Raw genomic sequence first — 57,671 nt, 5'->3', positions numbered from 1 at the left:
AATTTACTCAAATTTATCAGTATTAACACTAAGGAAATTAGGAAATTATGTTTATTGACCCTCACATTCACATGAGTTCGCGCACAACCGACGATTATCAAAGAATGCGCGAATCAGGTATAGTCGCAGTCATTGAACCAGCATTCTGGTTAGGACAACCCCGGACAAACATTGGTTCATTCCAGGACTATTTCAGCAGCTTAGTTGGTTGGGAGAGATTCCGGGCGGCTCAGTTTGGCATCAAGCATTACTGCACAATGGGGTTAAACTCCAAAGAAGCCAATAACGAAGCCCTAGCAGAACAAGTCATGGAACTATTGCCCCTGTATGCTTGTAAAGAAGGTGTAGTGGCGATCGGTGAAATTGGCTACGATGACATGACCCCAGCCGAAGATAAATACTTTCGCCTCCAGCTAGAACTAGCCAAAGAACTAGATATGTTGGTGATGATTCATACACCCCACCGCGACAAAAAAGCTGGTACAAGTCGCAGCATGGATGTTTGTCTTGAACATGGTTTAGAACCATCGCGGGTAATTGTAGACCATAACAATGAAGAAACCGTTGAAGAAGTCTTAGAACGGGGCTTTTGGGCAGCATTCACAATTTACCCCCACACAAAAATGGGGAATGCCCGCATGGTAGAAATTGTCCGTCATTATGGGTGCGATCGCATCATCGTAGACAGTAGTGCAGATTGGGGAGTCAGTGATCCTCTAGCAGTACCCAAGACCGCCCAATTGATGCTAGAAAGGGGAATTTCCGCCGCCGATGTCAGAGCAGTCTGTTATCAAAATGCCCTTACAGCTTACAGCCAAAGTGGACAAATCAAAGAATCCCATTGGCTAAACCCCCAACCCATAGACCAAAGACAGATGTTCAATGATAACTCCGTACTACGCGGACAAGAACCACTAATAGAAACCAGCCGTGAATACGCACTAATAGAGTAAAAAAGCATCAGAGTACGCCCAACTTCCTTCCTTCTTCCTTTGCGACTTTGCGTACTTTGTGGTTCGTTCCTCTTAAATAAAAAATGATGTTGCTGATTTTAAATATGGATTTGTATCACGCAGAGGCGCAGAGGCGCAGAGAATGAGAGTTTGAGATAAACGGATATTGAACCTCACTCTATTCGGGTTTTAACCCACTCCCCACTCCCCAGCTATATAAAAATGAACACCGCAATATTAAAACCCCATCGCCTGTGGGCATATTTACAATTAATGCGCCCAGCCAACATTGTCACCGCCTGGGCAGATATCCTAGCAGGCTTTGCAGCTTCCGAGTATATTGTCATCACCAATCAAGCTACCGCCTGGGAGATGAATCTTATCCCCCTAGCATGGTTGCTACTCGCCACCACCGGCTTATATGGCGGAGGTATCGTATTTAATGATGTATTTGATACAGAACTAGACACTCAAGAACGACCAGAACGGCCTATTCCCAGTGGTAGGGCATCTCGTAGGGGAGCAACCTTACTAGGAAGTTGGCTTTTGAGTATAGGTATAGTAGCAGCTTCTCAAGTCTCTTGGTTGAGCGCCATTCTAGCCCTTGGCATCGCTGTAGCCGCCTTATTTTATGATGCTTTCGGGAAACATCATCCCATTTTTGGCCCTGTCAATATGGGGATTTGTCGTGGAGGTAACTTATTATTAGGCGTGAGTGTCTTACCAACAATGGTAGGAGAATATTGGTTTTTAGCCTTGATTCCCATAGTTTACATTGCGGCTATCACTCTCCTGAGTCGAGGTGAAGTACATGGAGCCAAGCTGAGTACTGGGGTAGTAGCACTATCACTGATTGTCATAGTCATCTCAGGACTTTTAGGGCTGGGACTGTTCACAAACTATCAACTCTTAACAGCATCACCATTTCTGATATTTTTCACAATTCAAGTTTTGCTACCGTTTATCAAAGCTTTACGCGAACCAACCCCAGAAAAGATCCGCTTCGCAGTTAAGGCTGGTATACTATCACTAATAATTTTAGATACGACTATTGCTGGGGGTTTTGCGGGTTTGTCATCTGGGTTAGTAGTGTTGAGCCTGCTGCCGATTTCTCTGAAACTGGCACACGTCTTTGCAGTGACTTAAATCTGAATACTCAGAATCCTGATTCCTGTATAATAATTATCTCAACAAAGCCGACCTGATTAGAGTGACTCCCAAACATTAACATCTTATGTACATTTTGATTTATTCTTACAACTATTATCCAGAGCCAATTGGCATTGCGCCTTTAATGACTGAATTAGCCGAAGGGCTGGTAGAGCAAGGTCATAAAGTACGGGTAATTACAGGAATGCCCAATTATCCCCAGCGCCAAATTTACGATGGATATCAAGGTAAATGGTACTTAACCGAACAAAAAAACGGTGTCACGATTCAGCGAAGTTACCTACGAATTAAGTCCAAACCTAACCTTCTTGATCGGTTATTGCTAGAGTTGAGCTTTGTCTTCACGAGTTTGCCACAAGCCCTGAAAGGGCCGCAACCAGACGTGATTCTGTTAACAGTTCCACCGCTACTGGTTTCTTTACCAGCCGCCTTACTCGGTTGGCTATACAATTGCCCAGTAGTCCTGAATGTCCAAGATATTCTTCCAGAAGCTGCTATACGCATCGGGCTGCTGAAAAACAAGTGGATGATCCGAGTGCTAACATTCCTAGAAAAATTTGCCTATCGGAATGCACACACTATTAGCGTCATTAGTGAAGGGTTTAGAGAGAATTTAGTTAATAAGGGAGTCCCTACTCAAAAAATAGTTTGCATTCCCAATTGGGTAAACATAAATTTCATCCGCCCTTTAGCAAAGAAAAATAACTCTTGGAGAACAGAACATCAACTAGGTGGTAAATTTATCGTACTTTATTCAGGCAACATTGCCCTGACACAAGGACTAGAAACAGTAGTAGAAACAGCAGTTCGCTTGCGTCATATTCAAGAAATTGTCTTTGTGATTGTCGGCGAATCTAAAGCATTACAAAGATTGCAGAAACATTGTCACAGTTGTGGTGCAGATAATGTATTATTACTACCCTTGCAACCCAGAGAAAAACTCCCGCAAATGTTGGCAGCAGCTAATGTAGGGTTAATTGTGCAGAAGCGCAACGTGATTTCATTTAATATGCCTTCAAAAATACCATTGCTATTGGCCAGTGGTAGACCCATAGTCGGTTCAGTCCCCAAAACTGGCACTGCGGCTCAAGCAATTCAACTCAGTGGTGGTGGTATAGTGGTAGATCCAGAATCACCTGATGCTTTGGCAGATGCAGTGCAAAAATTATATGAAAATCCGACACTAGCAGCGCAGCTAGGTGAAAAAGGGAGAAACTTTGCCGTAGACAACTATTCCTTTGAACAAGCCCTGCAAGGCTACGAAGACCTATTTTGTCATGTAACATCACAAAGAGAATCAACTTTAAAAGTCATCCCCAAATTGAGTTCTAAAAAATCACTTTTGGGAAATTGATATCAAAACCAGATGATTACTCACCATCAAACTTTTATTAGTAGGTTGGGTTAAACGAAATGATCCCAGATAAGCTTCAAAAAAGCAACCAAATACTCAAGCCTGAGTCTACATTAGTAAATCATCCCCAAAGCCAAAACATTACCATTATCGGTGGACTTGGCCGGATGGGAAAATTATTTAGAGAGCAACTTTCATCTGTCGGTAACAATGTTAGTGTTCTCGAACATGAGGATTGGATGTATGCAGATAAACTACTAAGTCAGGCAGAATTAGTCTTAGTTAGTGTTCCCATTGAACGGACTGTTGAGGTTATTAAGCGTGCATCTCAATACCTGTCCCCAAATACAGCATTGTGCGATATTACGAGTATCAAAACCCAGTCTACTCAAGCAATGCTGGAACACCATTCAGGCCCCGTAATGGGACTACATCCTATGTTTGGTCCTAATATTAAATCGTTCTTGGGACAAAAAGTAGTAGTATGTCCAGGTAGAAACGATGATTCATTTCAATGGTTATTAAACTTAATTAAAAATCAGGGTGGAGAACTTATAACTTGCACTCCTGAAGAACATGACCAAATGATGGTAATTGTTCAAGCAACGCAGCATTTTTCTAGATTTAGTCTTGGTGTTTTCTTAACAGAAGCTGAAATCGACATAGAACGTAGTTTATCTATGTCAACACCTAGCTATCGTCAAGAAATTGAAATTCTCCAGCGTTTGTTTGCCCAAAACCCGAATTTATGTGTTGATATCATCCTCGCTACAGAAGAGCGATGTCAAGCAATTAACTCTTTAGCTAATACCTACAGCCGCTTGGCAATGCTGGTGGCAAAAAAAGACCGCGCTGCATTAATTCAAGAATTTGAAAATGCTCAAGAATTTCTGGGGGCAAAAAATAACTATTTGGTTGAGTCTTTAAATGGTTTTCCTGAAAAAGAGAATTAAAGAGATTTTAGTCCACAGATAAACACAGATAAACACCGATAATTTATTTATGCTGTAAACATGAGATTCACTGCATAAAAATTTCGGCATGGCTGAATTGGGGTATGAAGCTTCAAATCTCAATCTTCTCAACTCTTACTCTGGTGCGCCTGGTGCGCCTGGTGCGTGCCAAAACTAATATCTTCAATTAGCAAAACCTAATTCTAATTAACCAAATTTATGCTGATTGACATCTTTCATGATACTGTTTGTCCCTGGTGTCGAATCGGAAAAAAGCATCTTTTTGATGCACTGGCACAATGGGAAGAAGAAGCGGTAAATATTCGCTGGCATCCTTTTTTACTAGATAATACTATTCCTTCAGAGGGATATGAATTTCGTAGCTTCATGCAAAAAAGAAAAGGAATTAGTTCAGCACAACTTCAGCAAATATTTGATTATACGCGACAAGCAGGTGAGGTGGCTGGAGTGCAGCTAAATTTTGACAAAATCCGTTTGGCTGTTAATACTCAACTTGCTCACAAACTGATTGCACTCGCACCTGTAAAAATCAGAAACGACATCGTAGAAGCAATTTATCAAGCTTACTTTGAAAATGGGTTGAATATCGGTGATATTGAAGTCCTAGTTGCTATTGGGAAAAATCACCAAATGGATGAAAACAACTTGCGACTAAAATTGACTGCTAATCATGCTGTTGACGCAGTTATGGCTGAATCCACATTTGCTCGGTTAAATGGCATTCATAGCGTGCCGTTTTTCATCTTCAATAACCAAGTCAGAGTAGATGGTTCTCAGTCAGTTAATGTATTTCTGGAAGCTCTAAATCGGGCTAAATTTATAGAAGTCTTAACAAAACAATGGTAATACATTTTCCCCAAAAAACCGTATCTGATCGGCAATCAATAAATCAAAGTGTCTCAGTTAGCTTCAACTATGAAGTTTACTTCACCAAAAATTTATTTGATTTAAGAAATCCCACCTTAGCCCAAGTAATTACAGCCGATGGAGAAACAAAACCAAAGAAAATAGTCGCAGTTGTAGATGCAGGATTATTACAATTTCAACCCACATTAATTCAGCAATTAGAAACCTACAGCAAATTTTATGCAGAAACATTAAATCTCGCTGTGGAACCGATAATAGTTCCCGGTGGCGAAGTTGCAAAAAATGATCACGGGTTAGTAGAGCAAATTCATCAAATAGTTAATACAGCAGGTTTATGTCGCCACTCCTACTTGTTGGCTATTGGCGGTGGTGCTGTATTGGATTTAGTAGGATATGCAGCCGCTACTGCTCATCGAGGAATTCGCTTAATTCGGATTCCCACAACAGTATTAGCACAAAATGATTCCGGTGTGGGGGTAAAAAACGGCATTAATGCCTTTGGTAAAAAGAATTTTCTCGGCACTTTTGCGCCACCTTATGCAGTGATTAATGACTCTGCTTTCTTAACAACTTTAGATGAGCGTGACTGGCGTTCTGGAATTGCAGAAGCGCTGAAGGTAGCACTGATTAAAGATGCTGATTTCTTTGATTTTATCCACACCCAAAGCAGCGCACTCGTTCATCGAGAAATGGAGAGTATGCAACAGCTAATATATCGTTGCGCTCAATTACACTTAGAACATATTGCTAAGAGTGGTGATGCTTTTGAAATGGGTTCATCTCGTCCCCTAGATTTTGGACATTGGGCGGCTCATAAATTAGAGCATTTAACTAATTATAGTTTACGTCATGGGGAAGCTGTCGCCATTGGTATTGCTTTGGATAGCACTTATTCCTATCTTCTAGGAATGCTGTGTTTGTCAGATTTGCAAAAAATATTAAATACACTTAATGCACTGGGTTTTACTTTGTATGTACCAGAATTAGCCGAACAATTATCACACCCAGAACATCCTGATTGTTTATTTCGTGGTTTGACTGAGTTTCGGGAACATTTGGGTGGAAAGTTGACTTTAACACTGCTGCAAGGTATTGGCAAGGGTGTTGAAGTTCATGAGGTTGATTTGTCTTTATATAAACAAGCAATTTTGCAGTTACAGGTGTTTTTTAAAAGTCAATAATCAAACGCAGATGAACGCAGATAAACGCTGATAAAGATTAGATGTGTGTTATGTTTTTTGTGCTGATTTTTACTCAATTTTCTGGATAAGTAAATGAAGTTAGGTAGTAATAATAATTTTGATTTAACCTATTGTACTAATATTCATTCGGGGGAAGAATGGGATCAGGTTTTTGCTAATTTAAAGCAGTATATTCCACTTCTAAAAGCTAGAGTTGCACCGGGTAAATCCTTTGGTATTGGGTTACGTTTAGCAGCAGTTGCAGCTAGGGAATTGCTGGAAAGAGAAGCTTTAAATGAGTTTCAGTCGTGGTTAACTGAGGAAGGTTTATATGTGTTTACTTTGAATGGTTTTCCCTATGGTAAATTTCATCAAGAAGTAGTGAAAGACCAAGTTTATGCACCAAATTGGACTCAGCCGGAACGGTTGCAATATACGTTACAACTTACAGAGATTTTGGCAGCATTATTACCCAATCATACAGAGGGGAGTATTTCTACACTGCCTTTATCTTACAAGCCTTGGTATGAAGGAAATCAACTTGTTCAAGCATCAGTAATGGATAGTGCTAGTCTCCAGATAGCGGAAGTAGTCGCGCAAATGGTAGATATCCGTAATCAGCAAGGAAAACTGCTGCATCTAGATTTAGAACCAGAACCAGATGGATTAATTGAAAATGCAGATGAAGTTATTAATTATTTTCAGAAGCATTTATTACCTATTGGTAGCACTTATTTGGTAAAGAATTTAGGAATTTCACAAACACTTGCGGAAAATTATTTATTAGATCATGTGCGGATTTGTTACGATACCTGCCATTTTGCAATTGAGTATGAAAATCCCATTGCAGTTTTCCAGAAATTTAAAGCTGCGGGTATTCAGATTGGTAAAATTCAGATTAGTGCAGCTTTACAGGTCAAATTATCAGAAGATAGCGAACAACGTCGCCTAATAGAACAAAGATTAAGTCCTTTCGCTGAATCAACATATTTACATCAAGTAATTGCGCGTCAAAAAAATAACAGACTAATTCACTATCCCGACTTAGAAAACGCTTTACCACACCTAAAAAATACCAACGCTTGCGAGTGGCGAATTCATTTCCACGTACCCATTTTCATCCGGGATTATCATCTATTGCAGTCTACTCAAGACGACATTACCACCGTACTAGAATTACTGCGAGATAACCAGACCTGCACCCATTTAGAAATTGAAACCTACACCTGGGAAGTCCTCCCCCAACCAATAAAACTAAACCTACTCGCATCAATTGAGCGCGAGTACCAATGGGTACAAACCAAACTATTAACCAAACAATTCGTATCTCCCTAATTTGTAATTACAGGGCGGGCATCTTTGCCCTCCCCCACAAGATATCTATTATTAAGATGTGTACTTCATTTACTGGTAAACTCCTGTATTTCTGCTCTCTTGGCGACTTGGCGGTATGCGCTACGCGCACGCTCCGCGAACGTAAAATCTTATGAAAAAAACTGTAATTCTGAACATAGTAGGATTAACACCCAACCTAATAGGTGAGCATACCCCCTTCCTTTCCCATTGGTCAAAACAAGGAAAAATAACACCCATAGACCCCGTATTACCCGCAGTTACCTGTACAGCACAAGCCACCTACCTCACAGGAAAACTACCTAAAGATCATGGAATAGTTGGTAATGGTTGGTACTTCCGAGACGAGTGTGAAGTTAAATTTTGGAGACAATCCAACAAACTCATACAAGGGCCCAAAATTTGGGAAATAGCCAAAGAAATAGATCCTAGCTTTACCTGCGCCAACTTATTTTGGTGGTATAATATGTACTCCTCAGTAGATTATGCCATCACTCCCCGACCGATGTATCCAGCCGATGGGAGAAAAATCCCGGATATATATACGCAACCGGGAGAATTGCGTTTATCAGTGCAAAAACACTTAGGTCAGTTTCCTCTTTTCAACTTCTGGGGACCTAACACATCAATTCGGGCTACCCAATGGATTGCAGAATCAGCCAAGTGGATGGAAAAAGACTGTAACCCCACGCTGACACTGGTTTATCTCCCACATCTTGACTACTGCTTACAAAAATATGGTGCTGATGTCAACAAAATAGCAGAGGATTTACAAGAAATTGATGCAGTTTGTGGCGATTTGATTCAATACTATGAAAATCGTGGCGTTCAAGTTATCGTGTTGTCAGAATATGGGATTACATCAGTCACAAAACCCATCCATTTAAATCGGATGCTGCGAGAAAATGGTTTGCTGAGTGTGCGCGAAGAACTGGGAAGAGAAATTTTAGATGCTGGTGCGAGTAAAGCCTTTGCAGTTGTTGATCATCAAATTGCTCATGTTTATGTTAATGATCCATTTTATATTTCCAAAGTGCGATCGCTTCTAGAAGAAACCCCAGGAATTGCTTATGTATTAGATGAAACTAACAAGTCAGATGCACATCTGAATCATTCTAGATCGGGAGAATTGGTAGCACTAGCTCAACCAGATACGTGGTTTACTTATTATTACTGGCTAGATGACCACCGCGCCCCTGATTTTGCCAGAACAGTAGATATTCATCGTAAACCAGGTTACGACCCTGTAGAACTGTTTCTCGACCCGCAAATTAAATTTCCTAAGTTGAAAATTGCTGGAAAACTGTTAAAGAAACAACTTGGTTTTCGCTACTTGATGGATGTGATTCCTTTAGATGCTAACTTAGTACGTGGATCTCACGGTTGTATTCCACCTTCTCCCAATGAAGGACCTTTATTGATTACTCAACAAACTGACTTGCTTGACTCTTCATCAATAAAAGCCATTGATGTTTGCCAATTAATCCTCAGACACCTCACTGAAAATAGCGACAATTAATTGAAGAACCCCACCCCTAACCCCTCCGGTGCAAGCGAGGAGAGGAATTTGAAGCAACCCAACAAAATCTGGATTGTTGGCGTTGGGTTTCGTTCCTCAACCCAACCTACGCATCTACGCATCTTTTGACTTTTGCTATAACCCCTCCCCGCTTGCGAGGAGGGGAATTTGATGCTCATCACTTCAGTTAAATAATATAAGAACAAATAAATTGATAGTCCTATATAAAAAATCTTCATGCAACAAATGCTTAATATTCATTAACCTTAATGAAGAACTAGAAAAAAGTTAATTAGAAGAACACGAAATCAATGCCTTGTTTAGATTCAGGTAAGTATAAAGACAATAAATAAATTGTCATAATTGCTCCTGATTGCCAATTAACCTATTATCATGAATGGCTTGTGACTAATAACCATTCCAAAGAAATTACCCATGAATTTTGATTCCCAGTCCTACACAACTCTTGGTGGTGTGCTTGTCTCTCGCTCCGTTACAGAAGTGAAGATGGACACTGCGCTCGAAGAGATTCTCTTCTACATCAATTCTCAGCGTGGAGGCTTGCTGGCTAGCAGCTATGAATATCCAGGAAGATATAAAAGATGGGCAATCGGATTTGTTAATCCACCACTAGAATTGACAACAAGAGAAAACGCTTTTACCCTGACAGCATTGAATGAACGAGGACAAATACTTTTACCATTTCTTTTAGAACGCCTTTGTCAATCAAAAGAACTTCAAAACATCAAACAAACAAATAAATATATCTCTGGATTTATTCAATCCTCCAACCAATTGTTTGTTGAAGAAGAGCGTAGTAAACAACCTTCAGCATTTACAGTTGTCCGGGAAATTCTCCATACTTTCTCTAGTCAAGAAGATGAGCATTTAGGATTGTATGGAGCATTTGGTTATGACTTGGTTTTCCAATTTGAGCCAGTTCCCCAAACCCTAGAACGTCCCACAAATCAGCGAGATTTATTACTTTATCTTCCTGATGAATTGATAGTTGTTGATTATTATCTCCAACAGGCATTTCGACTGCAATATGAGTTTGACACAGCCCACGGGATCACTAATAATCTACCTCGTAACGGTGAATCTATTGATTATCGAGGTAAACGCCTGACCCCAACTCAAATTTCTGATCATCATCAGGGCGAATATGCGAAACAAGTTGAATTAGCGCTCGATTATTTCCGCCGGGGCGACTTATTTGAAGTGGTTCCCGGTCAAAACTTTTTTGAATCCTGTGAAGCGCCTCCCAGTAAACTTTTCAACACTTTAAAACAAATTAATCCTAGTCCTTATGGATTCATTTTTAATTTAGGTGGAGAATACATAATTGGTGCATCTCCAGAGATGTTTGTGCGGGTTGAAGGTAGACGCATAGAAACTTGTCCGATTAGTGGTACTATTACCCGTGGACAAGATGCCCTTGATGATGCTGATCAAATTCGTCAGTTACTCAACTCTCACAAAGATGAAGCTGAGTTGACAATGTGTACAGATGTAGATCGTAATGATAAATCTCGAATTTGTGAACCTGGATCTGTACAAGTTATTGGTCGTCGTCAAATTGAATTATATAGCCATTTGATTCACACTGTAGATCATGTTGAAGGCATACTCAGACCTGAATTTGATGCTTTGGATGCCTTTTTAACTCACACCTGGGCGGTTACAGTTACAGGCGCACCCAAAAGAGCCGCAATTCAATTTATTGAACAGCATGAACGTAGCGCTCGACGTTGGTATGGTGGCGCAGTTGGTTACTTGAATTTCAATGGAAATTTAAATACTGGGTTAATTCTGCGGACAATTCGATTACAAGATTCGATTGCAGAAGTGCGTGTTGGTGCTACTGTTCTTTATGATTCAATTCCACAAGCAGAAGAACAAGAAACAATTACTAAAGCTGCGGCTTTATTTGAAACGATTCGACGGGCTAGACAAACTGATGAAAAAGCCGAGGAATGCAGTTACATAAATTTGAGTAAATGTATTCCTAATGTTGAAGCTGGGAAACGCATTCTATTAATTGACCATGAAGATTCATTTGTTCACACATTAGCTAATTATATTCGCCAAACTGGTGCTAGTGTGACTACATTACGTCACGGCTTTGCAGAATCGCTATTGGATACAGAACGCCCTGATTTAGTTGTTTTGTCTCCTGGGCCTGGTAGACCAAATGATTTTCGAGTTTCCGAGACTGTCGCCGCCTGTATTGAGCGCCAAATCCCGATTTTCGGAGTTTGTTTGGGACTTCAAGGTATTGTGGAAGCTTTTGGCGGTAAATTAGGAGTTCTCAACTATCCCCAACATGGTAAATCTTCGCGAATTTTTGTGACTGATACAAGTTCTGTGAAATTCAAAGATTTACCGAAATCTTTTGCTGTGGGTAGATATCATTCTTTGTTTGCTTTACAGGAACATTTACCAGAAGAACTGAAGGTAACGGCGATTTCTGATGACAATATTATTATGGGTATTGAGCATCGAACTCTTCCTATTGCTGCGGTTCAGTTTCATCCAGAATCAATCATGACTCTTTCGGGCGAGGTGGGTTTGGCAATTATTAAAAACGTCATGCTTGCTTTCACTGAAAAGACCATAGTCATTAGTCATTAGTCATTAGTCATTGGTCATTGGTCATTAGTCATTAGTCATTGGTCATTGGTCATTGGTTGTTAGTTATCTCCCGATTTAGGAAGTTATGAATATTTCAGTTGTCACTAGTAGTAACATTCTTGAAGAAATTGTTTTGCATAAAAGGCTAGATGTTGCACAAATGCAGCAACAATTACCTTTAACTGCTTTGCAAGAAGGGTTAAATACTGCGCCGACTGTGCGAGATTTCTTGCGTGCTTTACAAGAAAGTCCCTGTCAACCGTGTTTAATTGCTGAGGTTAAAAAGGCTTCACCTAGTCGGGGGATAATTCGGGCTGATTTTGACCCGGTGGCGATCGCACAAGCCTATGAGCGAGGCGGTGCAGCCTGTCTATCCATCCTTACTGATAAAAAGTTCTTTCAAGGCAGTTTTGACAATCTCCGGGCTGTGCGGGCTGCTGTAGCCTTACCTTTGCTGTGCAAGGAGTTCATCATTGACCCCTACCAAATTTACTTAGCACGGACAGCAGGTGCAGATGCTGTGTTATTAATTGCGGCTATCCTCTCAGATACTGAACTCCAAAACTTTTTGTCACTGATTCACGATTTGGGGATGAATACATTAGTCGAAGTTCATTCTTTGACGGAATTGGATCGGGTGCTAAAGCTAGAAAACTTGCGTTTGCTAGGAATTAACAATCGTAATTTGGAGGATTTTACGGTCGATTTACAAACAACTCACCAACTTTTAAGAAAACGCCAGCAACAATTACAAAGCTTGAATATAACTGTCGTCAGTGAATCGGGATTGTATGCACCTGCTGATTTATCTTTTGTGGCTGAAGTTGGGGCGCGTGCAGTTTTAGTGGGGGAATCTTTAGTTAAACAAACCAATGTAGAAGAAGCTGTGCGTCGTATCTTGAGTTTTGCATGATCTAACCACTAATAGACAATAACTAATTACCCATTTTGAGGTGAATGATTACAAATGGTTACTATTTCTCATTGTTTTCAATCTTTACGCGATCGCCAACAATGTGCTTTGATTCCCTTTATCACAGCCGGCGATCCTGATTTAACAACCACTGCTGAGGCTTTACGTATTTTAGATCGTAATGGTGCTGATTTCATTGAGTTGGGTGTTCCCTACTCTGACCCTTTAGCAGATGGCCCTGTGATTCAAGCCGCCGCAACTCGTGCTTTGCAAACAGGAATTAAATTAGAGCAAGTGCTGGAAATGTTGCGCGATGTCAGTCCTAAGCTGAAAGCACCGTTAATTTTATTTACTTATTACAATCCGATTTTGCACCGGGGTATTCAGGCGTTTTTAGCGGAAATTGTAGCTGCTGGGGTGCGAGGTTTGGTAGTACCAGATTTACCTTTGGAAGAAGCGGGGAAATTAATCCAAGCTGCGGCGGCTTTTGGGGTTGAGGTAATTCTGCTAGTAGCTCCTACAAGTTCTCAGGATAGGATAAAGGCGATCGCACGTCAATCTCAGGGTTTCATCTACCTTGTTAGTGTAACTGGAGTTACGGGAATGCGCTCTCAAATGCAAAGCCGCGTACAGCATTTACTCACAGATATGCGAAACATCACCGATAAACCCATAGGCGTAGGCTTTGGTATTTCCACACCAGAACAAGCACAACAAATCAGAGAATGGGGAGCAGATGCCGTAATTGTCGGTAGTGCCTTTGTCAAAAAGTTAGCAGAAGGTAGCCCCACCCAAGGACTGCAAGCCGTAGAAAAACTTTGTCGTGAACTCAAAGCCGCAATTAGCCCCATATCTCTGCAAACAGTTGCTTCTGCTTAAAAATTATGGCGTTGCTAATTCAGAATATGAATTTGTTGGGCTACGCCCCGCTACGCTAACACGCAAAGGCGCATTCGGCGTTCGCGCAGCGTCCCGAAGGGAAGCCGTTCCCGAAGGGTAGGCGCAAAGGTAGAAAGAAAAAGAAAGGTAGATTTTATCTTCTCTTCTCTCTGTGTCCTCTGCGCCTCTGCGGTTCAATAATCAATTAAAAGACTTGTCACCAATGGTAAACATACAAAAAATCAAAACTGCAACAGTAAGACCTGATGCTTTAGGCAGATTTGGCAAATTCGGCGGTAAATACGTTCCCGAAACCCTAATGCCGGCATTGAGTGAATTAGAAACAGCATTTCACCAATATCGCCATGATATAGGCTTCCAAGCAGAACTGCAAAACTTACTCCGCGATTATGTCGGAAGACCCAGCCCCTTATATTTTGCCGAACGCCTGACCACACACTACGCTAGACCCGATGGCACAGGGGTGCAAATTTACTTAAAGCGAGAGGATTTAAATCATACAGGCGCACACAAAATTAATAACGCCTTAGCTCAGGGGTTGCTAGCCAAACGCATGGGAAAACAGCGCATCATAGCCGAAACAGGCGCAGGTCAACATGGAGTAGCCACAGCTACGGTGTGTGCGCGATTTGGTTTAGAGTGTGTGATTTACATGGGCATCCACGACATGGAACGCCAAGCCCTGAACGTGTTTCGGATGAAGCTCATGGGTGCAGAAGTGCGTCCTGTAGCAGCAGGAACTGGAACCCTCAAAGATGCCACATCAGAAGCTATTCGGGATTGGGTGACAAATGTGGAAACCACCCATTACATTCTCGGTTCGGTTGCGGGTCCTCATCCTTACCCGATGATGGTGCGTGATTTCCACGCGGTCATTGGTAAAGAAACTCGCCGTCAGTGTCAGGAAAAATGGGGAGGATTACCGGATATTCTCCTGGCTTGTGTGGGTGGCGGTTCTAATGCAATGGGATTATTTGATGAATTTGTGGATGAACCGAGTGTACGTCTGATTGGAGTTGAAGCAGCCGGTGAGGGTGTAAATACTGATAAGCACGCAGCAACTTTAACACGAGGAAAAGTGGGAGTTCTGCACGGGGCGATGAGTTATTTACTCCAAGATAATGATGGTCAAGTCGTGGAAGCACATTCTATTAGTGCAGGACTAGATTATCCCGGTGTTGGTCCTGAACATAGTTATTTAAAGGATCTGGGTCGGGCTGAATATTACAGCGTTACAGACCAACAAGCTTTAGATGCTTTTCAAAGACTTTCTCAATTAGAAGGGATTATACCAGCTTTGGAAACGTCTCATGCGATCGCCTATTTAGAAACCCTCTGTCCTCAACTCGATGGTAGTCCCCGCCTGATAATTAATTGCTCTGGTAGAGGTGACAAAGATGTGCAAACCGTCGCCAAATTCCTGAGTTAAAAATCTGCCAAATTTTCTTGTGGGATGGGCATCTTGCCCGTCTGTTAATCGTTCCCTGTTCCCGCAAATCGAAATGACAACCATAACTCAAACTCAACCGGGACAAAGCATCCCCACTCCTGACTCCTACAATTGGCCTGCATTATTGCAACAGTTACTTGATAGACAATCCTTAACTGTTACCCAAGCGGCTTATTTAATGCAAGGTTGGCTGATTGATGCTATTCCTCCTGTACTATCGGGAGCAATTTTAGCAGCCATTCAAGCCAAAGGTATCACCGCAGATGAGCTAGTTGGTATGGCTAGCGTCTTACAATCTCAATCTTCTTCCCCCACTCCCCACTCCCTACTCCCCACTCCCCTCATTGACACCTGTGGAACTGGGGGAGATGGAGCTTCAACTTTTAATATCTCCACTGCTGTGGCTTTTGTAGCCGCCGCCGCCGGGGTAAAAGTTGCTAAACATGGTAATCGTTCCGCATCTAGTAAAACTGGTTCTGCTGATGTCTTGGAAGCTTTGGGTATAAATCTCAACGCGAGTTCCGAGAAAGTACAGGCGGCTGTGGGTGAAGTTGGCATCACCTTTTTGTTTGCCCCTGGTTGGCATCCAGCACTCAAAGCCGTTGCTTCTTTACGCAAAACTTTGAAAGTGCGGAGTATTTTTAACCTGCTGGGACCCTTAGTTAATCCCATGAGACCAACGGGGCAAATTATTGGTGTTAACGACCCACATTTATTAGAAGCGATCGCACAAAGTTTATCACAATTGGGATGTCGGCAAGCGATCGCACTTCACGGGCGAGAAAGATTAGATGAAGCTGGATTAGCAGATTTAACAGACTTAGCCGTACTCCAAGACCAAAAAGTACGTCATCTCATACTCAATCCTCAAGAACTGGGTTTGGGTTTTGCACCCACCGCCGCCTTAAGAGGTGGAAATGTCCAAGAAAATGCCGAAATTTTGCAAGCAGTTCTTCAAGGTAAAGGCACTAAACCCCAACAAGATGTAGTGGCTTTGAATACAGCCTTAGCACTCCAAGTTGGTCAAGCCGTTGATAGAGAAACCGATATTTTAACAGGTTGCTTTAAAAGCCTTGTACTGGCTCAAGAAATTCTGCAAAGCGGCGCAGCATGGACAAAACTAAAACAACTTGCCGAATTTTTGCAATAAAAACTGTTTGGGGAGTGGGGAGTGGGGAGAAGAGGAACGGGGGCAGGGGGCAGGGGGCAGGGGAGAAGAGGAACGGCTGTTAAGTAACCGGAAGTTTTAAAGTAATTTCTCACTCCCCCTTGCTCCGGTGCTCCGGTGCGCCCCTGCTTCTTCTGGGGAGTGGGTAAGATGCAAAAACTCTTTCAAATCCTTATTCCTTTTATTCCTTGTCACAAGGGGAGACGCTACGCGAATGCAGTTCGTTATTCCATCTTCCGCGCTTTTGTCAATTTAACTATAGGAAATCAAAATGATTGTAGTACTCAAAAATGGTACACCTGGTAGCGAAATCACACAAATTTGTCAAGAGTTAAAACAAGGTTGGGGAGTCACAGTAGAAACAAGCATCGGCAAGCAGAAAACTATTTTAGGAATTATTGGTGATACATCGATCATCGATACATTGCAAGTCCAGGAATTAAACCCTTGGATTGAACAAGTATTACGAGTGCAGCGACCTTTTAAGCGGGTTAGCCGGGAATTTCGGCATGGAGAAGCCAGCGAGGTGATTGTCTCCACCCCTAACGGTTGTGTTGCTTTCGGAGAGCATCATCCCATCGTGGTGGTAGCGGGGCCATGTTCGGTGGAGAATGAAGCCATGATTGTAGAAACGGCAAGGCGTGTGAAGACAGCAGGAGCCAAATTCTTGCGTGGAGGAGCCTACAAACCCCGGACTTCACCTTATGCCTTTCAGGGGTATGGTGAAAGTGCATTAGATTTGTTAGCCGCAGCCCGTGACGCTACAGGCTTGGGCATTATTACAGAGTTAATGGATGCAGCCGATTTACCCGCCGTGTCTAATGTAGCTGATATCATCCAGATCGGAGCGCGAAATATGCACAATTTCTCGTTGCTGAAAAAAGTCGGCGCTCAAGATAAACCAGTGTTACTCAAGCGGGGGATGTCTGCCACAATTGATGAGTGGTTGATGGCGGCAGAATATATTTTGGCATCGGGAAATTCTAATGTGATTCTTTGTGAGCGAGGAATTAGAACCTTTGATGCTAAATATGCTCGTAATACTTTAGATTTATCGGTACTTCCAGTATTGCGATCGCTCACCCATTTACCAATTATGATTGACCCTAGTCATGGTACTGGTAATTCTGATTATGTTCCAGCAATGGCTTTAGCGGCGATCGCAGCTGGAACAGATGCCTTAATGATTGAAGTTCACCCCAATCCAGCCAGAGCTTTATCTGACGGCCCTCAATCCCTCACCCCTGAGAAATTTGATCGCTTAGTACAAGAAATGTCTGTTCTCGGCAAAGTAGTTAATCGCTGGTCTATGCCTGCATTAGTAACTTCCGTTTAATTGCCTTCACATCCTCTCCCGCCACACCGCCAGGTTAGCGGGAGTCTTTTCAATACTTTTCGGTTAAAAAGTGTAGAGATGTTCCATGCAACTTCTCTAAAAGGGTTTTCGGCTCACGAATTTGCTTAACCGAGTAGTATTAGGAGTCTTCTTGCTTCATTAGATAAAACTAGCGGTGCAACGAGAAAGTTTAGACTTGACTTTCTCTTTTTTTATCAGGACTTACGCACAAGTCAAGTCATGAGAGTTGGAAAAGTTTTTTGGGTAAGTCCTTTTGATCTCAAACCTCCAAGAAACTCCCCCGGAAAACGCTTCGGTTCAGTGGCGAAACTTCTCATACAAATAACCCCAACTTCAGCTAAAAAGTTGGGGTAGTTCACAAAAATTTAAACAATAATCACTAACGGCCGCCACCCATGCCGCCGCCACCCATGCCGCCGAAACTCATGCCGCCCATGCCGCCATCGGAAGAGTCATCGCCACCGAAGTTAGGCATACCGCTACCAGAGGAGTCACCGCTACCGCCACCAAAGCCGCCCATGCCGCCGAAGCCGCCACCCATGCCGCCGCCGCCGAAGCCGCCACCACCAGAGGAATTATCGCCACCCATACCACCGGAGCTAGGCATACCGCCAGTTAAGGAGTCACCGCCACTTAAGTCTTCGCTACCTGTAGAGGAAGGATCAAGGTTAATACTAGCCCAGGGGTTGACACCACCAGTCAACGGGCTAGCTTCAGCCGTCGGGTCGCCAAAGCCAGAAAAGGGATCAGTACCTGGAACGCTACCGTTAAACACACTAGGATCAATACTGGAATCGGAGTCCCCAAAAGCCTCAGCAAAAGACTTGATTAAGTATTCTGGGGTTACACCGTCAATTTCTAGCAAAGGTGCAAAGGGTGATTGCTGAAGCAGATCAATCATCTCATCATTTTCAGTAACGGTGTTTTCGCCACTATCAGTCATTGTTTGATCTTCCATCACAACAATTGTTGAATCTTCCATGAAAACGAAGCCTCCTAATTTGCGGATAAAAATTTCATTAGCGCTGGAACATGACAAAATTAATCCAGCTTCATGAATCTAGTTTTTTGCTGTCTTCTTGCACAAGCTATTTATTAGCTATTAGCATATTGAGAATAATGGGTTTTACCATTACGTAATTTATCCAATATCTGGCGAACCAGAAAATCTTTAATTACCGCTTGTCTCACAATCTAGATTAGTTATTTTTTAGGTTGAAAACAATGAATAATGTTTTGATGTCTTTGTAAAAATTTAGATGCTTTTTATTAACTTCAATAATTATATTCTCAAAAATAACTAGAAAACCCTGTAATCACAGTATTTATTGTCTTTTTTTTCGGTTTATTTATGCATTTTTGAAGATTTTTTTGGATTTAATACTTATTGCTGTTCCCTTTTACCTGATAAATATTTGCTATTTCAAAGCAATTATTATGCATAATTTCTATAGCCATAGTCTAACTATTAGACTAAGAACCTTTAACTATAAAAATAATTTCAATTTTTCTGGACAACTTGAATACAGAACTCAAGAGGCTCGGATTATTTCTGTATTGCGACCTTCATTGTCTTGGTTATACACAAATGCAATCTTTCAGTCAATGCCTCTTTTCTGTCTGTACTAATTACTTTATGTTTTCGGAATACTTTGGCGTTTAATTATTTAGATATACACTAAAATATAGTATTTGTTTCATGTTTAACAGGGAAAATAGTAAATTCATAGGTGTTTAAACCACACAAACTTGTTACCCACAAATCTCACATATAAAAGAAGTAATACACCTGATTTTTATTATGGCTGTATTTATGGTTCTGTCTATCTTCTGTAGTTATTAAACTATTATTTTAAACACAAAAAAGACATGGGGCGATTAAAATAGAGTGCTAGGTACACAAGAAACTAAAAATATGATTCACTTGTCATTAGGACTTACGCAAGAACTCTCTGAAACCTTCTTAACTTCGTGTCCTTCTCCCAAGGGGAGAGGCTAGCGCCAACGTGTCCTTCTCCCAAGGGGAGACGCTTCGCGAACGTGGTTCGTTTTTCCATAATTTTGCGTAAGTCCTGGTCATAATGAACAATGAGCATTAGTTAAAAATGACCAATATGTATAAACTTATGCTCAAAATACAGCCTCAAACACAGAAAATAGTCCTTTCACACATTGTTTGAGCATTTGTGTAAGTAAAATGGCTGGAAGCGTTGGAAATTTGGGAACTGTTCAATTACTATGGTCTATGGTTGGTTTACTCCTGACAATGGGCGGTACTTTCCTAGAAGCCTATGGTATCGCCTTACCTTGGAGTTGGAGTAAGCAAGGAATTCAGACTGTTTCTCTAGGTGTCACCTGTCAAGTGGGTGCGGTGCTATTAGTAGGTTGTTTAGGAGGGAAAAATGCTGGCGCACTATCGCAAATCGCCTATTTAGTCATGGGTTTAACCTTGCTACCTGTATTTGCTGATGGTGGCGGTATTGGTTATGTCAAACTATCTCAGTTTGGCTATCTGCTAGGCTTTATTCCTGGAGCTTGGATTTGTGGATCTTTGGCTTTTAAAGCTAGACCTAAGTTGGAAACCCTAGCTTTTAGTTGTATAACTGGCTTGTTAACTGTCCACCTCTGCGGTGTGACTTATTTGATCATCAGTTATTTTTTTCAGTGGAAAGGCACAGAAAATCTGGCTCTCATGCAAGCAATCCTCAGATACTCTTGGTTTGCACTACCCGGTCAACTAGCTGTAGTGTGCGCTGTTACCGTAATAGCATATATATTACGTCATTTAATGTTTTATTAGTTATGGCGGTACTAGCCCCCCCGTGAAGTCAGGAGAGACGTATTGCTTAAACCCGCCCCTACCTACTCCCTACTCCCTACTCCCTACTCCCTAGTTTCATGCGTTTAAAAAATCATCTGTTTTGGATTGCTGCTTTCGTCGCTTTTTTCTTAGATCAATTGACAAAATATTGGGTAGTGCAGACCTTTAGCTTGGGACAGACGCTACCAATCATACCCGATGTATTTCATTTTACCTATGTCACTAATACTGGTGCGGCTTTTAGTCTATTCAGTGGGAAAGTAGAGTGGTTACGCTGGCTATCGTTGGGTGTGAGTTTGGTATTAATAGCATTAGGGTGGTTTGGTCAGGAGTTAAATCATTGGGATCAATTAGGTTATGGTTTGATTTTAGGTGGAGCGATGGGCAATGGTATTGATCGGTTCGTTTTAGGCTATGTCGTTGATTTTCTCGATTTTCGCTTGATTAATTTTGCTGTATTTAATATGGCAGATTCATTTATTAGTATTGGTATTGTTTGTTTGTTAATTGCTTCTTTCCAAAAAACACCAAGTTCCAGTGACAGGTCAAGCTAATCTTAAAACTTAATAATCCCACGACTTTTTTTGAGAATGACCATAGCATAATTTTCACAGTCGTGGGATTATCAAAATGAGAATTATACCCTAGTTTTTAAGCACTCGTAGTTCGAGTTTTTGCCAACCTGTATTTTGCTAACTTATTGGGGGTTGGGTTCGCTCTGAAACTCAAACTCATTCTGCATCAAAGGTTCTGGTGCTGGAGTTGAGCTACTATTGGGGTCAGATACTTCCGGCATCAAAGTTTCTGCCGGTGTTGTGTTCTCAGGAGTGGTGTTACTATCTAACAGTGGTACTGAAATACCACCAGAGGTAGGAGGTATGAGTGCTGTACCTCCAGGACAACGGGAATTAAGAGGCGATCGCTCACACAGAATTTTCATCCCTTCTGGTGAAAGCTTGATTTCCGTTGGCGCATTCATAGATAAGCTATCGGATTCGGCGACGGAGGATTTATTTGATTCGGCCAAAGCAACATTGGTAGTAAGAGCCAAAGTCAACGCTGTACCAATCAGAGTCAGAGATTTTCCCAACATTTCTGAAATTTTCCTCAAAGGAGACAGAACACTCAGCCAATTAAATCAAACAACTGATTGCAGAAAATCTGTCTAAATGAAGATGTATAAATGAGGGTTAAAAGATATGTAAATTTTATGGTGTAAACTTTACATTTTCTGTAAATTAAGAGTTAGTTTGAAGAAACACCAAAGCCCAAGTATTAACCCTTATTATTTAATAAATAATAATAGTTAAAATCAGGATAACCAACAATGAAGCTAAACTTTTGAATCAGTGAAAAAGTAACAAAGCCAAGAGGGTAAAATTTCTGAATAGAGATTGTCTTGGTGTAAGATTGAAGAGGTAAGAATTCCGTACAGCCAATTTCTCCTTGGGCTTATGAGTAAAATAGTGGAATATCTGTATCCAGATTGTCATTCGCCCGATTCTTTGCCAATCATTGTGATGTAAATAGCCGATGAGTTCCCCCCAACCTCCTCACAAGCCACAAACTTTACTTGGTCAACTGACTCAAGCAGTACAGACAATTCAAGCAAGGGTTGACTTTTCCAAGTTGGCGCTCAAGCCTAATGCCAAAGTACCAGAGATATGGGTGCAGGATGCGGGGGCGGACAAGGCGGAGGTCTATCCGTTGTTAGGCGATCGCTACATCCTCGGTCGTAGTTCCAAATCCTGTGATATAGTCATTCGCAACCCAGTTGTCAGTCAAATTCACCTGTCACTGTCGCGGGATTCGAGTCAACGCACCCCGGTTTTTGTGATCAAAGATGAAAATTCCACTAACGGTATTTATCGTGGTAAACGCCGGGTTAATAGCTTAGAACTGCGACACGGTGATATTTTCACTTTAGGGCCACCAGAACTTGCAGCTTCAGTGCGCTTGCAATATGTCGATCCAGCACCGTTGCATATTAAAGCAGCAACTTGGGCGGCTTACGGGATTGGTGGTGTCAGCGCCTTGGTGGGGTTAGTCATAGGCGTGGAATGGCTGAAATTTTCCGTCAGACCTCTACCCACGGCTACCAGCGCTCCCATCGTAATTTATGCAGGTGATGGCTCCACCCCCCTGCGTGAGCCTCGAAGTACCTCCCACGTCGATATGCAGAGCTTGGAGGACTTTGGCCGTTATTTACCCGCAGCCGTGGTGTCCTCAGAAGATAGTCGTTACAATTGGCACTTTGGCATTGACCCGTTGGGGATTTTGCGAGCCTTGCTGATTAATACTCGCAGTGGAGATGTGCAGCAGGGAGCCAGCACCGTTACCCAGCAAGTAGCCCGGAGTTTATTCCGGGACTATGTTGGCGCTCAAGACTCCTTGGGACGCAAACTGCGGGAGGCTGTTGTCTCCTTCAAGCTAGAAACTTTTTACAGCAAAGATAAAATCTTGCTGACTTACTTAAATCGAGTATTTTTGGGCGTGGATACATCCGGCTTTGAGGATGCGGCTCGTTATTACTTTGAGAAGCCAGCCAAAGAATTAACGCTCTCGGAAGCTGCAACATTAGTGGGAATTTTACCGGCTCCCAACGCCTTCAATTTTTGTGAAAATAGCTCCAATAGGCTACAACCAGTTGACTATCGGAATCGCGTCATTAGGCGAATGTTAGACCTGGGGAAAATCTCCGAAGAAGAAGCCAATCGAGCCAGGCGTTCTCCAGTCCAAATTAGTCCCAAAGTTTGCGATCGCCAAGCTAGTACCATTGCTCCTTACTTTTACAGTTATGTCTTCCAGGAACTCGAATCAATTTTGGGAGAGGGAGCTGCCAGAGAAGGTAATTATATAATTGAAACCCAGCTTGATCCTAGAATACAAACCCAAGCAGAAACAGCCTTGCGTAATTCCGTTAACAACGCTGGATCAACCTTTCGTTTTTCTCAAGGTGCGATCGTTACCCTGAACACTACAACTGGTAGTATTCTGTCAATGGTAGGCGGGACTGATTTTAGACAAAGCCAATTTAATCGTGCTGTCCAAGCCCAAAGACAACCAGGTTCTACCTTCAAAGTTTTCGCCTTCGCTGCGGCTCTTGAGAAGGGAATACCAGCCTCCAAAAGTTATTCTTGCGCTGCTTTACCTTGGCAAGGTTTTACTTACAGACCCTGTAGAAGTGGTGCGGGGAATTTCTTAAATATGACCGTTGGGTTTGCCCAGTCGGAAAATCCCATTGCTCTAAGAATTGCTAGAGAAGTAGGGCTAAATCAAGTCGTATCCACAGCCAAGCGTTTAGGAGTCAAGTCATCGCTCGAAGCTGTTCCCGGCTTAGTACTGGGTCAAAGTGTAGTCAATGTTTTAGAAATGACCGGCGCTTTTGGCGCTATTACTAATCGTGGTGTATGGAATCCACCCCATGCTATTAGCCGGATTCTAGATAGTAGTGATTGTGAAAATCGTGAGGACTTAACAACCTGCCGTGTTGTCTATTCCTTTGACCAAAGTCGAGATGCCAACCAGCGAGTTTTACCCACAGGCGTAGCGGACGAAATCACCCGGATGATGCGCCAGGCAGTCACTAGCGGTACTGGTCGCGCTGCCGCGATTGGACAAGGGGAAGGTGGTAAAACCGGCACAACTGATAAAAACGTTGATCTCTGGTTCATTGGCTCAATCCCCAGTCGGCGGCTTGTAACTGGCATTTGGTTAGGTAATGACAATAATTCCCCCACTTCCGGGAGCAGTGGGCAAGCAGCTAAACTGTGGGGCGATTATATGAGGCAAATTGCCCGATAGGGGAAGAGGAACGGGGGCAGGGGGCGGGGTGCAGGGGAGAAGAGGAATGGTTGCTAAATAACCGGAAGTTTAAAGTAATTTCTTACTCCCCCTTGCTCCCTGCTCCCTGCACCCCTGCCTCTTCTCCCGTTCCTCTTCCTCCCTGCCTCTTCCCATTCCCCAGTTACTGATATCCCCACCAAGGGCTAACTTGCAAAACACCGTTGCTGGTAAAAACTACTCTAAATTGGGCTATTGGTTCATTGGCGATGGGAGAACGATTCACAGGATTGTAAAGCAGTTTCGGCAGAGGAGTTAATTCTATTTCTGCATTTGCTCCTTCATTCACGGCTTTATAACCGACGAGAGTACCATCAGCAGTTGCACCCACACGATAGACTAAATCTTGTGTTAATTCTGAGCGATTAGTCCAAGCCGGATTAATTTTCTGATACACTTGGCTATTCAGAACACGTAGTTGGGATGAATCAGTAATTTCTGTAACTGTATTTAAGACTGCTTCTAAATCTGTAATTTTGGGTGCTGTCTCGGCTGGGGGAGTCGTTACATCGACGGAAGTGGGTGGGGAAGTCGCTACATCTGGGGGTGTTGTGGTTTGTGGTGTAGGTTGTGTAGTAGAATTGCGGCTCGGTGTTATGGAGCTAGTCTGTTCCTCTACCTTTGTTTCTGGTGGGCGAATCTCTGGCGCTGGAATTAAGCTAAAGGCGATCGCCGCAACTGCTACAGTGGAAACTCCTATACCTGCGGGTACGGCCTGCTTTAGTAGGACTTGATTACCACCCCCGTAACGTCTAGCAACTGGCTGTAATTCTAGTGACAACTCTGGTAAAGTTTGGCTGTCAGCAAAAAATTGATCTACAGCTTCAACTAGATCAAATAACTGCACCGTGTTCAAATCCATTTGAATCGGCGGTTTATTATAGTTAGGTTGAGACTCAAAACCATCTCCAGCTATTTCCGAATGCACAATTAACCGATGTCGGTTAGTGCCAATTTTTTGTAACTCCACTAATTCGGAGCCTTGATTGTGTGCTTGTGGGTTGGATACATTACTCAAAAATTCTTGAGCATAGCCACTCACAGCTCTCACCAAACTTTCAAAAAATTCCCGCCCTCCCGCTAGAGGCTGATTATAGCCAGATACATGGCATTCGGCATTCACCAATATGGATAATTCTGGACGCATTTCTTGGTAGTGTGCGGCTTTGGCGGCATCACTTAAACCCTCTAAGAGCAGCGTACAATTAGGTAAACTGTACTTACGTTGGATATTCATTCTACTTCCCCGTCAAAAAGACTAATCCAGAAGCGCTGCATTCCAGCTGTGCCAGTACAAAATAGTAATTGTCCCAACAAATTGATTGCTAGCTCATCTAATTTTTCATCAGAACTTAATGCGATGACACTAGAACGTCGAGGATTCATCCTACTTTTGAAATGTACTCGAAATCGCTCTAAATAATTAGATAAGCGCAAATTTTGTGCCAAAGGGATCTGCTTTTCAGTCATTTGCTGATATGTCATCAACATCTGGCGAATGACGACGGTTAAACGCCGGGCTATGTAGCTAGCGATTACCACTAAGGCTTTTGCTTCCATAATTGTTAAGGGACGGCGGATATGCGCTCTTCGCATGGGGTTAGAACTCCGCATCCGCCATAAATTTACCCGGTTTTTAATAATTCCTTTCAATTCCAACTCGTCAGCAAAAGCCAGAATAGCTTCAGAACCTCCAAGTTCTAAAGCTTCTATCGCCAGTAAAATGAGATCAACTTGCAGCCGGGTTCTAGCGGGACAACCCTGTGCGGCGTTAGCGAAGCTTGCCGTAGGTATAGCAGGGTCTGGTAAACTATCCAGAATCATCGGCAATGATGGGGGGGTTGGACTATTCAATGGCGTTAAGCTGGCTGAGACATTCATTCTATAAAATACCTTGTGTAGTTCTAAAAGACTCAATAAAACTAGTACAACTAATTTAAGATAAGTAGCTAAACAAGAAGATGAGACTTGTGGCAGTAGCAATACTACCTGATATATACATTAAATACTTGTTCTACTCAAATGGTTACGTATACTTAAATTTCAGTTATCAAAGCATCTGTTTACCTTCTGTGTGTTGTCAATACAAGCTTATCTTGAGATTGGTGTAGATTCTAGGTATCGTCAATGGATTGTTAAATTAGAGCCGAAATACCCAGCGTATGACATTATAGTGTAGGATTTTTCAGGTATCGAGGACTGGGGGATCGGGGACTGGGTATTGGGATTTCAAAGTTTATTCCCCCTGCGCCCCTGCTTGTTCCTCCTACTCCCTACTTCCTACTCCCTACTTCCTACTCCCTACTTCCTACTCCCTCGTCCCTAGTCCCTACTCCCTACTCCCTACTCCCTCATATTTATGGATTTAAAGTCTCTAATTCGCGACATCCCAGATTTTCCCAAACCCGGAATTTTATTTCGGGATATAACTACTTTACTGCGAGATCCAGAGGGATTACGCTACACTATTGACTTTTTCACGGAAAAATGTATTGAGTCTGGATTACAGGCAGATTATATTGTGGGTATGGAATCCCGTGGGTTCATTTTTGGCCCTCCTTTAGCTTACAAATTAGGAGCGGGTTTTATTCCTGTTCGCAAACGGGGAAAGTTACCAGCAGCAGTTCACTCAATTGAATATGAATTAGAGTATGGTACAGACTGTCTGGAAATGCATCAAGACGCTTTGCATTCAAATAGCCGTGTTTTAATTGTCGATGATTTGATTGCTACAGGTGGTACAGCTAGTGCAACGGCAAAGTTAGTGCAGAAGTTTGGCTGCGAGCTTGTAGGGTTTGGGTTTATCATCGAGCTACAGGATTTACAAGGACGTAAAAATTTACCAGATGTGCCGATTATTTCCCTAATTGAATACTAATAATGCGTGCTTTCTCTTATATCCTCAGCAAATGACCAATGATTAATGACCAATGATTAATGACCAATGATTAATGACCAATGACCAATGACCAATGACCAATGACCAATGACCAATGACCAATGACCAATGACCAATGACCAATGACTAAACTGCTATGACTTCTACGAAAATTTCCTTGGAGACAGGTCGGGATTGGCTCATGGGGCTAGTCACGAACGAAACATTTTTTTATGTGGTGAAACGGATATTGCAAGCACTGTTCACCTTGCTATTGGCAACGGCGTTGTCGTTTTTTATCATGAAACTATCTCCAGGGGATTATGTAGATACCCTGCGGCAAAATCCGACAATTTCGCCAGAACGAATTGAGGAATTAAGAGAACAGTTTGGTCTGAATAAATCTTGGCCAGAACAGTTTGGGTTATGGTTATGGCGAATTTTGAGATACGGAGATTTTGGCACGAGTTTTGTTTACCAACGTTCGGTAGCTTCTCTGTTGTGGGAACGGATACCAGCCACTTTGCTTTTAGCGATCGCCTCTTTATTTTGCACCTGGGCGATCGCCATTCCCTTTGGAATTCTGGCAGCTGTCAAACAAAATCAAGCCACTGACCGCATTTTACAAGTAATTAGTTACACCGGACAAGGATTTCCCAGTTTCATCACAGCCTTGTTTTTACTCATATTTGCTCAAGTCACCTCACCTTTATTCCCCGTGGGTGGGATGACTAGCATCAATCATGCGGAATTCTCTTGGTTCGGTAAAATCATTGATGTCGGCTGGCATATGATTTTACCAACGATTGCCTTAAGTATCACTAGCTTTGCTGGTTTGCAAAGAATCACTCGCGGTGAATTGTTGGATGTTCTGCGTCAAGATTATATCCAAACGGCTCGTGCTAAGGGACTACCAGAAAATCGGGTGATTTACGTTCACGCCCTCCGCAATGCCATAAATCCCCTCATTACTATATTAGGATTTGAATTAGCGGGTTTATTCGGTGGTGCATTCATTGCTGAACAATTCTTTAACTGGCCTGGTTTAGGTAGATTGACTTTACAGGCGGTAATGGCAAAAGACCAGTATTTAGTCATGGCTAGCCTGGTCATGAGTGCTGTATTGCTGAATATCGGCAATTTAATCGCAGATTTGCTGTTGAAGGTAGCTGATCCCCGGATTCGTTTGGATTCTTAATTGAGTATGTTTTCTGAAATTTATTATATAGTGCGATCGCAAGCTGACGGTCGTTATCTTCTAGCCCATCCCAATCCTGAAAATTCCGGTTATTTATTACTGTTTCGGGAAAACTTTGATGCTTTAAGTTATCTCAACACCCATGCAGGTGAATTAGCCAACCGCTTCGCTGTAGAATCTATTCCAGGTACACAGTTAGGAAACTTGCTCAAACGTTGGGGTTTTAGCGGTGTAGGAGTTGTCACAGATCCTTTATTACCCAAAGTTGAATTTATGCAGCATACTTGACACTGTTTTTATACTTCTAAAGGGCGCTCTAAGATTAATTTATAATATCCGAAAGCTTCTCCTTTAGGGCTAACAGTGAAGGGCATTAAAAGACCAGCAATGGAATTTCTTACTAAATATTTAGGCAACATATAAGCCAGTATTTTAGCTTTCCAAGATAAAGAAAAAAGTTTCAGGGACAATTTTTGTAATTTTAATAAAGTAGGCTGAATTGACGAGGAAACATCTTCAATAACTTGTACTCGAAAGCCAATGGATTGTGCAATGGTATTCCAATGATCAATTTGTGAAAATCCATGACGAACTGCCATTGATACTTCCACAAGTTGAGTAGCGGTTTGAAGTAACTGAGGAAGTTGTTCAAGCTTGATTTTACGATAGCCATCAAATACAATTAATTTGCCACCAGGGCGCAGCACCCGAAAAATTTCTGCTAGTGGTGTTTCATCTGGAGATGCATGACATAAACACTCAAAGGCAAAAACAATATCAAAGGATTGATCTAAAAAGTTTAATTGATTAAAGTTACCTTCTTGAAAAGATAAGTTAGAAAATTGCTCTGCTTGGCGACGTGCTATTTTAATATGGGCTGAAGTTATATCAATTCCAGTGAATTTTACTTCTGGATATTTCTCTGCTAAAAAACAGCTATTAAATCCTTTGCCGCATCCTAATTCTAAAACATTTTTCGCATCAAGTTCACGAATTTGTTCGGCAACTACTCGCGGTTGAGCATAATAACCATCTGGATGAAATACGCCATCAGGGTTCAATGCCATATGGATAGCATCTTGTCCAGAGTGATAGATTTGATAACCCCACTCACTTTGGGTGTAGTAAGAAACGGTAACATCTGAATTAAATTCCTTTAAGACAGACTCGCAACCAAAAAGCCAATCAATTTTGGCGATCGCATCTGCTAAACTTAGTTGACTAGCCAGTTTAGCATAGTCAGGTTTTGAAACCCCAGTAAGTAGTTTAATAATGATATCTTTAAACAATTTATTCAATACCATAAGTACTTGAAGAAATGGTATTAAATTACTATAGCAGTTCTATTTAACTTACAGCACTTTGCAAGTAAATGAAGTACACACATTAATATTATCAATCTTGTGGGGGAGGGCAAAGATGCCCGCCCTTGAATTCAGATTTTTTTTAGGCGTTGCTGATTTCAAATATGAATTAGGTGGGCTACGCCCCGCTTCGCTAACACGCAAAGGCGCATTCGGCGTTCGCGCAGCGTCCCGAAGGGAAGCCGTTCCCGAAGGGTAGGCGCAAAGGTAGGAAGAAAATCAAGGTGATTTGGGAATTTCATACTTTAGTTCAGCAACGCCTTTTTTTCATTACTAAACTACGACTTTTTCCAAAATCAGCTTAGAACGCTTGACTTGCTCAGGAATAGCTACAGGATAATCCCCAGTAAAACAAGCTGAACAGAAACTATTAGTATCTTCCTGCGTTGCTTCTAGCATTCCTTCCCAACTGAGATAAGCAAGACTATCTACTTCCAACTGCGCGGCAATTTCTGCCACTGATTTGGTAGCAGCAATCAAATGATCTTGACTATCGGTATCGATACCGTAAAAACAGGGATGTGTAACTGGGGGAGAAGAAATTCTCATGTGTACTTCTGTTGCACCAGCTTCACGCAAGGCTTTAACCAGCTTCCGGCTAGTTGTACCCCGAACAATAGAATCATCTACAATAATCACGCGTTTACCCACCAGCACATCTTTGAGGGGGTTGAGTTTCATCCGAATCCCAGTTTCGCGCATGGATTGTGTAGGCTGAATAAAAGTGCGCCCCACATAACGATTTTTAATTAATCCTTCTGCGTAAGGTACACCAGAAGCTTGAGAAAAGCCAATAGCCGCAGGGATTCCCGAATCAGGAACACCAAAGACAATATCAGCATCTACAGCCGATTCTGCGGCTATGCGTCGCCCTAATCTCATGCGGTAGGTGTACAAACTTTCGTTGTGCATGATGCTATCAGGACGAGCAAAGTAAATCATCTCAAAGATACACAACTTACGCTCCGGTTTTTGACTCCAATGATAGGAAGCCAAACCTGCTTCAGTAATCCAAACTAACTCGCCTGGTTCCACATCTCGTAAGTATTCGGCTCCAATGATATCTAAACCACAAGTTTCTGAAGCCAAGACGTAACGAATTGGATTACCGGGTAAAGTTCCAATTACTAAGGGACGGATACCATTAGGATCGCGGACACCCATCACGCCTGCGGGAGTACCCAGCACTAAACTAAAAGCACCTTCGCAACGATGAAACGCTTGAATTGATCCTTCTAGCCAATCTGCACCGGCGTTGACAGCTTCGGCGATCGCAAAAGCAATCATTTCTGAGTCTGTGGTGGTGACTAAACTTACATTGGTCTTGACTAACTCTTCGCGTAATTGTAGCGTATTGACTAAATTGCCGTTATGTGCTAAAGCCAATGAACCGAGTCGAGTTTCCACCACAGCAGGCTGGGCATTATCTTTGCGGCTAGAACCAGTAGTGGAATAACGAGTGTGACCAATAGCGAGATTTCCCTGCAAATGCTCCAAAACCGCTTCATTAAAGACTTGAGACACCAAACCCATGTCTTTATGCAGGTGTACTGTTGCACCCTCAAAGGTCGCAATTCCAGCCGATTCTTGACCCCGATGTTGGAGAGCATACAATCCAAAGTAGGTCATTTTCGCCACATCTGCTTCTGGTGCGTAGATGCCAAAAACACCACAAGCTTCTTCTGGCTTGTCTGGTCGATGTTCATGACTATTAATTGGGTTGGTCTCCTGATTGGGGTATTCATCCGAAGTGACGGAATGGATGGGAATCATTAGCTATTGCTCCTGGTTGGGGTGTCAAGTCAAAATAATCGGTAATTGATAATTCGTAAGTCGTAATTTATACTCATCAATAAATTGAGTGAGTTATGCTGCATCCTGATCTGGAATTAATTACGAATGACAAACCACAAATTAGTAATTATTTGGTCACTGGGATTATGTCGCAGGATAGTTGCCAAATTCTTAACGAATCTTTAACCATCTATTAAAACATTACCGTAATTCTGCTCACAGAGGTTAATTATCCTCGTATGGGGGATGAAAAAATTAATTGGGGGTATTAGTTGGGTGAGAAAGACGGTTGGAAATTGCCTGGAAATAGCGATCGCTCATTTGTTCCATACTAACTTTTATTAAGGTTTGGTTATCAGAAGTTAAAATTTCCAAACCCGCTTCAGAACTGCCCAAATTCCTCACCATACCCAGTTTTTGCCAACTTTCTCCCAGATGCTCCTGTAAGTAGGATTCCCAATTTTTCTGTTCTGATGATGTAACCGAAACTAAAATTCTCGCCCCACCCTCACCAAACAGCACCTCATCCAGACGTTTTAACTGATTTTCAGAAATTTCTAGCTGAATTTCCGCGCCTAAATTCCCAGCCAGGCAAGATTCCGCCAAAGCCACAACCACTCCCCCCTCAGCAGAATCATGGGCGGAACCTATCCAACCCGCGCGAATACCGTCACGGCACACTTGCTGTACACGACGTTCCAAATCAAAATCTACCCGTGGAGGCTTACCAGCCACAGTATTGTGGATAGTGGCTAAATACTCAGATGCACCCAAACTAATGGGGGATGTCAGAGGTAAACCCAAAAGATAAATTAAATCACCTGCGGCTTGCCAACCTTGACCACAAATTTTGCTTAAATCGGGAATCAATCCCACCATCCCCACAACCGGAGTCGGATAAATTGGTTGGGGATTACCTTCAGAATCAAAAGTTTCATTGTACAGAGAGACATTCCCACCTGTAACTGGTGTAGCCAATTCCAAACAACCTTCAGACAAACCCCGACAAGCCTCAGCCAATTGCCAATAACCAATGGGTTTTTCTGGACTGCCAAAATTGAGATTATCCGTCACCGCCAGAGGTTCAGCACCCACACAGCTAAGATTGCGAGCCGCTTCTGCCACCACTGCCTTTGCACCCTCGTAAGGGTCAAGATAAACATACCGAGGATTACAGTCTACAGTCGCCGCCACCCCTGATGTAAAACTTTCCGGTGCTAATTTTTCATTTTGCGTTGTTTCCAAGGGACGTAAGCGCACTACCGCCGCATCAGCACCACCTGGTAAAATTACAGTGTTATTCTGAACTTGATGGTCATACTGACGATAGACCCAACTTTTAGAAGCGATTGTCGGCGTATCGAGCAAAGTTAACAGAACATCATCCCAAGATTGCAGTTTTCCTTGAATTTCAATCCCAGACGTTGTGCAAACAGGTAAATAATCAGGCGACCATTTCCAAGCTTCACGGGCATATTCTGGTGGTTCCGCCAATAATTCCCGTTCATAAAGTGGGGTATTTTCCGCCAAAGCCTCAGCCGGAATTTCTGCGGCTATTTTACCCTGGAATAAAATCCGCACAATGGGTTCAGCAATCACCGTACCGGCAACCACGGCATGAAGTCCCCAACGTTCAAAAATATCAATTAGCTCTTGTTCCCGCCCCTTATGGGCGACAAAAAGCATTCTTTCTTGAGATTCCGAAAGTAGGTATTCATAGGGAACCATTCCCAGTTCCCGCACGGGAATCTTATCTAAATCAAATTCAATCCCCACACCACCTTTAGCAGCCATTTCTGATGTCGAACAGGTGATACCAGCAGCACCCATATCTTGGGCGGCGACCACTGCACCAGTTTTAAATGCTTCTAAACAAGCTTCAATTAAAGACTTTTCTATAAATGGGTCGCCTACTTGCACGGCGGGACGGTTATCTAGTGACTGTTCGCTTAATTCCGCACTAGCAAAACTTGCCCCTCCCATACCATCGCGTCCGGTGGTAGAACCGACATACAGCACCGGATTACCGAATCCAGAAGCCCCCGATTTAACAATTTCCGGCGTTTCCATCAATCCCAGCGCCATCACGTTGACTAAGGGATTTCCGGAGTAAGCTTTATCAAAGTAAACTTCACCACCGACTGTGGGAACCCCAACGCAATTGCCATAATGGGAGATTCCCGCGACAACACCTGTAAACAATCTTTGGGTTTTCGGGTCGTCTAAATCACCGAAACGTAAAGAATTTAATAAAGCAATGGGACGCGCCCCCATTGTAAAAATATCTCTAAGAATTCCGCCCACACCAGTAGCTGCGCCTTGGAAAGGTTCAACAGCTGAGGGGTGGTTATGAGATTCAATTTTAAATGCTAATTGTCTTCCGTCGCCTATGTCCACAACTCCAGCGTTTTCGCCAGGGCCAACTAAGATGCGGGGGCCTGTGGTGGGAAACTGTTTGAGTAATGGGCGGGAATTTTTGTAGCAGCAATGTTCAGACCACATCACTCCAAACATTCCCAGTTCAGCTTTGTTGGGATGTCGCCCTAAGCGTTTGACTATTTCTGCATATTCTTCTGGTTTTAATCCTTCGGTGGCGATTTCTTGCGGGGAAAAGGGAGTAGAGGAGGTGGCGGTCATGGGGATAATGCACCAAGAGTACAGAGGACTATTGTATCGATTTAGTTACACTATATTTACAGTTCTCGCTATACAATTCATATTTTTTTGGATATGTTGTGTTGAACTACTGGTATCTTCAGGTGCTGGTTAAGATATTTTTGTCGTTGTGAATTAGTAAGTCTTATTATCGAACCGCCAAGTCGCCCGCGCGCAGCGATGCCCGCAAGGGCTGTAGTTCGCCAAGTTAAGAAGGAAAGATGTTTACAGATTTTTTAGGACTGTTATTTAAAATTTCCCCACATCCAGTTAATAACTTGACAGAGATTTTGCCAAAGTCATTACCAAATGTGGGGAGGTTTTGACACTCTCAGGTCTAAAGACACTGAGATTCTTCAGATATTTTCACTCGTAAAGGCTGTGCCAATCAGCCACTAGACACTCCGCTTAAAGCATTGTGCTTACTTTTTCTAAGAACATTGGCTGCGCCGTTGCAGTCTGCATTCACCAAAATACCATATTGGGATGGAGATTGTCGAGATGCAGTAAGACCGAGGCGGTTAAAACCGCCCGTGTCGCTTCCCTCTCAGGGAGCCAAGCCACGCTCGTTTCCCGCATACCGTGAGGTCTTATGATCAAATGATGAATCTTATGGATCTAATTAACTTGAGTCGATTGGAATTACAATCCTAGAACGAACACCAGTTTGATTAGGACATCGCTTGGATGATGTAATCAAAGTAGGGTGCTGCTTCGGCTGCATCTTCTGCACTTAGTAAGTCAAGAGAGGCTGTTTTTAAGGCGCTGATAGCTTCTACCATACCGGGGACAGGAACGCCTAACGAATTGTACATTTCTCGCACACCGATTAAACCAATTTTTTCAATTGGATCTTTGTCGCCAGCAAGTACGCCATAGGTAATGAGGCGCAAGTACCAGCCAAAGTCACGGATACATAGGGAACGTTGACGTTCACCGTAAGCATTACCGCCGGGTGCGATAAAGTCAGGACGTTTTTGCCAAAGCTTTTTGGTGGCTTCTTGAACAATCTTTTTTTCGTTCTCGGCTAAGGTCGCAGCAATGCGCGTCCGTTGTACTCCGGTTTGCAAATATTCTTTGATGCTTTTGAGTTCACCACTGCTGGGGTAACGAAGTTGGTCGTCGGCTTTGAGGATAACTTGGCTAATGACAGTCATAGCTATATGCAATCACACGAAATATTATTTGCTAGTTTAACGAGTTGGAGGTACACAAAGAAAGGAAAATTACAAAGATGAGGAGTGGGGGGGAAGAGGCAGGGGAGCAGGGAGCAGGGAGCAGGGGGGAGAAGACGGTAACTTCCCAATGACTAATGACCAATGACCAATGACCAATGACTAATGACTAATAAGTAATGACTAAACAACAGGGTGATTTAATTGAAATTACGATCGCTGACCTGAGTAATACAGGTGAAGGTGTGGGACGTTTTGAGGAACAGGTGGTTTTTGTTCCTGATACGGTTCCAGGCGATCGCGCTATAGTACGCTTAGTACACGTTAAACCTAAATACGCTCACGGCAAACTGCATGAGCTATTAGAAGCCTCTCCTCATCGGGTGCGACCTAGTTGCATTGTGGCTGATAAATGTGGAGGTTGTCAGTGGCAACATATTGATTATAATTATCAGCTTGTCGCGAAGCATAATCAAGTTATCCAAGCTTTACAACGTATTGGCGGTTTTGTCAATCCCCCAGTAGATCCGATGCTGACTGCATCTGCACCTTTGGGCTATCGTAATAAATCTACTTATCCTCTGGGAATTTCCGCCACAGGTCAAGTACAGGCTGGTTACTACCAAAAAGGTAGCCATCAATTAGTTAATTTAAATCAATGTCCTGTCCAAGACGCAAGATTAAATCCTTTATTGGCTGAAGTCAAACAAGACATCCAACAGCGCGGTTGGCGAATTTACGACGAACGCAAACACCAAGGACAAATCCGCCATCTGGGTTTACGCATTGGACGGCGAACTGGCGAAATGTTGTTGACTTTGGTTGTCAAGGATTGGAATTTACCAGGAATTGAAACCCAAGCGCAGGAATGGTTAAAGCGCTATCCCCTATTGATGGGTGTGTCGTTAAATCGCAATAGCGATCGCACAAATGCTATTTTTGGTTCTGAAACTCGTTGCATTGCTGGCGTTCCTTACCTGCGAGAAAAATTCGCTGATTTAGAATTTCAAATCCTTCCAGATACCTTTTTCCAGGTTTATACAGAAGCCGCAGAAGCACTATTACAGGTAATTCAATCCGAACTCAATCTTCAAGGACAAGAGTTGCTAATTGATGCATATTGTGGTATGGGAACTTTGACTTTGCCTTTAGCCAAACAAGTCCGCCAAGCCATAGGCATAGAATTACAACCAGAAGCAGTACAGCAGGCAATTGTCAACGCCCAGCACAATGACATTAATAATGTCACATTCCAAGTCGGAGCAGTAGAGAAATTGCTGCCAGAAATGGGAATTGTACCAGATGTAGTGTTACTTGACCCGCCCCGCAAAGGATGCGATCGCGCCGTTATCGATTCTTTATTGCGATCGAAACCTTCACGCATAGTTTACGTCAGTTGTAAAGTAGCCACTCTTGCCCGCGACCTGAAATTGTTATGCGAAGATGGGCAATATACCATTACACGGGTGCAACCGGCTGATTTCTTTCCTCAAACAGCCCACGTGGAAGCTGTGGCCTTTCTAGTGCGATCGCATTTGGATAGGAATACTGAGTCTTTAACAAAAACTCAAAATTCAAATTCCTAGTCGAGTGCATACTAAGAATGCTAAAATTGAATTAAGCCCAAAATAAAAACGATTTTGTGACAAACATTAAAGTTGCATCAACTCTAAAGAACATGAATAGGATTGTCTAAAGCAAAAATCGGCAATTTACCAAAGGACTCAAAAATACGGTAGGGCATACCGGAATCAACGCTTCTGGACAGAACGACCTCTGTTTAGGTGGGGAAACTCCTCTAAATAAGTTGGCTGATTGAAAGAAGAATCCCACACCTTAAAGGTGTAGGAGTGCCAACAACCCACCTCTGACTCTTAGCAAAAATTACAATGCTTTTAGCTGCTCACTAAATGCATTACCAGTTCTTTTATAGCCGTTTTATGTATCAGCAATCTCATCTGATAAATAGAGTCAATGCTCCCTAGCATTTTCAAAATTTAGTATCTCAAGACGCAAGTTTGAAGGCAGCACGACCACCTCAAATTAAATCAGTGTGCCTGTAATAGCAAACTGATGTCTAGCTAACTGAAAGCTACGGGGTTTCTCTAGTGATTACCATTTCCCTCCGTCCAGTTGGACGTAATTGGGGTACGATTAGTTTCGCCTCAACTCTTTATCTATGCCCAATTTTAGATTTACTGTTGGCGGAAATTCCCGCCAAACTCCAAGCAGAACTAAGGCTAGGACTCCAAGAGGCTTTAGTTAATGCAGCCAAACACGGTAATAATCTTGATCCTAGTAAAACAGTTGTAGTCCGGTTTTCCTTAATAGATAATCAGTATTGGTGGGTAATATCAGACCAAGGACAAGGTTTTATTCCCGCATCTACTAATGATGATGATGAACCAACAGATTATTTACCACCCGATGAGTCAGAAAATGGTCGTGGTTTATGTCTTCTACACCAAATTTTCGATCAAGTCGAGTGGAATCGCAAAGGTACAGAACTTAGGCTTTGTAAAGAAATGGAAAATCGCTCCCGTTTGTCTTTAAGACGCTAAGGCCGCAAGGCGGAAGTCAAAAGTCAAAAGTCAAAAGTCAAAAAACTTAATCTATAGGCTTTTAATTGACTTGAAATGGTTGGTTTATTTACGCCGTGGTGAACTGGGAACTGGGATTGAGAAATTCCTTTCTCCCCTGCTCCCTGCTCCCTGCTCCCCTGCTTCTTCCCCCCTGCTCCCTGCTCCCTGCTCCCCTGCTTCTTCCCCCTACTCCCTACTCCCTACTCCCTACTCCCTTCTTCCCGTGACTCTCACAAGGAGGTGCGGAAATTGACTTATCTAACCAACCAACGGCTTGTTCTAATCTAACTATGGCTTCTTGTGGCTGATTTTGAACGAGATACAAAACGGCTGCGGCTGCTTGTTCACTAGCACGAGCATTGCGGTTAGACTTGAGGCGATGCCAATCGTTAGGTGAGATACTTAGCCTTTCCATCAAGGCTTGAGCTAGTTCTAAGGTGCTAACTTCATTCAGTTGACTGGTTTTAGGAAGCTGGGTAGGTTGAGACATGATTTTAATTGGTGAGTATAAGAAAAGTTACAATTTTGAGTATTGACTAGCATTTAATCATAGTTTACTACTTGAAAATGAAGCCGCCTAAACAATCACAGCCGTCAGGGGAAAGTCAGGAACCGGATTTTGAGCAAGAATTAGAGGATGTGGAGCGATCGCTTGTCGCCTTAAAAGAACGTTACAATGAAGTTCAGAGCGATCGCCAAAAAAAGGCACAATGGCAACAGCATCGCCACGAATTACAACAAAATAAACACCAGACACCAGAAATCAAAGCGGAATTACAACAGATTCAGCAGCAGTTAGAAGCCTTAGAGATTAACCTAGAAAGCCAGCTATTGTCTTGGACTAGTCTGAAAAAACCTTTTTGGCAAGCTGTCCGCTTTGGTGGTATGGGCGTTATCATAGGCTGGATATTAAAATCCTGTGCTGGATAATCGCAATCTTGGCAGGATTAAATTAAATGTTAATATTATTTAATATCTGTCTTATTTAACTTGACAAAATACCAGTTATATAATATGTTAAACCGACGAATTGCCGAAGTCTTGCGGAGTGGTGAACCTGATGATTCTCTCGTTATTCAAGGCTGGGTAAGAACGAAACGCGAGTTAAAAGGATTTGCTTTTATAGAAGTCAATGACGGTTCATCACTAGCTAATTTGCAAGCCGTCATCAATCAGGATTTGCCAGATTACGAAGAAATCATCAAAAAACTGAATACAGGTGCGGCTGTAGAAGTCAGTGGGGTACTGGTAGCTTCTCAAGGTAAGGGACAGCGCATTGAATTACAAGCCCAAGCCGTGAAGGTCTACGGAGAGGCTGATCCCGAAACTTATCCTCTGCAAAAGAAACGCCACTCTTTTGAATTTTTACGCACAATTGGACATTTGCGATCGCGCACTAATTCCTTTGGTGCAGTTTTCCGAGTCAGAAACGCCTGTTCTGCGGCCATTCACGAATTTTTCCAACAAAGAGGCTTTTTATGGGTACATACACCCATAATTACAGCTAACGACTGCGAAGGCGCAGGAGAACTATTCAGCGTTACCGGCTTGGATTTAAAAAACATTCCCCGCACAAAAAGCGAAGCGGTAGATTACACACAAGACTTTTTTGGTAAACCCACATATTTAACCGTTAGTGGACAGTTAGAAGCAGAAGTCATGGCCATGGCCTTTTCTAACGTCTACACCTTCGCCCCTACCTTCCGTGCAGAAAATTCTAACACCTCCCGTCACCTCGCCGAATTTTGGATGGTGGAGCCAGAAATGGCATTTTGTGACCTAGAAGGGAATATGGATTTAGCCGAAGCATTTCTGAAACACGTGTTTAAATATGTGTTAGAAAAATGCCCAGAAGACATGGAATTTTTCAACCAACGCATTGATAAAACCGTCTTAGAAACAGCCGATAATATTATTAATAATCAATTTGAGCGCTTAACTTATACAGAAGCAGTCAAATTATTAGAAAAAGCCGATGTCAAGTTTGAATATCCAGTTAATTGGGGTTTAGATTTGCAATCAGAACACGAACGCTATTTAGCCGAACACCTGTTTAAAAAACCCGTAATTGTCACAGATTATCCCGCCCAAATCAAAGCCTTTTATATGCGTGTCAACGATGATGAAAAAACCGTCCGCGCAATGGATATTCTTGCACCTAAAATTGGCGAAATCATAGGCGGTTCGCAAAGAGAAGAACGCCTAGAAGTGTTAGAACGCCGCATTTTAGCCCAAGGAATGCAACCAGAAGACTTATGGTGGTATATGGATTTGCGCCGTTATGGGACTGTTCCCCATGCTGGTTTCGGCTTAGGTTTTGAAAGACTCGTGCAATTTATGACAGGTATGGCAAATATCCGCGATGTCATTCCCTTCCCCCGCACACCCCAAAGCGCTGAATTTTAGACAAATGATTCGGTAAGTCAAAATTATGTTTTGTAGGGTGTGTTGTCGCGTAGCGCAACGCACCATTCTAGATTATCGGTGCGTTAGGACTAAAGTCCATAACGCACCCTACCCAAATAAAAGGTTAGGCTAAGTTTGTGCAGCAAAACAAAGATTTATCCCTTACTATGATTGTATGAGTTACAAGTTACGTAACCCATAACTCTGGTTTCTTGTTATTGCTGTGCTGTTGGTTTTGATATGTCTCCGTCAGATGAACACCCTAAATATCGTGATAGAAGGACGGAAGACTTTGCAAACGGAGAAAGGGTTAAGGAGTTTCAGGCTTTTGAAAGGCAGGCGTATAAACGTCTAGACATTTTAGAAGCTGCCCCTAATAAGGAAGCATTAATGCAACTGCCAAGTAATCGTTTTGAAGCTTTATCAGGAGACAGAAAGGGTCAATATAGTATCCGAATCAATAATAAATGGCGGATTTGTTTTAATTGGCCGGATGATTCTCCTGCACCCTTCAACATTGAAATCGTAGATTATCACTAAAGAAGAATTATATGGCACGTCCACCTATTCACCCTGGAGAAATTCTGGCTGATGAAATTAATCAACTGGGCATAACTGCTAGTGAATTAGCTCGTAAACTCAATGTCCCAAAAAATAGAATTACTGAAATCATTAATGGACAAAGAGGGATAACAGCCGATACAGCTTTAAGGTTAGGTTATTATTTTGGCACTGGTGCTGAACTGTGGATGAATCTTCAAAAGAATTATGAACTTAAGGTAGCTGAACAAACACACGGTCAAGCGATTCGAGAAAGTATTAAACCGTATGTTTTAGCTACTTGAAACTATTTACGTAGTCAGGTCAAAAGAAGCAGCAAAAGCCAGTAGGGTGGGTATAGCCCACCCTACGGTTATTTCCAGTTGCCCAGAGGGGAGATTTGCGTGGGGTGATGTAGTGATAATTTTAGGTGATATCCGGGTTGGAACATCGCAGTTGAGGACTGTATGATGAATTATGAATTATGAAGCTTGAATTAAAAAAATCCAAATTTAGCTTCACAATTCATAATCTATTAGCTTTCAAACTGAAGTCAAAATGCCATAACCAGCTTGAGTTTTGGGCTACTGTGTTCTAACTCAAAACTCTGAACTTCAGAAATTAGCCGAGGGTTTAAGCCATTTGATTTTCAATCGCCCAACGCGCTAGCTCGGTGCGGTTGTGGAGGTTGGTTTTACCCAACATATTGGACACATGGCTTTCAACTGTACGCTGACTAACGTTTAATTCTTCAGCAATTTCCCGATTAGCTAAACCCCTAGCCACAAACTGTACTACTTTCAGTTCTGTGGGGGTTAACTGGACATCAAAGGGAACCTGAATACGGGAACCGTTTTCTCCTCCTTTGGCTTGGTGTTCTTTCCAACGAGTAGTTTGCTTCAGTGAAGATTCTACTTGTGCTACGAGTTCTTCTGGTTCAAAGGGCTTGACCATATATACGTCAGCCCCTTTATTCAGACCTTTAACTCGGTCTGCACTTTGTCCTTTTGCTGAGAGGAAAAGTACGGGAATCCAGCCGGTGCGTTCATTTTGTCGGACTTGTTCTACAAAAGTATATCCGTCCATTTCCGGCATCATTACGTCACAGATGATCATATCTGGAATATCTTGTTCAAGAATTTCCAGAGCTTCTCGTCCATTTTCGGCGGTGTTGACTTCATAGCCTCTAAATTCCAGGTAATCCTTCACCAGCAAGATGAGGTTAGGGTCATCATCAATCAGTAGCAGTCTTTTATGATCTTTCATGCTGGGTTCTTTCATAGCAGTGGCACTTGTCGCGCTTCGGTCCATCAAGGTGTTGAATGGTTATCCTTTATGGTGGATCATTGAGATGTTGTCCTTTATCCTACTTAACTTGCCTTTGCTTTGGAGGAAGTCTCAAAAGTGGTGACCACTTTCTATGAAACTTCCAGATCATTGTCAAACTTCCGGTAAGGATACGTAGAGCAATAGTATTTATAATGCGCTATTATATATCGCTTTGAAAGGGGCGGGTGAAAAAACACTGATTAAATATCATCTTTCCGATTCATGAGGTACGTATTGGCTCAAGATGACCCTAACTTCAAAACAACCCGCGCTTTCAGATGCTTACTGCTTTATCATATCCTGCGGATGTTCAGCCTTTATCAAAGGTTTACAAGCAAGTAGGGAAATTTGCGGCAAAAGATGGGTTAAAAATGCATATTCTTCCACCATCATGATGCCTATCAAGTGTTCTGGGATGATTTGCTCAATAATTTCTGGTTTTGCAAAGGCAATACCAGACACCATCTGGGTAGAACACCATTATCGGTCTAGAACCACAAACTCGCAAGCAATTGGCTTTATTCCTAACAATGCAAATGGGAGACTGTCTTGGGGCTGATCAAGTTTTAACTCTTGAATTCGCCGTTTTTTTTGCAGTATTCCCAATATCCCAGACTAACTTGTTTTGCACAGAAGTTAGCAACTGTCTCCTCAGCACAGATAAAAATTTGTGGCTGGATTTTTGCCATTACTCAAGTTTCTACACAATTACTTCCGGCTTTGTCGTCCAGAGACTGAGTGGTTTTGGGGATTTGACGGCGGCACTGGATCACTGTAATGTTACTCGTCGAGCGGCACCCTGATTACTGTTCTATAACAATTTCCCGGCTTTGCAAATAAATTTAGCGATAAAAGAATATTCGTAACTTACTGAGCAAAACCTGACATATCTAAATAATTGAGTATTTATACTTAAGTAATTGGGCGATCGCCTAGTGCGGGAACCCGTACTCAAGTCCTCGTTGCCATCGTATGCTGCTTTTAGGTAGATTAGCACTCAGGAGTTGAGAGTGCTAACTCTAAGAGAAAAGAAAATAAATATTTATGGCAGCTGTAACTTTAAGCGTTTCCACAGTTAAACCTCTAGGCGATCGCGTTTTCGTAAAAGTGAGCGCCCCCGAAGAAAAGACCGCAGGTGGACTGTTTTTACCCGATAATGCCCAGGAAAAACCCCAAGTAGGCGAAGTCGTCGCTCTTGGCCCTGGCAAGCGTAACGATGACGGTAGCCGTCAAGAATTAGACATCAAAACCGGCGATAAAGTGTTGTACTCCAAGTACGCTGGCACTGATATCAAGCTCGGCACAGAAGAATACGTACTGCTTTCAGAAAAAGACATCTTAGCAGTCGTCATGTAATGGGGAGTAGGGAGCAGGGAGTGGGGAAGAAAAACGCCCAACGCCCAATGCCCAACACCCAATTTAAAATCTGATTGACCGCACCAGTTTTAGATTTGAGATTTTGGATCATGGAATTGTTTTTGTGGTTTGAGCCAGGCCTCTATTCTTGTTCATAAATCCAATCATCATCAATCTAAAATCGCAAATCTAAAATCCAAAATTGTTTGACTTACTCCCTGAATTGAGAAACATATGGCAAAACGCATTATTTACAACGAAAACGCCCGTCGCGCCCTGGAACGAGGCATTGATATCTTGGCTGAAGCCGTAGCTGTTACCCTTGGCCCTAAAGGTCGTAACGTAGTACTAGAAAAGAAATTTGGCGCACCCCAAATCGTGAATGACGGTGTAACCATCGCCAAAGAAATCGAACTAGAAGACCATATTGAAAACACTGGCGTAGCTTTGATTCGTCAAGCTGCTTCCAAGACCAATGACGCTGCTGGCGATGGTACTACAACTGCCACCGTTTTGGCTCACGCGATGGTTAAGGAAGGCTTACGCAACGTTGCTGCTGGCGCTAATGCAATTTCTTTGAAGCGTGGTATTGATAAAGCTTCCGCCTTCTTGGTAGAGAAAATTGCTGAACACGCTCGTCCAGTAGAAGATTCTAAATCCATTGCTCAAGTTGCTGCGATTTCAGCTGGTAACGACGAAGAAGTGGGTCAGATGATTGCCCAAGCAATGGACAAGGTAGGCAAGGAAGGCGTAATTTCCCTAGAAGAAGGGAAATCTATGACCACCGAGCTAGAAATAACCGAAGGTATGCGCTTTGAGAAAGGCTATATCTCTCCTTATTTCGCTACCGATGCTGAACGCATGGAAACAGTCTTTGATGAGCCTTACCTGCTAATCACTGACAAGAAGATTGCGTTAGTACAAGACCTCGTACCAGTTTTAGAGCAAGTAGCTCGCTCTGGTCGTCCTTTGGTGATTATCGCCGAAGATATTGAAAAAGAAGCTTTAGCGACTTTGGTAGTTAACCGCTTGCGTGGTGTACTCAATGTTGCGGCTGTGAAAGCTCCTGGTTTTGGCGATCGCCGTAAAGCGATGCTAGAAGATATCGCCGTTCTAACTGGTGGTACATTGGTAACAGAAGACGCTGGTCTGAAGCTAGAAAATACCAAGCTAGAAAGCCTGGGTAAAGCTCGCCGTGTCACCATTACCAAGGACACAACCACAATTGTTGCTGAAGGTAACGAAGCTCCTGTAAAAGCTCGTTGCGAACAAATCCGTCGTCAGATGGAAGAAACCGAATCTTCTTACGACAAAGAGAAGCTGCAAGAACGTCTGGCTAAACTCTCTGGTGGTGTAGCTGTGGTGAAAGTGGGTGCAGCCACTGAAACCGAAATGAAAGATAAGAAGCTACGCCTAGAAGACGCGATCAACGCCACCAAAGCTGCTGTAGAAGAAGGGATTGTTCCCGGCGGTGGTACAACTCTAGCTCACCTTGCTCCTGAATTAGAAACTTGGGCAAAAGCTAATCTCAAAGATGAAGAGTTGATTGGTGCTTTGATTGTCGTTCGTGCTTTACCTGCGCCTCTGAAGCGGATTGCTGAAAACGCTGGTCAGAATGGTGCTGTAATTGCTGAACGTGTGAAAGAGAAAGATTTCAACATCGGCTACAACGCTGCAACCAACGAATTCGTTGATTTGTTAGAAGCTGGTATTGTTGACCCTGCGAAGGTAACTCGTTCTGCGCTGCAAAACGCTGCTTCTATCGCTGGTATGGTGTTGACAACCGAATGTATCATCGTTGACAAGCCTGAGCCTAAAGATGCCGCTCCTGCTGGTGGCGGTGGTATGGGTGGCGGTGACTTCGATTACTAATACTCTGTAGTCACATAAATTGAAAAATAGCTGCTTCCTGATGGAGGTGGCTGTTTTTTTTGGAAATCGAACCGCAGAAAAAGAGAGATTAATTCTCTATATTGTTCAATACTTCTAATACCCAGTGGTAAATTTGTTTTCCTATCCTCAGTATATTAGGCAAATAACCCGTTAAGCCGAGTATCCTTAGAGCGGTTCCTAACCATGTGATAAAGCTGTTTTCACCTTCCCGAGCGGACTCCCGAGCGGCCTCCCTTTCCCGCTCTACATAGTCATGAATTTTTTCTGCGTCATCAATATCTACTCCTATTTCCCTTAGCTTTCTTATGCTTTCGTTTCGCTTACGTTGTTTTTTATGTCTAACAATAAGTGTTCCGATACTTGTAATTGTGACAAATGAAATCCCTAAAAAAATAACAATAGGATTATTATTATTATTCATGCTACTCCTCTCTCCTCTTAATCAAAAAAACCAAAACATTAAAAACATTAAAAATATTTCTTCGACTTTTGAGGATTTTTGAGCCGGGTATCTATAGCAATCCGAATCTTCCTCAACTTAATCTGATTTCTTATCTCCAAAATTACTGGATATTGCTTGGGAGAAAGTCTTCATAGCTAAAACTCTTGATTACATCAAATAACCATGCTCTATCATCTTTGCAGGTTGATAGAATGTTATTAAATAAAACTTCTAAGTTATATCCTCTGTAAGATGAAAAAGGAATTAATTTAACATCCTGCTCAACTATCTTAGAGATTCTAGGTTCTCGATCTTTAATTATTTCTTGAATATTGTCATCTTGAGATTGCGAGGGAATTGGTGATAAGTTAGCCCAATCACAAGGTTCTACTAAATCAACTTGACTAATTGCAAAGAGCATTTTGTTAGAGTAAGCCTTTAGCTCTTGAATGTACTTTTGATCAAGAGCGATCGCTCTATTTCTAGCACTAATAAGATAGAGTATAACGTCACATTGGGGCAAATACTTGTGATACATCTCAAGATAATTAGGATCTCGTTCAATATCTTCACCAAGACCAGGGGCATCAAAAACACGCAAAGTTGTTTTCTTTCCTTCTTTTTTAGCTTTTTTACCAATCACCTCAAGCTCGATTGCCATAAAATCTTTAGTGCAAGCCTTTGTGTGACTGATATCTAGCCTTGTACCAAAGAGAGTATTAATGACTGAAGACTTACCCGTACCAGATACTCCAATCACTCCTATTGTCGGTGGATGTTCGGTAAACACTTGACGTATCTGTGAAAATATTTTCTCCAAAACAGGTTGAGGTATATCTGAACTCTCTTCTGGCATATCTGGCATATATTTAAGGGATAAGCTGAAATTTTACTATAAACATAGTATCATACATAACCTTAATTCACCAATTTATTGATGAGATGGGATTAGAGTTAAGTCGGTAGGCTCGAATATTTATAACTATGTAAAGATAGATCAAGTTTAGGGTGTGTTGTCGCGCAACGCAACACGTATTACGTAGGTTTTTATATACAGTTAATTTCATTATTTACTTAGTTTGGTATAGATATTAAATATCTACCGCTTTAAAAAACCTTTATCGGGTGGTGAGTTTGGTAAATTAGCTCAAGAAAGTTTACCTAAATAACTACACATGAGTCTCATACTTCAGCAGTATCTTGGACAAAAGTATCTATTACACTACAAATTAGATGATTATGTAATATTAGCTAAACAATAAGGAGAAAAATTTGAGTTACGACAACGCTTGTAAATATTTGGCTGAACAGTATCCTGCTGATTTTGTGCGTTGGTTGCTGGGGGTTGAAGCGCCACAAATTGAAGTATTGAAAACAGAATTAACTCTTGAACCTATTCGTGCTGATTCTGTAACCTTTCTGCAAACAGCAAACCAAATTCTGCATATTGAATTTCAGACTTTACCTAAATCTAAAACGCCTCTTAATTTCCGAATGCTTGATTATTCTGTCAGGTTAAAGCGTCAGTATAAATGTCCTGTGACTCAGGTGTTAATATTTTTGCAGGAAACTGATAACGAAGTCGTTTTTACTGAAGAATATCGAGATGATACTACTATTCACAAATTTGAGGTTGTCCGTCTTTGGGAACAAGATTCAAAGATATTTTTAGATAATCCCGCATTATTACCTTTAGCAACTTTAACCCGAACTGATTCACCACAAACTTTATTATCCCAAGTAGCTCAAAAAATCGCTACAATTCCAGATAGGGAACAGCAACAAAATATTGCAGGTTGTGTAGAAGTTCTTGCAGGTTTGCGGTTTGAAAAGGATTTGGTTCATCAATTTTTACGGGAGGATATTATGAAAGAATCTGTAATTTATCAAGATATCGTTCAAAAAGAAGCATTCAAAATGATTAGTCGTCAGATTAAAAAACGTTTTGGTGATGTTAATGATTCCTTAATGACACAGGTAAGAAATTTATCTGCTGATAATTTAGAAGATTTGGGCGAAGCATTATTTGATTTTTCCGAAGTTGCTGATTTGGTAGCTTGGTTAGAACAGCAGCATTAGGGCGTTGCTGAGTGAGAGTATGAGTTTGTTCCACACACCAGCGCAGCAAAGCAGGAAGTGCGTTAGGCGCAAAGAAAAAGAAAGGTAATTTTGGCATCTCATACCTGATTCAGCAATTAAAAATGGGCATTATATAAAGTAGGGTGTGTAGCATTAGGCTAACGCACCCTTATTAAATACTCAATTTTAAAAATGGCGAAAGCAAAATATGAAGGTTATTGCGACGTACAGCCGACTAAATTAGTTAGAGAAAAATTTGGAGACACTAAAGTTTATGGACAAAATGCTAAGTCGGTACTAACAAAAGCTAGCGGTTTTATTGGTGATTATGATTTTACTCTGAATCCTTACCGGGGTTGCCAGTATGGTTGTAGTTATTGTTATGCGGCTGCATTTAGTCCAAATACTCAGATGCGCGACGATTGGGGTAAATGGGTAATTGTTAAAGATAATGCTGCGGAAGTTTTAACTAAAGAATTACAAAAATGGTATAAGCAACATCCTCAAACTCCTCCCATAATTTACATGAGTAGTGTTACAGATCCTTATCAACCTCTGGAATCTCGACATCAATTGACTCGCAGATTGTTGGAGGTAATGCTAGATGTGAGGGATGATGGTTATCCGACACCAACGTTAGTAATTCAAACTCGTAGTCCCATTATTACTAGAGATATTGATTATTTACAACGTTTTCAGCGCTTGCGAATTAATATGAGTATTCCGACTGGGAGTGAATCAGTGAGGCGGGATTTTGAACCGCGATCGCCTAGCGTTAGAGCCCGATTAAATGCCATCATTAAACTGAAGCAAAGTATTGACTCTTTTAAAGGCTTTGTTCCCAAAATCTCGATCACGATTACTCCCTTACTCCCGACTCTCCCCACTGATGAAGCTGCTTTTATTAGTAAATTAGCTGTTGCTGATAGAGTGGTAATTCAAGATTTTCATCCTAATCATCGTCGTTCCCTCATAGCTTCAACCCGCCAAGAAGCTGAGGAAATTAAGAAAAAATATGATTGGTGGTATAATGCAGAAAATTTTAGTTACCTCAAATTTAAAGAGAAGTTATTTAATCAACTTCCAGGTGTAGAAATTAAAGAAGGTAAGGAGGGTTTTGGGTATGAGTAATCCCATTGCTAATTGGTGGCGTAGTCAGCAATTTAACTCGGCTTTGAAAAGTGGTGATACAAAAAAAGCAATACAGTTATTGCAAGTTATTCAAAAATCAGGTGCAAGTTTTTCTTGGATAGAGAAATTATTTAGGGATAAGCTAAAAATTGAGCGCTATTCCCAAGATTATAAACGTGAGATAGAAAATTTAACTAAACAAATAACATCTGCGCCTAATCAAACAGATAATATCACATTAGCGCCAGACAAAAAGTTTATTAAATTTATCTATGAAACTTTTAATTTAGTCCAGCATGATGAATATAAACTACAGGTGACTGGGATTGATCAAGAAATATTTGATGGGTTGGAAGCGAGTCTGGTTGAATACCTACAAGCAGAGTTTAGTAAATTTTCTGAACAACAGTTAGCCATTAAACTAGAAGATGCTTTAGAAGACATTAATAACTTAAAAATTGGACAAGACCCAAACTACAGTTTTAGTTTGACTCCTCATGTCTATTTTATGAAGTTTTTTTTAGAAAATGTCTATTGTGTATATTTAGCATGGTTTTTAATTTATCAGGATGGATTACTACCGACGCAGATGAAAATTCTTGATATTGGCTCAGGTCCAGGAACAGTTGCTTATGGTTTAGCTTTATTTATTAAAAGTAGTCTTAACTTTTTTAATCTTCCTCCAATCCATATATCCTATTACTCTTTAGAACAACAAGATGGTTTTCAATTTAGAGGACTTCAGTTTTGGCGAAGATATATCGAATCCCAGTTAACTCCCATCAATACTTACTTTCGCTTTGTAACTGCTGACCTGTTTACTTGGAATTATCAAGCTGCTAATTTACCTCGTGATTTTTTTGATTTTATTGTCATTTCTCACTGTTTCTTTGCAGATAGAAATAAAAGAATACAAATTCATAATATTTATAAAGAAATCATTAGTAAAAGCTTAACTTCTCAAGGTTATGTTCTGCTAGTCATACAGGATAAGAAATTATTTAAGTTTTATAACTCTCAACAAAGTGACGATGTAGAACAGGAAAAAAATGTCGTTATCCAGTTTCTGTCTGATTTAGGTTTAAAGCTCGTACGGTATAAATATTTAACATCTACCGATTCTCGCATCAATTACTCTGCTAGTAACTTCGCAAAATTTGCTAGGGAAAATTTACCTAAGCAATTGCATATGAATCGAATTATTCATAAATATTTTTCTCAAAAGTATGACTCTAACTATACATTAGATGATTATGTAATTTTGGCACAAAAATAGACTTATAGCAGTTATCACCTCAATAATGTAAACAGAACTCATCCATACTCCGCGAACCTTTGCGCTTACCTTTGCGAACCTTTGCGTTTAAACCTCATTCTCACCTCAATTCCAATGATTGCTAACACTCTAATAGATAAAACATGGCATGGTAAACTTAATTTAGTATATGCCGATCGCCTCAATAGTACCCAGTTAATTTACAGTCACAACCAAGCCCCCCTGAAGGTACAACGCCCATTTTATCCAGAGGGTGCGGAAATTTGTCATAGTGTCATATTACACACGGCTGGGGGTGTGGTGGGAGGCGATCGCCTATCCTCCAATATCCACCTCCAAACCAATGCACAAGCATTAATTACTACATCCGCAGCTAGTAAAATATACGGCACTAACGGACTGCAAGCTAGGCAAAATATTGACATCCAAGTTGATGCAGGTGCTTGTTTAGAATGGCTACCCCAAGAAACAATTGTGTTTAACGGGGCAATTTATCGCCAAGATTTACGGGTAGAATTAGCACCTGGTGGTAGTTGGTTAGGTTGGGAAATTACTCGATTTGGGCGGACTGCTAGAGGCGAAAAATTTTTACAGGGAGAATGGCGATCGCATACGGAAATTTGGCAGCAAGGCGTACCCTTGTGGATTGATCGCCAATACTTACCGGGTAGCGAAGCAGTTTTTCACAGTCCTCACGGCTTGGCGGGACAACCAATAGCAGGTAGTCTAGTTTGGGTGGGAAGTGATATTTCTGCCGAATTCTTGGCAAAAGCACGGAGTTTATGGGATGGTTCTGGGGAAGTTGGTATGACTCGGTTACAAAATGGATTTTTGTGTCGATATCGTGGTGCTTCTACCTCTGAGGTGAGAAACTGGTTTACGGTTGTCTGGGAGTTGCTGCGAGGGGATTTTTTACATCGTGGTGGCTGTGTACCCAGAGTATGGCAGGTTTGAAAGAACCGCCAAGAAGCCAAGAACGCCAAGAGGAACAGAAGAATGCAATTGACACCACAGGAAAAGGATAAGTTATTGATTTTTACGGCGGCTTTGTTGGCTGAGAGGCGTAAAAATAGGGGTTTGAAGTTGAATTATCCAGAAGCAGTAGCCTATATTTCGGCGGCGATTTTGGAAGGTGCGAGAGATGGACAAACTGTCGCAGAATTGATGAGTTATGGGACTACTCTGTTATCACGAGATGATGTGATGGAGGGTATCCCGGAAATGGTGCATGAGGTGCAGGTAGAAGCAACTTTTCCTGATGGAACTAAGTTGGTGACAGTGCATAATCCGATTAGATAATTATTACAAAAAGGTAAAAATATGATTCCAGGGGAAATTATTACTCCAAATGGTGAAATTGAGTTAAATGCTGGTCGTTTTGTTATTAAGTTAATGGTGGGAAATACAGGCGATCGCCCGATTCAAATCGGTTCACATTTTCATTTTTATGAAGTGAATGCAGCATTGAGTTTTGAGAGGGAACAAGCGAGGGGAATGCGTCTGGATATTCCTGCGGGTACAGCAGTGAGGTTTGAACCAGGAGATGAGAAGGAGGTGAGTTTAGTGGGTTTGGTGGGGAGTCGTGAAGTTTATGGATTTAATGGGAGGGTTAATGGGAAGATTTAAACGCAAAGGTTCGCGGAGGTAAGCGCAAAGGTTCGCGGAGTTAGAGGTTGTTGACTACGCGTTTGATTCCTTCTTTGAGTTGGAGGACGTTAAAGTTGAGGAGGAGACCGAGTTTACATTTGGTGAGTTTGAGGTAGGTTAAGAGTTGGACTGAGTGAATTGGTTGGAGTGATTCTACAGATTTGACTTCGATGATTACTTTATTTTCTACTATTAAATCCAATCGATAACTGCAATCCAATTCCACCTTTTCATACACAAGCGGTAATGGAACTTGCTTCCTGACATTAAACCTCTTCCTCAACTCATAACACAAACACTCCTCATAAGCTGACTCCAATAAACCCGGCCCCAACGCCGTATGTACCCGCATTCCACAACCAATAATCGCCCCACTCAAATCATTCTCATCCATACTCCGCGTACCTTTGCGCTTACCTTCGCGTACCTTTGCGTTTAAATCTTATCATTATTATGCCTTACAAAATCTCTCGCCGCGCCTACGCAGAAACCTACGGTCCCACAATAGGCGATCGCATCCGATTAGCAGACACAGAAATATTTATCGAAGTAGAACAAGACTTCACCACCTACGGCGACGAAGTGAAATTTGGTGGCGGTAAAGTTATCAGAGACGGAATGGGACAATCCCCCATTTCTAACGCCGATGGCGCAGTAGATTTAGTCATTACTAATGCTTTAATTCTCGATTGGTGGGGTGTTGTCAAAGCCGATATTGGCATTAAAGACGGCAAAATTTTCAAAATAGGTAAAGCCGGAAATCCCTATATTCAAGACAATATAGATATTATTATTGGCCCTGGAACTGAAGCTTTAGCAGGGGAAGGAATGATTCTCACGGCTGGCGGTATTGATAGCCATATTCATTTTATTTGTCCCCAGCAAATTGAAGTGGCGATCGCCTCTGGAATTACTACCATGTTAGGTGGTGGTACTGGCCCCGCTACAGGGACAAACGCCACCACCTGCACCCCTGGCCCCTGGAATATGTACCGGATGTTACAAGCTGCTGATGCTTTCCCTGTCAACTTAGGATTTATGGGTAAAGGTAACACCAGTCAACCCCAAGGAATTGTCGAACAAGTGCTAGCCGGCGCAATGGGGTTAAAACTGCATGAAGACTGGGGAACTACCCCTGCTACCATTGATACTTGTCTGAGTGTTGCTGATGAGTATGATGTGCAAGTGGCAATTCATACTGATACTTTGAACGAAGCCGGATTTGTCGAAGATACTATTGCAGCATTCAAACATCGGGCTATTCATACTTACCACACCGAAGGCGCAGGGGGCGGACACGCACCAGATATTATTAAGGTTTGCGGACAAGCCAACGTTTTACCATCTTCAACTAATCCCACACGCCCTTACACCGTGAACACCCTAGAAGAACATCTAGATATGTTGATGGTGTGTCATCACCTCGATTCCAGTATTCCCGAAGATGTGGCTTTTGCTGAGTCTCGCATTCGTCGAGAAACCATAGCTGCGGAAGATATTTTGCACGACTTAGGCGCATTTAGTATGATTGCTTCTGATTCCCAAGCAATGGGGCGAGTCGGTGAAGTGATAATTCGCACTTGGCAGACATCCCATAAAATGAAGGTACAACGCGGAAGCCTTCCCGGAGATGGACTTGCAGATAATAATCGGGCAAAAAGATATGTTGCTAAATACACAATTAATCCAGCAATTACTCATGGTATTGCCCAGTATGTTGGTTCAGTGGAAGCGGGTAAACTTGCAGATTTATGTTTGTGGCGACCAGCGTTTTTTGGTGTGAAACCAGAAATAGTCATTAAAGGAGGAATGATTGCTTGGTCACAAATGGGCGATGCTAATGCTAGTATTCCCACACCTCAGCCTGTGCATACAAGACCGATGTTTGGTAGTTTTGGCGGGGCGCGTCACGCCACATCTTTAACCTTTGTTTCCCAAGCTGCTTTAGAAAGAGAAATTCCCAGCCAGTTAGGTTTAAAAAAATCTGCTGTCGCCGTTTCTGGGACACGTCAAATCAGTAAACGAGATATGAAGCTAAATGATGCTTTACCACATATTGAAGTAGATGCAGAAACCTATCAAGTTAGGGCTGATGGTGAATTACTAACTTGTGAACCCGCAACCGTTTTACCAATGGCGCAAAGATACTTTTTGTTTTAGATGATGACAGAACAATATACAGATTACGATAGTCCCTGGAAAGAAGTAATTGAATTATACTTTCCCAGATTTCTAGAATTCTTTTTCCCCCTAGCTGAAGCTGCTATCGACTGGACACGCCCTTATGAATTTCTGGATACAGAATTACAACAACTAGAACCTGATGCCGAAATTGGTCGGCGTTGGGTCGATAAAGTAGCAAAAGTTTGGTTACTTGACGGTCAAGAAGCTTGGGTATTGGTTCATGTAGAGGTTCAAGGTCAATATGACAGCAAATTTCCTGAACGGATGTATACCTATAATTACCGCTTGTTTGACCGTCATAAAAAGCCAGTGATTAGCTTGGCTGTTTTAGCCGATGAACAGGCGAATTGGCGACCTTCCAACTACAGCTATCAACTAGGGGGATGTCGGGTGAGTTTAGAGTTTCCCATAGCCAAACTTTTGGACTATGAACAAGCATGGGAAACTTTAGAACAAACTACCAACCCTTTTGGGATAATAGTAATGGCGCATCTCAAGACTAAAGCGACGCAACGAAACCCAGAAAGTCGGTTACAGTGGAAGTTAAGCTTAGTCAGACAGCTATTTCAACGGGGTTACAGTCGAGAAGACGTTCTGGAATTATTTCGCTTTATTGACTGGGTGATGTTATTACCAGAAGAATTAGCGCTGAGTTTTAAAACAGAAGTGAAAAGTTACGAGGAGTCCAGTAGAATGCGGTACGTAACAAGTATTGAAAGATTAGCAAAACAAGAAGGAATTGAACAAGGACTTGAACAAGGACTTGAACAAGGAATTATCCAAATGGGTCGAGATAATGTGATTGACATTCTCGAAACTCGTTTTGGAGAAGTACCAGATTCCATTGTTTCAGTTATCAATGGCATAGAAGAGGCATCTGTACTGAAAATGCTGCTGAAAAGAGCGATCGCTATTTCTTCTATAGCAGAATTTCAGCAAGTTTTAGATGATTTAACTACTAGAGAATGAGTGTAAATGCACATTTGTTTTAGAGGATGTCTCAGAAGTATCAGTTTTATCCAGATCCCCCCTTACCCCCCTTAATAAGGGGGGGAAAATTAATCAAAGTCCCCCTTTTTAAGGGGGATTTAGGGGGATCTACAGGTGTTTTATGCAACACGAAAAAGTTTTCAGACATCCTCTTAGAGTTACGATCAAAGCGTTAAACATTTTGTCTGAATTGAAAAGTCATGTTACCTTTTAAGAAAAAAATTGTCACCGATGAAGCTATGCATCCGGTCGGAGTTTTGATTGATTATCAAGATTGGCAACAAATAGAAAAAATCTTGGCAGCTTATCAGCTACTACAAAAAGAAGAGTTTAATTTAAACCAATATACTGGTGTCATTAAACTGAATCAAGACCCATTAGAGTATCAACAGCAGATCAGGGATGAATGGCATTGACGATAAAACTTATACAACAGGATAATATGATTACCACAAGATCACAGACTCTTCTACACATCGCTACCCCATGAGTTCCCCATCTTCTCGCTTTGAAAAAATCCTGGTTGTCGATGACTCTCCTGATAATGTGTTTTTGATCAAAACGATTTTGCAGGGAGAAGGCTACATTATTAGCACAGCAGAAAACGGTGCTGATGCCTTGGTAGAACTGGAAAAATCACCTTGTGACTTGGTATTACTGGATTTAATGATGCCAGGAATGGATGGGTACGAAGTCACCAGACGCATTCGTGGAGATACGAAGTTTCAGCCATATATCCCCATTCTGCTGATTACAGCCCACGATGCGCCCAATGTCGCTAAAGGGCTAGACTTGGGTGCTGATGATTTTATCCGCAAACCCGTAACATTAGATGAATTATTAGCAAGGGTGCGATCGCTCTTACGGTTGAAGCGTAGTATAGATGAACGTGATGAAATTGCCCGTCAACGTCAAGATTTTGTTTCTCGCCTCACACACGATTTACGTACACCTTTAGTAGCTGCTGACCGGATGTTGATGCTATTTCAGCAGGGGGTTTTGGGAACTTTATCGCCGCAAATGCAAGAAGTAATCACTATCATGGCTCGGAGCAATCTTAATTTGCTGTCGATGGTGAATACTTTATTAGAAGTTTACCGCTTTGAAGCCGGTCGCAAAACCTTGGTATTCCAAGAAGTTGATTTAATGCAGTTGTTAAAAGAGGTAGTTGGGGAACTGACACCCTTAGCACAAGACAAAGCCCTATCTATCAAACTGGATTTGTCTGGAGATACAACTAAATGTATTATGATGGGCGATCGCTTAGAACTGCATCGTTTATTTACAAATTTAATTGGTAATGCTATCAAATTTACAGAATCCGGCTCAATAAATATCCGGCTTAACACGCAAACGCAAAGTAATACAATTAACATAAAAATAGCTGACACAGGCATGGGTATTCCGCCTGAAGAAATAGAAACGTTATTTGAACGATTTCGTCAGGGAAGCCACAAAACTTCTGGTAGTGGCTTGGGATTGTACCTTTCTCGCCGGATTGTCGAGGCACATCAGGGCAATATCCTGGTAAATTCTGAATTAGGTAAAGGTAGTGTTTTCAACATTAGTTTACCCATCAAACAATAATAAACCAATGATAAATTATGATTTATCAAACTTAAAACTTAGAAAATTTGTAATTCATAATTCCCATAGAAATTACTTATCTATTAAGTAAGTAGGTTAACAGAAAAATTTAAAGGTATGTAAAGAAAAGTTAACCTAATTGGCTTTGTTAAATTTAGTACGTTCTGTCCGGTGTTTTCCTTTTTTACCTCTGGTTTCAACACCATCCATAACTGCATACGCTAGTTCTAATTCATCCTCAAACATTTTTCCAGCAATTTCATCTCGTTTAAGATGTTGCCATTCTAATTCAATTGGATTCATTTCCGAGCAATATTTAGGAAGGAAAAACATATATAAACCCATTTGTTCCCACTTTGTCCATAATGCCTGAACTTCTTTACAACAATGTATTGGTCCATTATCTTGAACTATGACTCTCATTCGTTTACTTTCAGATGCTTCTTGCGCCTCTTGTTCCATCATTTTGATGTAAGAACTGCGCTTAACTCCTCCAATTACTAGACCATAAATAAAGCTAATTAATGGCTGAAATAGCCCAATAATACTGATTCTGCGTCCACGTCTTTTTGTTTGTTCGAGCTTTTTTTGTTCTCCTTTTTGATAGTATGTATAACCTGAATCACTCCAAGCTGAAAATCCTGATTCATCCAAATATTTTAGGTCTATTTCTCCACTAGCCGCAGCCAGTTCTAACATATCCATATC

Annotated in this window: 53 protein-coding genes and 1 pseudogene; 39 read left to right on the top strand and 15 right to left on the bottom strand. The window is 41.9% G+C overall.

Annotation, left to right across the window (positions count from 1 at the left end; all coding sequences use genetic code 11):
• The first annotated feature begins 47 nt into the window (after positions 1-47).
• From NSP_RS23100 to aroF, 14 genes are all read left to right on the top strand, one after another.
• A complete protein-coding gene (locus NSP_RS23100) occupies positions 48-953 on the top strand; it encodes a TatD family hydrolase (RefSeq protein ID WP_071839359.1) in 906 nt (301 codons plus the stop codon).
• Between the two features lie 222 nt (positions 954-1,175).
• Positions 1,176-2,099: a UbiA-like protein EboC gene (gene eboC / locus NSP_RS23095; protein ID WP_006194652.1), complete on the top strand. Its 924-nt coding sequence runs from the start codon at positions 1,176-1,178 to the stop codon at positions 2,097-2,099.
• Positions 2,100-2,187: 88 nt separating this feature from the next.
• Entirely contained in the window at positions 2,188-3,477 is a 1,290-nt protein-coding gene (locus NSP_RS23090; protein WP_006194651.1) for a glycosyltransferase family 4 protein, read from the top strand.
• Between the two features lie 59 nt (positions 3,478-3,536).
• Positions 3,537-4,430, top strand: a complete 894-nt coding sequence (gene tyrA, locus NSP_RS23085) for a bifunctional chorismate mutase/prephenate dehydrogenase (protein ID WP_006194650.1) — start codon at positions 3,537-3,539, stop codon at positions 4,428-4,430.
• Between the two features lie 219 nt (positions 4,431-4,649).
• Positions 4,650-5,297, top strand: coding sequence for a DsbA family oxidoreductase (locus NSP_RS23080; protein ID WP_006194649.1), 648 nt, complete (start codon positions 4,650-4,652; stop codon positions 5,295-5,297).
• Positions 5,291-6,499: a 3-dehydroquinate synthase gene (locus NSP_RS23075; protein ID WP_006194648.1), complete on the top strand. Its 1,209-nt coding sequence runs from the start codon at positions 5,291-5,293 to the stop codon at positions 6,497-6,499. Before NSP_RS23080 ends, NSP_RS23075 begins: the two co-directional genes overlap by 7 nt.
• A gap of 93 nt (positions 6,500-6,592) precedes the next feature.
• Entirely contained in the window at positions 6,593-7,834 is a 1,242-nt protein-coding gene (eboE, locus tag NSP_RS23070; protein ID WP_006194647.1) for a metabolite traffic protein EboE, read from the top strand.
• 151 nt (positions 7,835-7,985) lie between these two features.
• Positions 7,986-9,371, top strand: a complete 1,386-nt coding sequence (locus NSP_RS23065) for an alkaline phosphatase family protein (protein WP_006194646.1) — start codon at positions 7,986-7,988, stop codon at positions 9,369-9,371.
• Positions 9,372-9,806: 435 nt separating this feature from the next.
• Complete coding sequence (locus NSP_RS23060; RefSeq protein WP_006194642.1) at positions 9,807-12,005, top strand: anthranilate synthase; 2,199 nt, start codon at positions 9,807-9,809, stop codon at positions 12,003-12,005.
• A gap of 85 nt (positions 12,006-12,090) precedes the next feature.
• On the top strand, positions 12,091-12,918 hold the full coding sequence (gene trpC, locus NSP_RS23055; protein WP_006194640.1) for an indole-3-glycerol phosphate synthase TrpC: 828 nt from the start codon (positions 12,091-12,093) through the stop codon (positions 12,916-12,918).
• Between the two features lie 54 nt (positions 12,919-12,972).
• Positions 12,973-13,797 carry a tryptophan synthase subunit alpha gene (gene trpA / locus NSP_RS23050; protein WP_006194639.1) on the top strand — a complete coding sequence of 275 codons (825 nt, stop codon included), beginning with the start codon at positions 12,973-12,975 and terminating at the stop codon, positions 13,795-13,797.
• 223 nt (positions 13,798-14,020) lie between these two features.
• Positions 14,021-15,247, top strand: a complete 1,227-nt coding sequence (trpB, locus tag NSP_RS23045; RefSeq protein ID WP_017804458.1) for a tryptophan synthase subunit beta — start codon at positions 14,021-14,023, stop codon at positions 15,245-15,247.
• A 73-nt stretch (positions 15,248-15,320) separates the two neighbouring features.
• Complete coding sequence (gene trpD / locus NSP_RS23040; protein ID WP_006194637.1) at positions 15,321-16,418, top strand: anthranilate phosphoribosyltransferase; 1,098 nt, start codon at positions 15,321-15,323, stop codon at positions 16,416-16,418.
• Between the two features lie 289 nt (positions 16,419-16,707).
• Entirely contained in the window at positions 16,708-17,772 is a 1,065-nt protein-coding gene (gene aroF / locus NSP_RS23035; RefSeq protein ID WP_006194634.1) for a 3-deoxy-7-phosphoheptulonate synthase, read from the top strand.
• A gap of 400 nt (positions 17,773-18,172) precedes the next feature.
• On the opposite strand, the gene NSP_RS23030 is transcribed toward aroF, so the two are convergent.
• A complete protein-coding gene (locus NSP_RS23030; RefSeq protein ID WP_006194633.1) occupies positions 18,173-18,775 on the bottom strand; it encodes a hypothetical protein in 603 nt (200 codons plus the stop codon).
• A gap of 1,215 nt (positions 18,776-19,990) precedes the next feature.
• Between NSP_RS23030 and NSP_RS23025 the strand changes: the two genes are divergently transcribed.
• The gene (locus NSP_RS23025) at positions 19,991-20,593 is read left to right on the top strand and encodes a biotin transporter BioY (protein ID WP_006194632.1); all 603 of its coding nucleotides are present in this window, start codon (positions 19,991-19,993) and stop codon (positions 20,591-20,593) included.
• A 98-nt stretch (positions 20,594-20,691) separates the two neighbouring features.
• Positions 20,692-21,168: a signal peptidase II gene (lspA, locus tag NSP_RS23020; RefSeq protein ID WP_006194631.1), complete on the top strand. Its 477-nt coding sequence runs from the start codon at positions 20,692-20,694 to the stop codon at positions 21,166-21,168.
• A 143-nt stretch (positions 21,169-21,311) separates the two neighbouring features.
• On the opposite strand, the gene NSP_RS23015 is transcribed toward lspA, so the two are convergent.
• Positions 21,312-21,707, bottom strand: coding sequence for a hypothetical protein (locus tag NSP_RS23015; protein WP_006194630.1), 396 nt, complete (start codon positions 21,705-21,707; stop codon positions 21,312-21,314).
• Positions 21,708-22,147: 440 nt separating this feature from the next.
• Between NSP_RS23015 and NSP_RS23010 the strand changes: the two genes are divergently transcribed.
• Positions 22,148-24,418 (top strand): transglycosylase domain-containing protein, encoded by a 2,271-nt coding sequence (locus tag NSP_RS23010; protein WP_006194629.1) that lies wholly within the window; start codon positions 22,148-22,150, stop codon positions 24,416-24,418.
• A gap of 169 nt (positions 24,419-24,587) precedes the next feature.
• On the opposite strand, the pseudogene NSP_RS23005 reads toward NSP_RS23010, so the two are convergent.
• Positions 24,588-25,694: pseudogene (locus NSP_RS23005) on the bottom strand (DUF4335 domain-containing protein); the annotation flags it as partial.
• Positions 25,691-26,338, bottom strand: a complete 648-nt coding sequence (locus tag NSP_RS23000; protein WP_006194627.1) for a DUF3038 domain-containing protein — start codon at positions 26,336-26,338, stop codon at positions 25,691-25,693. The gene NSP_RS23000 and the pseudogene NSP_RS23005, both read right to left, overlap by 4 nt.
• Before the next feature lie 478 nt (positions 26,339-26,816).
• Here NSP_RS23000 and NSP_RS22995 point away from each other — a divergent pair, with 478 nt between their 5' ends.
• The 3 genes from NSP_RS22995 (at position 26,817) to NSP_RS22985 (ending at position 28,821) form a co-directional block, all read left to right on the top strand.
• A complete protein-coding gene (locus tag NSP_RS22995) occupies positions 26,817-27,335 on the top strand; it encodes an adenine phosphoribosyltransferase (protein WP_006194626.1) in 519 nt (172 codons plus the stop codon).
• A 157-nt stretch (positions 27,336-27,492) separates the two neighbouring features.
• The gene (locus NSP_RS22990) at positions 27,493-28,533 is read left to right on the top strand and encodes an ABC transporter permease (RefSeq protein WP_006194625.1); all 1,041 of its coding nucleotides are present in this window, start codon (positions 27,493-27,495) and stop codon (positions 28,531-28,533) included.
• Positions 28,534-28,539: 6 nt separating this feature from the next.
• Positions 28,540-28,821, top strand: coding sequence for a hypothetical protein (locus NSP_RS22985; RefSeq protein WP_006194624.1), 282 nt, complete (start codon positions 28,540-28,542; stop codon positions 28,819-28,821).
• 8 nt (positions 28,822-28,829) lie between these two features.
• On the opposite strand, the gene NSP_RS22980 is transcribed toward NSP_RS22985, so the two are convergent.
• A complete protein-coding gene (locus NSP_RS22980) occupies positions 28,830-29,837 on the bottom strand; it encodes a class I SAM-dependent methyltransferase (protein WP_006194623.1) in 1,008 nt (335 codons plus the stop codon).
• Positions 29,838-30,170: 333 nt separating this feature from the next.
• A complete protein-coding gene (gene purF / locus NSP_RS22975) occupies positions 30,171-31,670 on the bottom strand; it encodes an amidophosphoribosyltransferase (RefSeq protein WP_006194622.1) in 1,500 nt (499 codons plus the stop codon).
• A 95-nt stretch (positions 31,671-31,765) separates the two neighbouring features.
• On the opposite strand from purF, the gene NSP_RS27300 reads away from it, so the two are divergent.
• On the top strand, positions 31,766-31,888 hold the full coding sequence (locus NSP_RS27300; protein ID WP_269454105.1) for a hypothetical protein: 123 nt from the start codon (positions 31,766-31,768) through the stop codon (positions 31,886-31,888).
• A 58-nt stretch (positions 31,889-31,946) separates the two neighbouring features.
• Here NSP_RS27300 and purL read toward each other — a convergent pair whose 3' ends face one another.
• Together purL and NSP_RS22965 are read right to left on the bottom strand one after the other, a co-directional pair.
• Positions 31,947-34,328 carry a phosphoribosylformylglycinamidine synthase subunit PurL gene (purL, locus tag NSP_RS22970; protein WP_006194621.1) on the bottom strand — a complete coding sequence of 794 codons (2,382 nt, stop codon included), beginning with the start codon at positions 34,326-34,328 and terminating at the stop codon, positions 31,947-31,949.
• Between the two features lie 689 nt (positions 34,329-35,017).
• On the bottom strand, positions 35,018-35,503 hold the full coding sequence (locus NSP_RS22965; RefSeq protein WP_006194619.1) for an allophycocyanin subunit alpha-B: 486 nt from the start codon (positions 35,501-35,503) through the stop codon (positions 35,018-35,020).
• Between the two features lie 197 nt (positions 35,504-35,700).
• Between NSP_RS22965 and rlmD the strand changes: the two genes are divergently transcribed.
• Together rlmD and NSP_RS22955 are read left to right on the top strand one after the other, a co-directional pair.
• Positions 35,701-37,107 (top strand): 23S rRNA (uracil(1939)-C(5))-methyltransferase RlmD, encoded by a 1,407-nt coding sequence (gene rlmD, locus NSP_RS22960; protein WP_006194618.1) that lies wholly within the window; start codon positions 35,701-35,703, stop codon positions 37,105-37,107.
• Positions 37,108-37,629: 522 nt separating this feature from the next.
• Entirely contained in the window at positions 37,630-38,082 is a 453-nt protein-coding gene (locus tag NSP_RS22955) for an ATP-binding protein (RefSeq protein WP_006194617.1), read from the top strand.
• A 214-nt stretch (positions 38,083-38,296) separates the two neighbouring features.
• On the opposite strand, the gene NSP_RS22950 is transcribed toward NSP_RS22955, so the two are convergent.
• Positions 38,297-38,593: a DUF6439 family protein gene (locus NSP_RS22950; RefSeq protein ID WP_006194616.1), complete on the bottom strand. Its 297-nt coding sequence runs from the start codon at positions 38,591-38,593 to the stop codon at positions 38,297-38,299.
• A 77-nt stretch (positions 38,594-38,670) separates the two neighbouring features.
• Here NSP_RS22950 and NSP_RS22945 point away from each other — a divergent pair, with 77 nt between their 5' ends.
• From NSP_RS22945 to NSP_RS22930, 4 genes are all read left to right on the top strand, one after another.
• Positions 38,671-39,033, top strand: coding sequence for a sll0565 family protein (locus tag NSP_RS22945; protein ID WP_017804456.1), 363 nt, complete (start codon positions 38,671-38,673; stop codon positions 39,031-39,033).
• Between the two features lie 84 nt (positions 39,034-39,117).
• Positions 39,118-40,509 (top strand): asparagine--tRNA ligase, encoded by a 1,392-nt coding sequence (gene asnS / locus NSP_RS22940; RefSeq protein WP_006194614.1) that lies wholly within the window; start codon positions 39,118-39,120, stop codon positions 40,507-40,509.
• A gap of 240 nt (positions 40,510-40,749) precedes the next feature.
• A complete protein-coding gene (locus tag NSP_RS22935; RefSeq protein ID WP_006194613.1) occupies positions 40,750-41,049 on the top strand; it encodes a type II toxin-antitoxin system RelE/ParE family toxin in 300 nt (99 codons plus the stop codon).
• Positions 41,050-41,060: 11 nt separating this feature from the next.
• Complete coding sequence (locus NSP_RS22930; RefSeq protein WP_006194612.1) at positions 41,061-41,354, top strand: HigA family addiction module antitoxin; 294 nt, start codon at positions 41,061-41,063, stop codon at positions 41,352-41,354.
• Between the two features lie 328 nt (positions 41,355-41,682).
• On the opposite strand, the gene NSP_RS22925 is transcribed toward NSP_RS22930, so the two are convergent.
• Together NSP_RS22925 and NSP_RS22920 are read right to left on the bottom strand one after the other, a co-directional pair.
• Positions 41,683-42,360 (bottom strand): response regulator transcription factor, encoded by a 678-nt coding sequence (locus NSP_RS22925; RefSeq protein ID WP_006194611.1) that lies wholly within the window; start codon positions 42,358-42,360, stop codon positions 41,683-41,685.
• 300 nt (positions 42,361-42,660) lie between these two features.
• The gene (locus NSP_RS22920; RefSeq protein WP_006194610.1) at positions 42,661-42,843 is read right to left on the bottom strand and encodes a hypothetical protein; all 183 of its coding nucleotides are present in this window, start codon (positions 42,841-42,843) and stop codon (positions 42,661-42,663) included.
• A gap of 579 nt (positions 42,844-43,422) precedes the next feature.
• On the opposite strand from NSP_RS22920, the gene groES reads away from it, so the two are divergent.
• Positions 43,423-43,734 (top strand): co-chaperone GroES, encoded by a 312-nt coding sequence (groES, locus tag NSP_RS22915; RefSeq protein WP_006194609.1) that lies wholly within the window; start codon positions 43,423-43,425, stop codon positions 43,732-43,734.
• Positions 43,735-43,968: 234 nt separating this feature from the next.
• A complete protein-coding gene (groL, locus tag NSP_RS22905; protein ID WP_006194607.1) occupies positions 43,969-45,606 on the top strand; it encodes a chaperonin GroEL in 1,638 nt (545 codons plus the stop codon).
• 88 nt (positions 45,607-45,694) lie between these two features.
• Here groL and NSP_RS22900 read toward each other — a convergent pair whose 3' ends face one another.
• Both NSP_RS22900 and NSP_RS22895 read right to left on the bottom strand, forming a co-directional pair.
• Positions 45,695-46,048, bottom strand: coding sequence for a hypothetical protein (locus tag NSP_RS22900; RefSeq protein ID WP_006194606.1), 354 nt, complete (start codon positions 46,046-46,048; stop codon positions 45,695-45,697).
• Between the two features lie 142 nt (positions 46,049-46,190).
• Complete coding sequence (locus tag NSP_RS22895; protein ID WP_006194605.1) at positions 46,191-46,934, bottom strand: GTPase family protein; 744 nt, start codon at positions 46,932-46,934, stop codon at positions 46,191-46,193.
• A gap of 407 nt (positions 46,935-47,341) precedes the next feature.
• Between NSP_RS22895 and NSP_RS22890 the strand changes: the two genes are divergently transcribed.
• From NSP_RS22890 to NSP_RS22865, 6 genes are all read left to right on the top strand, one after another.
• A complete protein-coding gene (locus tag NSP_RS22890) occupies positions 47,342-48,148 on the top strand; it encodes a DUF4351 domain-containing protein (protein WP_006194604.1) in 807 nt (268 codons plus the stop codon).
• Positions 48,149-48,340: 192 nt separating this feature from the next.
• Entirely contained in the window at positions 48,341-49,279 is a 939-nt protein-coding gene (locus tag NSP_RS22885; RefSeq protein ID WP_006194603.1) for an SPL family radical SAM protein, read from the top strand.
• Positions 49,272-50,555 carry a hypothetical protein gene (locus tag NSP_RS22880; RefSeq protein WP_006194602.1) on the top strand — a complete coding sequence of 428 codons (1,284 nt, stop codon included), beginning with the start codon at positions 49,272-49,274 and terminating at the stop codon, positions 50,553-50,555. Before NSP_RS22885 ends, NSP_RS22880 begins: the two co-directional genes overlap by 8 nt.
• A gap of 114 nt (positions 50,556-50,669) precedes the next feature.
• Complete coding sequence (locus NSP_RS22875; protein WP_006194601.1) at positions 50,670-51,509, top strand: urease accessory protein UreD; 840 nt, start codon at positions 50,670-50,672, stop codon at positions 51,507-51,509.
• Between the two features lie 42 nt (positions 51,510-51,551).
• Positions 51,552-51,854 carry an urease subunit gamma gene (gene ureA / locus NSP_RS22870; RefSeq protein WP_006194600.1) on the top strand — a complete coding sequence of 101 codons (303 nt, stop codon included), beginning with the start codon at positions 51,552-51,554 and terminating at the stop codon, positions 51,852-51,854.
• A gap of 21 nt (positions 51,855-51,875) precedes the next feature.
• Complete coding sequence (locus NSP_RS22865; RefSeq protein ID WP_006194599.1) at positions 51,876-52,181, top strand: urease subunit beta; 306 nt, start codon at positions 51,876-51,878, stop codon at positions 52,179-52,181.
• Between the two features lie 40 nt (positions 52,182-52,221).
• Here the strand turns inward: NSP_RS22865 and NSP_RS22860 are convergent, their stop codons facing one another.
• Positions 52,222-52,596: a GxxExxY protein gene (locus NSP_RS22860; RefSeq protein WP_017804454.1), complete on the bottom strand. Its 375-nt coding sequence runs from the start codon at positions 52,594-52,596 to the stop codon at positions 52,222-52,224.
• A gap of 59 nt (positions 52,597-52,655) precedes the next feature.
• Here NSP_RS22860 and ureC point away from each other — a divergent pair, with 59 nt between their 5' ends.
• The 4 genes from ureC (at position 52,656) to NSP_RS22840 (ending at position 56,963) form a co-directional block, all read left to right on the top strand.
• Entirely contained in the window at positions 52,656-54,362 is a 1,707-nt protein-coding gene (gene ureC / locus NSP_RS22855) for an urease subunit alpha (protein ID WP_006199188.1), read from the top strand.
• Positions 54,363-55,355, top strand: coding sequence for an RpnC/YadD family protein (locus tag NSP_RS22850; protein ID WP_006199187.1), 993 nt, complete (start codon positions 54,363-54,365; stop codon positions 55,353-55,355).
• A 221-nt stretch (positions 55,356-55,576) separates the two neighbouring features.
• A complete protein-coding gene (locus NSP_RS22845) occupies positions 55,577-55,792 on the top strand; it encodes a hypothetical protein (RefSeq protein ID WP_006199186.1) in 216 nt (71 codons plus the stop codon).
• Positions 55,793-55,862: 70 nt separating this feature from the next.
• Complete coding sequence (locus tag NSP_RS22840) at positions 55,863-56,963, top strand: hybrid sensor histidine kinase/response regulator (RefSeq protein ID WP_006199185.1); 1,101 nt, start codon at positions 55,863-55,865, stop codon at positions 56,961-56,963.
• A 135-nt stretch (positions 56,964-57,098) separates the two neighbouring features.
• On the opposite strand, the gene NSP_RS22835 is transcribed toward NSP_RS22840, so the two are convergent.
• The coding region (locus NSP_RS22835) for a transposase (RefSeq protein ID WP_193789382.1) at positions 57,099-57,671 on the bottom strand (573 nt) is incomplete at its 5' end.

It is taken from the genome of Nodularia spumigena CCY9414, from assembly GCF_000340565.2.
GTDB classification, from domain to species: Bacteria; Cyanobacteriota; Cyanobacteriia; order Cyanobacteriales; family Nostocaceae; genus Nodularia; species Nodularia spumigena.
This window is presented reverse-complemented; position numbering and strand designations above follow the sequence as displayed.

Bases quoted from the DNA above. Each gene is read 5' to 3' on its own strand.
- NSP_RS22980 (WP_006194623.1), bottom strand. From the start codon at position 29,837: ATGGTATTGAATAAATTGTTTAAAGATATCATTATTAAACTACTTACT.
- NSP_RS22840 (WP_006199185.1), top strand. From the start codon at position 55,863: ATGAGTTCCCCATCTTCTCGCTTTGAAAAAATCCTGGTTGTCGATGAC.
- NSP_RS22850 (WP_006199187.1), top strand. From the start codon at position 54,363: ATGATGACAGAACAATATACAGATTACGATAGTCCCTGGAAAGAAGTA.
- NSP_RS22985 (WP_006194624.1), top strand. From the start codon at position 28,540: ATGTTTTCTGAAATTTATTATATAGTGCGATCGCAAGCTGACGGTCGT.
- groL (WP_006194607.1), top strand. From the start codon at position 43,969: ATGGCAAAACGCATTATTTACAACGAAAACGCCCGTCGCGCCCTGGAA.
- NSP_RS22965 (WP_006194619.1), bottom strand. From the start codon at position 35,503: ATGACTGTCATTAGCCAAGTTATCCTCAAAGCCGACGACCAACTTCGT.
- NSP_RS23030 (WP_006194633.1), bottom strand. From the start codon at position 18,775: ATGGAAGATTCAACAATTGTTGTGATGGAAGATCAAACAATGACTGAT.
- NSP_RS22900 (WP_006194606.1), bottom strand. From the start codon at position 46,048: ATGAATAATAATAATAATCCTATTGTTATTTTTTTAGGGATTTCATTT.
- purF (WP_006194622.1), bottom strand. From the start codon at position 31,670: ATGATTCCCATCCATTCCGTCACTTCGGATGAATACCCCAATCAGGAG.
- NSP_RS22845 (WP_006199186.1), top strand. From the start codon at position 55,577: ATGTTACCTTTTAAGAAAAAAATTGTCACCGATGAAGCTATGCATCCG.
- rlmD (WP_006194618.1), top strand. From the start codon at position 35,701: ATGACTAAACAACAGGGTGATTTAATTGAAATTACGATCGCTGACCTG.
- NSP_RS23015 (WP_006194630.1), bottom strand. From the start codon at position 21,707: ATGTTGGGAAAATCTCTGACTCTGATTGGTACAGCGTTGACTTTGGCT.
- lspA (WP_006194631.1), top strand. From the start codon at position 20,692: ATGCGTTTAAAAAATCATCTGTTTTGGATTGCTGCTTTCGTCGCTTTT.
- NSP_RS27300 (WP_269454105.1), top strand. From the start codon at position 31,766: ATGCTGCATCCTGATCTGGAATTAATTACGAATGACAAACCACAAATT.
- NSP_RS22995 (WP_006194626.1), top strand. From the start codon at position 26,817: ATGGATTTAAAGTCTCTAATTCGCGACATCCCAGATTTTCCCAAACCC.
- NSP_RS23075 (WP_006194648.1), top strand. From the start codon at position 5,291: ATGGTAATACATTTTCCCCAAAAAACCGTATCTGATCGGCAATCAATA.
- NSP_RS22860 (WP_017804454.1), bottom strand. From the start codon at position 52,596: ATGGATGAGAATGATTTGAGTGGGGCGATTATTGGTTGTGGAATGCGG.
- trpC (WP_006194640.1), top strand. From the start codon at position 12,091: ATGAATATTTCAGTTGTCACTAGTAGTAACATTCTTGAAGAAATTGTT.
- NSP_RS22895 (WP_006194605.1), bottom strand. From the start codon at position 46,934: ATGCCAGATATGCCAGAAGAGAGTTCAGATATACCTCAACCTGTTTTG.
- NSP_RS22885 (WP_006194603.1), top strand. From the start codon at position 48,341: ATGGCGAAAGCAAAATATGAAGGTTATTGCGACGTACAGCCGACTAAA.
- NSP_RS22945 (WP_017804456.1), top strand. From the start codon at position 38,671: ATGAAGCCGCCTAAACAATCACAGCCGTCAGGGGAAAGTCAGGAACCG.
- NSP_RS22865 (WP_006194599.1), top strand. From the start codon at position 51,876: ATGATTCCAGGGGAAATTATTACTCCAAATGGTGAAATTGAGTTAAAT.
- NSP_RS23060 (WP_006194642.1), top strand. From the start codon at position 9,807: ATGAATTTTGATTCCCAGTCCTACACAACTCTTGGTGGTGTGCTTGTC.
- ureC (WP_006199188.1), top strand. From the start codon at position 52,656: ATGCCTTACAAAATCTCTCGCCGCGCCTACGCAGAAACCTACGGTCCC.
- aroF (WP_006194634.1), top strand. From the start codon at position 16,708: ATGATTGTAGTACTCAAAAATGGTACACCTGGTAGCGAAATCACACAA.
- NSP_RS22935 (WP_006194613.1), top strand. From the start codon at position 40,750: ATGTCTCCGTCAGATGAACACCCTAAATATCGTGATAGAAGGACGGAA.
- groES (WP_006194609.1), top strand. From the start codon at position 43,423: ATGGCAGCTGTAACTTTAAGCGTTTCCACAGTTAAACCTCTAGGCGAT.
- ureA (WP_006194600.1), top strand. From the start codon at position 51,552: ATGCAATTGACACCACAGGAAAAGGATAAGTTATTGATTTTTACGGCG.
- trpD (WP_006194637.1), top strand. From the start codon at position 15,321: ATGACAACCATAACTCAAACTCAACCGGGACAAAGCATCCCCACTCCT.
- trpA (WP_006194639.1), top strand. From the start codon at position 12,973: ATGGTTACTATTTCTCATTGTTTTCAATCTTTACGCGATCGCCAACAA.
- tyrA (WP_006194650.1), top strand. From the start codon at position 3,537: ATGATCCCAGATAAGCTTCAAAAAAGCAACCAAATACTCAAGCCTGAG.
- NSP_RS23010 (WP_006194629.1), top strand. From the start codon at position 22,148: ATGAGTTCCCCCCAACCTCCTCACAAGCCACAAACTTTACTTGGTCAA.
- purL (WP_006194621.1), bottom strand. From the start codon at position 34,328: ATGACCGCCACCTCCTCTACTCCCTTTTCCCCGCAAGAAATCGCCACC.
- eboE (WP_006194647.1), top strand. From the start codon at position 6,593: ATGAAGTTAGGTAGTAATAATAATTTTGATTTAACCTATTGTACTAAT.
- NSP_RS22920 (WP_006194610.1), bottom strand. From the start codon at position 42,843: ATGGTGTCTGGTATTGCCTTTGCAAAACCAGAAATTATTGAGCAAATC.
- NSP_RS23100 (WP_071839359.1), top strand. From the start codon at position 48: ATGTTTATTGACCCTCACATTCACATGAGTTCGCGCACAACCGACGAT.
- asnS (WP_006194614.1), top strand. From the start codon at position 39,118: ATGTTAAACCGACGAATTGCCGAAGTCTTGCGGAGTGGTGAACCTGAT.
- NSP_RS22990 (WP_006194625.1), top strand. From the start codon at position 27,493: ATGACTTCTACGAAAATTTCCTTGGAGACAGGTCGGGATTGGCTCATG.
- trpB (WP_017804458.1), top strand. From the start codon at position 14,021: ATGGTAAACATACAAAAAATCAAAACTGCAACAGTAAGACCTGATGCT.
- NSP_RS23025 (WP_006194632.1), top strand. From the start codon at position 19,991: ATGGCTGGAAGCGTTGGAAATTTGGGAACTGTTCAATTACTATGGTCT.
- NSP_RS23090 (WP_006194651.1), top strand. From the start codon at position 2,188: ATGTACATTTTGATTTATTCTTACAACTATTATCCAGAGCCAATTGGC.
- NSP_RS22930 (WP_006194612.1), top strand. From the start codon at position 41,061: ATGGCACGTCCACCTATTCACCCTGGAGAAATTCTGGCTGATGAAATT.
- NSP_RS22925 (WP_006194611.1), bottom strand. From the start codon at position 42,360: ATGGACCGAAGCGCGACAAGTGCCACTGCTATGAAAGAACCCAGCATG.
- NSP_RS22950 (WP_006194616.1), bottom strand. From the start codon at position 38,593: ATGTCTCAACCTACCCAGCTTCCTAAAACCAGTCAACTGAATGAAGTT.
- NSP_RS22875 (WP_006194601.1), top strand. From the start codon at position 50,670: ATGATTGCTAACACTCTAATAGATAAAACATGGCATGGTAAACTTAAT.
- NSP_RS23080 (WP_006194649.1), top strand. From the start codon at position 4,650: ATGCTGATTGACATCTTTCATGATACTGTTTGTCCCTGGTGTCGAATC.
- NSP_RS23000 (WP_006194627.1), bottom strand. From the start codon at position 26,338: ATGAATGTCTCAGCCAGCTTAACGCCATTGAATAGTCCAACCCCCCCA.
- eboC (WP_006194652.1), top strand. From the start codon at position 1,176: ATGAACACCGCAATATTAAAACCCCATCGCCTGTGGGCATATTTACAA.
- NSP_RS22880 (WP_006194602.1), top strand. From the start codon at position 49,272: ATGAGTAATCCCATTGCTAATTGGTGGCGTAGTCAGCAATTTAACTCG.
- NSP_RS23065 (WP_006194646.1), top strand. From the start codon at position 7,986: ATGAAAAAAACTGTAATTCTGAACATAGTAGGATTAACACCCAACCTA.